The organism is Lysobacter sp. A421 (genome assembly GCF_054052145.1).
In genome coordinates this window covers 920,024-977,517 of the sequence record NZ_JBSVRL010000001.1, presented here as the reverse complement: position 1 = coordinate 977,517, position 57,494 = coordinate 920,024, and the positions used below count along the sequence as shown (strand labels likewise).

General features: G+C 64.4%; 51 protein-coding genes, 3 tRNA genes and 1 pseudogene (2 of these 55 running past the window's edge). 46 read left to right on the top strand and 9 right to left on the bottom strand.

What is annotated here, in order from left to right:
• The 34 genes from ACW7G6_RS04400 to pnp all read left to right on the top strand — a co-directional run.
• A protein-coding gene (locus ACW7G6_RS04400) for an aspartate-semialdehyde dehydrogenase (RefSeq protein WP_456979628.1) crosses the window boundary here: on the top strand, positions 1-1,038 show its 3' portion. It extends 6 nt beyond the left edge of the window; only the last 1,038 of its 1,044 coding nucleotides appear in the window; its start codon lies off the left edge, out of view; the stop codon is at positions 1,036-1,038.
• A 95-nt stretch (positions 1,039-1,133) separates the two neighbouring features.
• Positions 1,134-2,918 carry a type IV pilus assembly protein FimV gene (locus ACW7G6_RS04395; protein ID WP_456997610.1) on the top strand — a complete coding sequence of 595 codons (1,785 nt, stop codon included), beginning with the start codon at positions 1,134-1,136 and terminating at the stop codon, positions 2,916-2,918.
• Between the two features lie 23 nt (positions 2,919-2,941).
• Complete coding sequence (gene truA, locus ACW7G6_RS04390) at positions 2,942-3,736, top strand: tRNA pseudouridine(38-40) synthase TruA (RefSeq protein ID WP_456979626.1); 795 nt, start codon at positions 2,942-2,944, stop codon at positions 3,734-3,736.
• Between the two features lie 10 nt (positions 3,737-3,746).
• Entirely contained in the window at positions 3,747-4,406 is a 660-nt protein-coding gene (locus tag ACW7G6_RS04385) for a phosphoribosylanthranilate isomerase (RefSeq protein ID WP_456979625.1), read from the top strand.
• A gap of 111 nt (positions 4,407-4,517) precedes the next feature.
• A complete protein-coding gene (gene trpB / locus ACW7G6_RS04380) occupies positions 4,518-5,804 on the top strand; it encodes a tryptophan synthase subunit beta (RefSeq protein WP_456979624.1) in 1,287 nt (428 codons plus the stop codon).
• A complete protein-coding gene (gene trpA, locus ACW7G6_RS04375; RefSeq protein ID WP_456979623.1) occupies positions 5,801-6,613 on the top strand; it encodes a tryptophan synthase subunit alpha in 813 nt (270 codons plus the stop codon). Before trpB ends, trpA begins: the two co-directional genes overlap by 4 nt.
• Before the next feature lie 77 nt (positions 6,614-6,690).
• Entirely contained in the window at positions 6,691-7,581 is an 891-nt protein-coding gene (accD, locus tag ACW7G6_RS04370) for an acetyl-CoA carboxylase, carboxyltransferase subunit beta (protein WP_456979622.1), read from the top strand.
• 27 nt (positions 7,582-7,608) lie between these two features.
• Positions 7,609-8,991: a phosphoglucosamine mutase gene (gene glmM, locus ACW7G6_RS04365; RefSeq protein ID WP_456979899.1), complete on the top strand. Its 1,383-nt coding sequence runs from the start codon at positions 7,609-7,611 to the stop codon at positions 8,989-8,991.
• Positions 8,992-9,035: 44 nt separating this feature from the next.
• Positions 9,036-9,983: an isopenicillin N synthase family dioxygenase gene (locus tag ACW7G6_RS04360; protein ID WP_456979621.1), complete on the top strand. Its 948-nt coding sequence runs from the start codon at positions 9,036-9,038 to the stop codon at positions 9,981-9,983.
• A gap of 106 nt (positions 9,984-10,089) precedes the next feature.
• The gene (gene tpiA, locus ACW7G6_RS04355; RefSeq protein WP_456979620.1) at positions 10,090-10,842 is read left to right on the top strand and encodes a triose-phosphate isomerase; all 753 of its coding nucleotides are present in this window, start codon (positions 10,090-10,092) and stop codon (positions 10,840-10,842) included.
• Between the two features lie 43 nt (positions 10,843-10,885).
• Positions 10,886-11,326 (top strand): preprotein translocase subunit SecG, encoded by a 441-nt coding sequence (gene secG, locus ACW7G6_RS04350; RefSeq protein WP_456979619.1) that lies wholly within the window; start codon positions 10,886-10,888, stop codon positions 11,324-11,326.
• 131 nt (positions 11,327-11,457) lie between these two features.
• Positions 11,458-11,542: transfer RNA gene (locus ACW7G6_RS04345), tRNA-Leu, on the top strand.
• A 90-nt stretch (positions 11,543-11,632) separates the two neighbouring features.
• A complete protein-coding gene (locus ACW7G6_RS04340) occupies positions 11,633-11,989 on the top strand; it encodes an NADH-quinone oxidoreductase subunit A (protein WP_456961725.1) in 357 nt (118 codons plus the stop codon).
• Positions 11,980-12,558 carry a NuoB/complex I 20 kDa subunit family protein gene (locus ACW7G6_RS04335; protein ID WP_456961724.1) on the top strand — a complete coding sequence of 193 codons (579 nt, stop codon included), beginning with the start codon at positions 11,980-11,982 and terminating at the stop codon, positions 12,556-12,558. The genes ACW7G6_RS04340 and ACW7G6_RS04335 overlap by 10 nt, the downstream gene beginning before the upstream one ends.
• Positions 12,551-13,279, top strand: coding sequence for an NADH-quinone oxidoreductase subunit C (locus ACW7G6_RS04330; protein WP_456979618.1), 729 nt, complete (start codon positions 12,551-12,553; stop codon positions 13,277-13,279). Before ACW7G6_RS04335 ends, ACW7G6_RS04330 begins: the two co-directional genes overlap by 8 nt.
• Before the next feature lie 98 nt (positions 13,280-13,377).
• The gene (locus ACW7G6_RS04325) at positions 13,378-14,607 is read left to right on the top strand and encodes an NADH-quinone oxidoreductase subunit D (protein ID WP_456979898.1); all 1,230 of its coding nucleotides are present in this window, start codon (positions 13,378-13,380) and stop codon (positions 14,605-14,607) included.
• Positions 14,608-14,635: 28 nt separating this feature from the next.
• Complete coding sequence (nuoE, locus tag ACW7G6_RS04320; RefSeq protein WP_456979617.1) at positions 14,636-15,163, top strand: NADH-quinone oxidoreductase subunit NuoE; 528 nt, start codon at positions 14,636-14,638, stop codon at positions 15,161-15,163.
• An 8-nt stretch (positions 15,164-15,171) separates the two neighbouring features.
• Positions 15,172-16,527, top strand: a complete 1,356-nt coding sequence (gene nuoF, locus ACW7G6_RS04315) for an NADH-quinone oxidoreductase subunit NuoF (RefSeq protein WP_456979616.1) — start codon at positions 15,172-15,174, stop codon at positions 16,525-16,527.
• Entirely contained in the window at positions 16,524-18,785 is a 2,262-nt protein-coding gene (nuoG, locus tag ACW7G6_RS04310; RefSeq protein ID WP_456979615.1) for an NADH-quinone oxidoreductase subunit NuoG, read from the top strand. Before nuoF ends, nuoG begins: the two co-directional genes overlap by 4 nt.
• A gap of 5 nt (positions 18,786-18,790) precedes the next feature.
• Entirely contained in the window at positions 18,791-19,852 is a 1,062-nt protein-coding gene (gene nuoH / locus ACW7G6_RS04305) for an NADH-quinone oxidoreductase subunit NuoH (RefSeq protein ID WP_456979614.1), read from the top strand.
• Positions 19,853-19,861: 9 nt separating this feature from the next.
• Entirely contained in the window at positions 19,862-20,350 is a 489-nt protein-coding gene (nuoI, locus tag ACW7G6_RS04300; protein ID WP_456979613.1) for an NADH-quinone oxidoreductase subunit NuoI, read from the top strand.
• Positions 20,351-20,358: 8 nt separating this feature from the next.
• Complete coding sequence (locus ACW7G6_RS04295) at positions 20,359-21,012, top strand: NADH-quinone oxidoreductase subunit J (RefSeq protein ID WP_456979612.1); 654 nt, start codon at positions 20,359-20,361, stop codon at positions 21,010-21,012.
• Positions 21,013-21,017: 5 nt separating this feature from the next.
• Complete coding sequence (nuoK, locus tag ACW7G6_RS04290) at positions 21,018-21,335, top strand: NADH-quinone oxidoreductase subunit NuoK (protein WP_456979897.1); 318 nt, start codon at positions 21,018-21,020, stop codon at positions 21,333-21,335.
• Between the two features lie 13 nt (positions 21,336-21,348).
• Positions 21,349-23,406 carry an NADH-quinone oxidoreductase subunit L gene (nuoL, locus tag ACW7G6_RS04285; protein WP_456979611.1) on the top strand — a complete coding sequence of 686 codons (2,058 nt, stop codon included), beginning with the start codon at positions 21,349-21,351 and terminating at the stop codon, positions 23,404-23,406.
• A gap of 40 nt (positions 23,407-23,446) precedes the next feature.
• A complete protein-coding gene (locus tag ACW7G6_RS04280) occupies positions 23,447-24,946 on the top strand; it encodes an NADH-quinone oxidoreductase subunit M (protein WP_456979896.1) in 1,500 nt (499 codons plus the stop codon).
• 53 nt (positions 24,947-24,999) lie between these two features.
• The gene (nuoN, locus tag ACW7G6_RS04275; protein WP_456979610.1) at positions 25,000-26,442 is read left to right on the top strand and encodes an NADH-quinone oxidoreductase subunit NuoN; all 1,443 of its coding nucleotides are present in this window, start codon (positions 25,000-25,002) and stop codon (positions 26,440-26,442) included.
• Between the two features lie 215 nt (positions 26,443-26,657).
• Positions 26,658-26,734 (top strand) — tRNA-Met (locus ACW7G6_RS04270).
• A gap of 216 nt (positions 26,735-26,950) precedes the next feature.
• Positions 26,951-27,577 carry a ribosome maturation factor RimP gene (locus ACW7G6_RS04265; protein ID WP_456979609.1) on the top strand — a complete coding sequence of 209 codons (627 nt, stop codon included), beginning with the start codon at positions 26,951-26,953 and terminating at the stop codon, positions 27,575-27,577.
• A 4-nt stretch (positions 27,578-27,581) separates the two neighbouring features.
• Complete coding sequence (nusA, locus tag ACW7G6_RS04260; RefSeq protein ID WP_456961713.1) at positions 27,582-29,069, top strand: transcription termination factor NusA; 1,488 nt, start codon at positions 27,582-27,584, stop codon at positions 29,067-29,069.
• Positions 29,070-29,191: 122 nt separating this feature from the next.
• Positions 29,192-31,768, top strand: a complete 2,577-nt coding sequence (infB, locus tag ACW7G6_RS04255) for a translation initiation factor IF-2 (protein WP_456979608.1) — start codon at positions 29,192-29,194, stop codon at positions 31,766-31,768.
• A gap of 4 nt (positions 31,769-31,772) precedes the next feature.
• On the top strand, positions 31,773-32,138 hold the full coding sequence (gene rbfA / locus ACW7G6_RS04250) for a 30S ribosome-binding factor RbfA (RefSeq protein ID WP_456961711.1): 366 nt from the start codon (positions 31,773-31,775) through the stop codon (positions 32,136-32,138).
• 32 nt (positions 32,139-32,170) lie between these two features.
• A complete protein-coding gene (truB, locus tag ACW7G6_RS04245; protein ID WP_456997609.1) occupies positions 32,171-33,109 on the top strand; it encodes a tRNA pseudouridine(55) synthase TruB in 939 nt (312 codons plus the stop codon).
• Between the two features lie 188 nt (positions 33,110-33,297).
• A complete protein-coding gene (rpsO, locus tag ACW7G6_RS04240) occupies positions 33,298-33,558 on the top strand; it encodes a 30S ribosomal protein S15 (RefSeq protein ID WP_456961709.1) in 261 nt (86 codons plus the stop codon).
• A 137-nt stretch (positions 33,559-33,695) separates the two neighbouring features.
• Positions 33,696-35,804, top strand: a complete 2,109-nt coding sequence (pnp, locus tag ACW7G6_RS04235; RefSeq protein WP_456979606.1) for a polyribonucleotide nucleotidyltransferase — start codon at positions 33,696-33,698, stop codon at positions 35,802-35,804.
• A 144-nt stretch (positions 35,805-35,948) separates the two neighbouring features.
• On the opposite strand, the gene ACW7G6_RS04230 is transcribed toward pnp, so the two are convergent.
• The 5 genes and pseudogenes from ACW7G6_RS04230 to dinB all read right to left on the bottom strand — a co-directional run bounded on the left by ACW7G6_RS04230 (position 35,949) and on the right by dinB (position 43,822).
• Positions 35,949-39,230 carry an error-prone DNA polymerase gene (locus ACW7G6_RS04230; protein ID WP_456997608.1) on the bottom strand — a complete coding sequence of 1,094 codons (3,282 nt, stop codon included), beginning with the start codon at positions 39,228-39,230 and terminating at the stop codon, positions 35,949-35,951.
• Positions 39,231-39,393: 163 nt separating this feature from the next.
• A complete protein-coding gene (locus ACW7G6_RS04225) occupies positions 39,394-40,818 on the bottom strand; it encodes a Y-family DNA polymerase (RefSeq protein WP_456979604.1) in 1,425 nt (474 codons plus the stop codon).
• A gap of 315 nt (positions 40,819-41,133) precedes the next feature.
• Positions 41,134-41,739, bottom strand: a pseudogene (gene imuA, locus ACW7G6_RS04220) (translesion DNA synthesis-associated protein ImuA); the annotation flags it as partial.
• Positions 41,739-42,371, bottom strand: a complete 633-nt coding sequence (lexA, locus tag ACW7G6_RS04215) for a transcriptional repressor LexA (RefSeq protein ID WP_456997607.1) — start codon at positions 42,369-42,371, stop codon at positions 41,739-41,741. The gene lexA and the pseudogene imuA, both read right to left, overlap by 1 nt.
• A gap of 359 nt (positions 42,372-42,730) precedes the next feature.
• A complete protein-coding gene (dinB, locus tag ACW7G6_RS04210; protein ID WP_456997606.1) occupies positions 42,731-43,822 on the bottom strand; it encodes a DNA polymerase IV in 1,092 nt (363 codons plus the stop codon).
• A gap of 228 nt (positions 43,823-44,050) precedes the next feature.
• Here dinB and ACW7G6_RS04205 point away from each other — a divergent pair, with 228 nt between their 5' ends.
• The 6 genes from ACW7G6_RS04205 to ACW7G6_RS04180 all read left to right on the top strand — a co-directional run bounded on the left by ACW7G6_RS04205 (position 44,051) and on the right by ACW7G6_RS04180 (position 48,080).
• Entirely contained in the window at positions 44,051-44,671 is a 621-nt protein-coding gene (locus ACW7G6_RS04205; protein WP_456979601.1) for a CDP-alcohol phosphatidyltransferase family protein, read from the top strand.
• Between the two features lie 60 nt (positions 44,672-44,731).
• Complete coding sequence (phaE, locus tag ACW7G6_RS04200) at positions 44,732-46,060, top strand: class III poly(R)-hydroxyalkanoic acid synthase subunit PhaE (RefSeq protein WP_456997605.1); 1,329 nt, start codon at positions 44,732-44,734, stop codon at positions 46,058-46,060.
• A 1-nt stretch (position 46,061) separates the two neighbouring features.
• Positions 46,062-47,165 carry a class III poly(R)-hydroxyalkanoic acid synthase subunit PhaC gene (phaC, locus tag ACW7G6_RS04195; RefSeq protein WP_456997604.1) on the top strand — a complete coding sequence of 368 codons (1,104 nt, stop codon included), beginning with the start codon at positions 46,062-46,064 and terminating at the stop codon, positions 47,163-47,165.
• 92 nt (positions 47,166-47,257) lie between these two features.
• On the top strand, positions 47,258-47,461 hold the full coding sequence (locus tag ACW7G6_RS04190) for a PspC domain-containing protein (RefSeq protein WP_456997603.1): 204 nt from the start codon (positions 47,258-47,260) through the stop codon (positions 47,459-47,461).
• Between the two features lie 38 nt (positions 47,462-47,499).
• On the top strand, positions 47,500-47,928 hold the full coding sequence (locus ACW7G6_RS04185) for a hypothetical protein (protein WP_456979895.1): 429 nt from the start codon (positions 47,500-47,502) through the stop codon (positions 47,926-47,928).
• A gap of 65 nt (positions 47,929-47,993) precedes the next feature.
• A tRNA-Leu gene (locus ACW7G6_RS04180) sits at positions 47,994-48,080 on the top strand.
• Positions 48,081-48,201: 121 nt separating this feature from the next.
• Here ACW7G6_RS04180 and ACW7G6_RS04175 read toward each other — a convergent pair.
• On the bottom strand, positions 48,202-48,744 hold the full coding sequence (locus tag ACW7G6_RS04175) for a hypothetical protein (RefSeq protein ID WP_456997602.1): 543 nt from the start codon (positions 48,742-48,744) through the stop codon (positions 48,202-48,204).
• Positions 48,745-49,186: 442 nt separating this feature from the next.
• Here ACW7G6_RS04175 and ACW7G6_RS04170 point away from each other — a divergent pair, with 442 nt between their 5' ends.
• From ACW7G6_RS04170 to ACW7G6_RS04145, 6 genes are all read left to right on the top strand, one after another.
• A complete protein-coding gene (locus ACW7G6_RS04170; protein ID WP_456997601.1) occupies positions 49,187-49,789 on the top strand; it encodes a recombinase family protein in 603 nt (200 codons plus the stop codon).
• Positions 49,790-50,958: 1,169 nt separating this feature from the next.
• A complete protein-coding gene (locus tag ACW7G6_RS04165) occupies positions 50,959-51,123 on the top strand; it encodes a hypothetical protein (protein WP_456997600.1) in 165 nt (54 codons plus the stop codon).
• On the top strand, positions 51,116-51,331 hold the full coding sequence (locus ACW7G6_RS04160) for a hypothetical protein (RefSeq protein ID WP_456997599.1): 216 nt from the start codon (positions 51,116-51,118) through the stop codon (positions 51,329-51,331). Before ACW7G6_RS04165 ends, ACW7G6_RS04160 begins: the two co-directional genes overlap by 8 nt.
• A gap of 113 nt (positions 51,332-51,444) precedes the next feature.
• Positions 51,445-52,005 (top strand): hypothetical protein, encoded by a 561-nt coding sequence (locus ACW7G6_RS04155; protein WP_456997598.1) that lies wholly within the window; start codon positions 51,445-51,447, stop codon positions 52,003-52,005.
• 149 nt (positions 52,006-52,154) lie between these two features.
• A complete protein-coding gene (locus ACW7G6_RS04150) occupies positions 52,155-52,340 on the top strand; it encodes a hypothetical protein (RefSeq protein ID WP_456997597.1) in 186 nt (61 codons plus the stop codon).
• A gap of 11 nt (positions 52,341-52,351) precedes the next feature.
• Positions 52,352-53,194: a hypothetical protein gene (locus ACW7G6_RS04145; protein ID WP_456997596.1), complete on the top strand. Its 843-nt coding sequence runs from the start codon at positions 52,352-52,354 to the stop codon at positions 53,192-53,194.
• Positions 53,195-54,160: 966 nt separating this feature from the next.
• Here the strand turns inward: ACW7G6_RS04145 and ACW7G6_RS04140 are convergent.
• From ACW7G6_RS04140 to metX, 3 genes are all read right to left on the bottom strand, one after another.
• On the bottom strand, positions 54,161-55,624 hold the full coding sequence (locus tag ACW7G6_RS04140; protein ID WP_456997595.1) for a DUF6538 domain-containing protein: 1,464 nt from the start codon (positions 55,622-55,624) through the stop codon (positions 54,161-54,163).
• A gap of 198 nt (positions 55,625-55,822) precedes the next feature.
• Complete coding sequence (locus ACW7G6_RS04135; RefSeq protein WP_456997594.1) at positions 55,823-56,416, bottom strand: cysteine dioxygenase; 594 nt, start codon at positions 56,414-56,416, stop codon at positions 55,823-55,825.
• Between the two features lie 53 nt (positions 56,417-56,469).
• On the bottom strand, positions 56,470-57,494 hold the 3' portion of the coding sequence (gene metX, locus ACW7G6_RS04130; protein ID WP_456997593.1) for a homoserine O-acetyltransferase MetX. The gene runs 109 nt beyond the window's last position; the window shows 1,025 of its 1,134 coding nt (coding positions 110-1,134); the start codon falls outside the window, past its right edge; the stop codon is at positions 56,470-56,472.

The window sequence follows — 57,494 nt, the reverse complement described above, 5'->3', positions numbered from 1 at the left end:
AAGACCGTGAACGTAGCTGTCGTTGGCGCCACCGGCGCTGTCGGCACCGCGATGCTGAAGATCCTTGCCGAGCGTCAGTTCCCGGTCGGTCAGCTGCATGCATTGGCCAGTGAGCGCTCCGCCGGCGAGAAGCTCGAGTACGGCGCCCGCCAACTGGTCGTGCAGGATCTGGCCACGTTCGATCCGGCCGGGGTGGATATTGCCCTGTTCTCCGCCGGCGGCGAGGTGTCGAAGCTCCATGCGCCCAGATTCGTCGCTGCCGGCGCGGTGGTGATCGACAACTCATCGGCATTCCGCCAGGACGACGACGTGCCGCTGGTGGTGTTCGAGGTGAATCCGCAGGCCGCGCGCAGCCGGCCACGCGGGATCATCGCCAATCCGAACTGCTCGACCATGCAGATGCTGGTGGCCCTGGCGCCGATCCACCGTGCCGTGGGCATCGAGCGCATCAACGTGGCGACCTACCAGTCGGTGTCGGGCACCGGCCAACATGCGCTGGAAGAGTTGGGCCGGCAAACCGCCGGGATGCTCAATTTTCGCGAGGTCGAGGCGAAGGTCTATCCGGTGCAGATCGCGTTCAACGTGATTCCACAGGGTGGCGAGTTCACTGACAACGGCTACACCACCGAAGAGATGAAGCTGGTCTGGGAAACCCGCAAGATCCTCGACGATGACTCGATCGGGGTGAACGCGACCGTGGCCCGGGTACCGGTCTTCTTCGGCCACTCCGAGGCCTTGCATATCGAGACCGGTTCGAAGCTGACGGCGGCAGATGCGCGCAAGCTGCTGCAAGACGCGCCCGGGATCGAGGTGGTCGACGAGCCGGTGGATGGCGGTTACCCGACGGCGGTGACCCACGCCTCCGGCACCGATCCGGTGTATGTCGGTCGCATCCGCGAGGACATGTCCCATCCGCGCGGGCTTTGCCTGTGGGTGGTGGCGGACAATATCCGCAAGGGTGCGGCGCTCAATGCCGTCCAGCTGGCCGAGTTGGTCATGGCCGAGTTGGCATCGGGCGAGCTGGCACAAGGTGAATAAGTTGGTGATCACGCGGCCATGCGCATTGCCGGCAGTGCGCGCGGCCGTTAGAGTCGCGATCAGCGGTTAGTCGGGGGGTGACGGTGAAGCGATTCATGCGTGTGGTACTGGTAATGATGCTGGCGCTGGCCAGCAGCTCGGTGGCTGCGCTGGGCCTGGGCCAGATCGAGGTGAAGTCCAAGCTGGGCGAGCCGTTGCTGGCGGAGATTTCAATCATCTCCAACGATCCGGGCGAACTGGAGCAGTTGCGGGTCGGGTTGGCGTCGCCGGAAACGTTTGCACGCGTGGGGCTCAGCCCGCCCGAAGGGGTGGTTGCGGGACTGCAGTTCGTGTCCGCGCTGGATGCTGCCGGCAACCCGGTGATCCGGGTGACCAGTACCCAGCCGATCACCGAATCGCTGCTGACTTTCCTGGTCGAGGTCGACTGGGGCCAGGGCCGGATGGTCCGCGAGTACTCGACGCTGCTGGACGCGCCGCGCACCGTGTCGGCACCGTTGCAGCCACAGGTCAACGCACCGGTGGTGACGCCGTCCAACACGATCTTGCGTCCGTCCGAATCCGCGGCACAGGGCGAGGCTCCGGATGCCGCCGCCAATGCGAATGCCACGGCCGCGGAGCCGGCAGAGCCGGCCAATGCGATCGCAACGACGCCCACGTCTGTCGCGACCACGGCCGTGCCCGCTGCGCCTGCGGCCAGACGCAACCCCGCCGAGGTCCGGGCCGGAGATACGTTGTCGGAGATCGCAGAGCAGCTGGATCTTGGCGGCAATCTCAACCAGACCATGATCGCGCTGTTACGGTCCAATCCGGAGGCCTTCATCGGCGGCAACATCAACCTGCTCAAACAAGGCGTGGTGTTGCGGATCCCCGATGCCGCCGAGGTGTTGGACATCGACGCTGCCCAGGCGATGGCGAAGGTCCGCGAACAGACCCGGGCCTGGCGGATGGCCAGCCAGCCGGTGCCACAACCGACCCTGGTCGATGGTGAAGGCGAACCCGACCCGGCCTCCGCCGCGGAGGCAACGACGACGTCGGCCGCAGCCAGCGGTGCGCGGCTGCAAATCGTTCCGCCGGGCGCCAGTGACGCGACCCGGACGGGGCCACAATCGGGCATCAGTGCCGGAGGCGAAGGCGACATGGTGCGACAACAACTGCAACAGACAACCGAGACGCTGGCCGCACGCGATGCGCAGCTGGCAGACATGGAGAGCCGGATCGCTGAACTCGAACAGCTTCAGGTCGACCAGCAGAACTTGCTGACCATGAAGGACAGCGAGTTGACCGCGGTGCAGCAGCAGCTTGCACAGGCCCAGGCGGCCGAGGCTGGCGGTGCGGTTTCCGGGTTGCCCTGGATCCTGGCCGGCATTGGGTTGCTGGTGCTGGTGTTGCTGGGTGCCTGGTGGTCGCGTCGGCGTGCCGTCGCGGTACCGAAGTTCCGTGTGCCTTCGACCACGGCCCAGGCGCCATCGACTTTGGCCAGCGGTTTCCCCGATAGCCGGAGTCCATCCCGGTCCGATAGTGCGCCGGACGAGCCGAAACCGCTGAACCACAATGCGGTCGCCGGTTCCCAGCCGTCGCCGCCAAAGGTGCCGGTGGGTTCAACTGACTCGTCATCGGTGGCCGGGGCCGCGGCAGTGCCGGTCTGGCATGCGGGGTCGGGTGATCAAAAACTGAATCGTCCTTCATCCGCGCCCGCTACCGACACGGATTTCGATGTCGATGCGCCCGGGTTGGAACGACTGGAGCTGGCTCGTGCCTACCTTGAGCTGGGTGACCGCGACAGCGCCCGCCAACTGCTGGACGAGCTGGTGCTCAGCGGTGACGAGGCTACCCGCCAGCAGGCGGCGCAACTGCTGCGCGAGATCGGCCAGGAGCGGTGATTCCGGAACCGTTACCGACCTCGTTGCAACGTTGGGCGCTGGGTCTCGAGTACGACGGTGGCGGGTTTTCCGGCTGGCAGCGGTTGAACAAGCCCGGCCAGCCCGAGCGACGTAGCGAGCCGACCATCCAGGCCGCGCTGGAGAAGGCCTTGTCGTTTGTCGCCGACGTGCCGATCACGGCGGTCTGCGCGGGCCGGACCGACGCCGGGGTGCACGCGTCCGCCCAGGTGGTCCACTTTGATGGTCCCGCGCAGCGCGAGCCCCGTAGCTGGGTGCTGGGCACCAGCAGCCGGCTCCCGCCCTCGGTCTGCGTACGCTGGTGCGTGCCGGTTCCGTTCGAGTTCCATGCCCGCTACTGTGCCCGCGCCCGGCGCTACCAATACCGGATACTCAACCGCACGATGCGGCCCGCCCTGCATCGCCAATACCTGAGTTGGGAGCGCCTGCCGCTGGACGCCGGGGCGATGCATGAGGCGGCCCAGGCACTGCGGGGCATGCATGATTTTTCTGCGTTCCGGACCGTGCACTGCCAAGCCCCGCATCCGCGACGTGATTTGCAGGACATCAGCGTCACCCGACACGGCGACATCGTGACGATCGAGGTGCAGGCGAATGGATTTCTGCACCATATGGTCCGCAATATCGTTGGCAGCCTGTTGCCGGTAGGCCGTGGCGAGCGGCCGGGAGAATGGATCGCGCAATTGCTGGCCGGCCGCGATCGCGCGCTGGCCGGCCCGACGGCCCCTTCCGCCGGGTTGGTTTTTCTCGGGCCACGCTACCCTGCACAATGGTTGCTTCCTGCCGAAGTCACATTGTGAGGGCCGTATCGTGAGCCGCATCCTGTTCCGCACCCGCGTGAAGTTCTGTGGCCTCACCCGCCCCGGTGACGTGCGGTTGGCGTGCGAGCTGGGTGCCGATGCGATCGGGTTCGTGTTTGCCAGCCAAAGCACGCGTCGGGTTGCGCCGCAGCAGGCGCGCGCGATGCGGCAGGCGCTGGCGCCGCTGGTCGATGCGGTCGCGTTGTTCAGTGACAACCCGGCCGATGAAATCCGCCAGGTCGTGCGCCAGGTCCGCCCGAGCCTGCTGCAATTTCACGGCAGCGAGGACGACGTCTTCTGCAGCGCCTTTGGCGTCCCGTACCTGAAGGCGATCCCGATGGGCAGTCCGATTGCGCGGGAGCATCCGGTGATGCTGCATCGCAGCTATCCCTCTGCCGCCGGCTTCCTGTTCGACAGCCACGACGTCGGCGGCGCCGGTGGCAGCGGCAAGGTATTTGACTGGCGGCGGATTCCGGCCGGTGTGCAGAAGCCATTCGTGCTCGCCGGCGGGTTGTCGGCCGACAACGTATTCGACGCGATCCAGGCCGCCTTGCCGTGGGGCGTGGACGTGTCCAGCGGCATCGAGAGCGCGCCGGGTGTGAAAGATGGCGACAAGATGCGACATTTCGTGGAACAGGTCCGGCGTGCTGACTGTTTCCAACCAGAGTGACCCAGCCAGAGTGACCAGCCAGGCTGATACCAGCCAGACTGACCTGCGCCAGCTGGCGCGGTGACCGATTACCCTCCCGGCGATGACGCCGGGCCTAAAGACGAGCGATAAATGCCCCTCCAATCTCCCCCAGGCCGGTTCGCTGCCATCGCGGCGATAAACCCTTCCAGCCCCACCTCTGCGGCGCCCCCTGACGCCGTTGATTACCACGCCTTTCCTGACGCATCCGGACATTTCGGCCGCTTCGGCGGGCGCTTCGTGGCCGAGACCCTGGTCGGTCCCTTGCAGGAGCTGGCAGCCGCCTATGACGCCGCCCGCATCGACCCGGATTTCGTGGCCGAGTTCGAGCGCGACCTGGCCCATTATGTTGGCCGGCCCAGCCCAATCTACCACGCACAGCGGCTGAGCCGCGAGGTCGGCGGTGCGCGCATCCTGCTCAAGCGCGAGGACCTGAACCACACCGGCGCGCACAAGATCAACAACACCATCGGCCAGGCACTGCTGGCCAGCCGCATGGGCAAGACCCGGATCATCGCCGAGACCGGTGCCGGCCAGCACGGCGTTGCATCGGCCACCGTGGCGGCCCGTCTGGGGCTTGAATGCGTGGTCTACATGGGCGCGACCGACATCGAGCGGCAGAAGATCAATGTCTACCGGATGCAGTTGCTTGGCGCGACAGTGGTGCCGGTGAGCAGCGGTTCGGCGACCTTGAAGGACGCCCTCAACGAGGCCATGCGCGACTGGGTCACCAACGTCGCCGACACGTTCTACATCATCGGCACCGTCGCCGGACCCGACCCGTACCCACGCATGGTGCGCGACTTCAACGCCGTGGTCGGGCGCGAGGCGCGCGAGCAGATGCTGGCCGAGTACGGTCGCCTGCCGGATGCCATCACCGCCTGCGTCGGCGGAGGCAGCAACGCCATCGGGATTTTCCATGCATTCCTGAATGACCCGGGGGTGCGGATCGTCGGTGCCGAGGCGGCGGGCGAGGGCATGGATACCGGTCGCCATGCCGCGTCCCTGGCGGCGGGACGGCCGGGGGTGCTGCACGGCAACCGCACGTATCTGTTGTGCGATGACGATGGCCAGATCATCCCCACCCATTCGATCTCGGCCGGCCTGGACTACCCGGGCGTCGGCCCGGAGCACGCGTTCCTGAAGGAAACCGGGCGCGCCGACTATATCGGCGTCACCGATGACGAGGCGCTGCAGGCCTTCCACCAGTTGATCCGTACCGAAGGCATCCTGCCGGCGCTGGAGTCCAGCCATGCGGTCGCCCAGGCGGTGAAGCTGGCGCGGGAGCTGCCCAAGGACGCGATCGTGCTGTGCAACCTGTCCGGTCGCGGCGACAAGGACGTGCACACCATCGCGGCGCGCGAGGGGATGGTGCTATGAGCCGTATTGCAAGCCGTTTTGCCAAGTTGAAATCCGACGCCCGTAAAGCGCTGGTGCCCTTCATCACCGCCGGTGATCCGTCGCTGGAGGCGACCTTGCCGGTGATGCACGCCCTGGTGGCCGCCGGGGCCGACGTGATCGAGATCGGCGTTCCATTTTCCGACCCGATGGCTGATGGACCGACCATCCAGCACAGCTCCGAGCGTGCGCTTACGCGTGGCGCCGGGATGGATTATGTCTTCGAGACGGTGCGGCGGTTCCGCGAAACCGATGATGAGACGCCGGTGGTGTTGATGGGCTACCTCAACCCGGTCGAGGTCCGTGGGCCCGAGCGCTACGCCGCCCAGGCTGTGAGCGCCGGCATCGACGGTGCGTTGCTGGTTGACCTGCCGCCCGAGGAGGCCGCCGAGTACCGGCTCGCGTTTGCGGCGTGCGGACTGGACATGATCCTGCTGGCGGCGCCCACGACCTCGCCGGCACGCATGGATCAACTGTGCGAGCTGGCGACCGGGTATCTCTACTACGTCAGTTATGCCGGCGTCACCGGGGCCGACCATCTGGATTCGGGCGCGGCCAGTGAACGCCTGGGTGCCATCCGGGCACGCGGCACGGTGCCGGTAGTGGCCGGCTTCGGCATCAAGGATGCGGCCAGCGCTGCGGCAATGGCGAGCCAGGCCGACGGTGTCGTGGTCGGCAGCGCACTGGTCGCGGCGATGTCAGGGGCGGACGACCCGGCCGACGCGGCGCGGCGCGCGGGCGCCTTCCTGGCGCCGTTGCGGCAGGCTATCGATGGATCGGGTCCGGCCTGAGGGCGCGCTGCGCTAAACTCGCATGTTGGCCGGCGACCCCGGCTCCCGCCACCCGCTACAGGAAATCTCGTAAACGCATGTCCTGGCTCAAGAAATTAATGCCGTCCGGCATCCGGACCGATGCCGCTGCTGCCAAGCGTCGCAGCGTGCCCGAAGGCTTGTGGGAAAAGTGCGACCGGTGCGGCGCGGTGCTGTACCGGCCGGAACTGGAGGAGAACCTGGAGGTCTGCCCAAAGTGCAACCATCACCGGGCGATCCGTGCCCGGGTACGGCTCAAGGCCTTGTTCGACCCTGGCAGCACCAGCGAGATCGCCGCCGAGCTTGCGCCGGTCGATGTGCTCAAGTTCAGGGATCAAAAGAGGTACTCGGACCGGCTCAAGGCCGCACACAAGTCCACCGGCGAACGCGACGCGCTGGTGGCCTTGCGCGGCACGCTCAAGCAGCGTCCGCTGGTCGCCTGCGCGATGGACTTCGCCTTTATGGGCGGCTCGATGGGCTCGGTCGGCGGTGAGCGCTTCGCCCGCGCCGCCGAGCAGGCGCTGGCCGATGGCTCGCCCCTGGTGTGTTTTTCCTCCAGTGGCGGCATGCGCATGCAGGAAGGCCTGTTCTCGTTGATGCAGATGGCCAAGACCTCCGCGGCGCTGGGGCGCTTGCGTGAAGCCGGGCTGCCCTACATCTCGGTGATGACCAATCCCAGCTTCGGCGGCGTGTCGGCGTCGTTCGCGATGCTTGGCGACATCAACATGGCCGAGCCGGAGGCGTTGATCGGTTTCGCCGGCCCGCGCGTGATCGAGCAAACCGTGCGCGAGACGCTGCCTGAGGGCTTCCAGCGCGCCGAGTTCCTGCTTGAGCACGGTGCGATCGACCAGATCTGCGACCGTCGCGAGATGCGCGACCGGCTTGCCGACTTGTTGGCGATGATGATGAAACAACCCCAGCCGCAGGACGATGCCGAAGTCGTGGCATGACGTCACATGGCATGACGTGAGTGAAATCTGATGAGTCGTAAATATTTTGGTACCGACGGCATCCGTGGCCGGGTCGGCGAGGGCGCTATTTCCGCCGACTTCGTACTGCGGCTGGGCAACGCTTACGGGTTTGCGCTCAAGCGCGCGGCGCAGGGCGAGCGCGCGTGGCGCAAGCCGGTGGTGATCATCGGCAAGGACACCCGGATCTCGAACTACATGTTCGAGGCCGCGCTGGAGGCGGGTCTGGTCGCGGCCGGCGTCGATGTGCAGTTGATGGGGCCGATGCCGACCCCGGCGGTCGCCCACCTGACCCGCTCGATGCGCGCTGACGGCGGGATCGTGATCTCCGCGTCGCACAACCCGCATTTTGACAATGGCATCAAGTTTTTCTCCGCACATGGCGAGAAGCTGGACGACGCGACCGAGTTGGCGATCGAGGCCTCGCTGGAGGAGCCCTTCAGTACCGTGCCCTCGGAGGAACTGGGCAAGACCGAGCGCACCCGCGACGCGATCGGTCGCTACGTGGAGGCCTGCAAGAACTCCGTGCCCAAGGGTTTCGACCTGGGCGGCATGCGCATCGTGGTGGATTGTGCCAACGGTGCGACCTACCAGCTGGCCCCGTTGGTGTTGCGTGAGCTGGGTGCCCAGGTTGACGCAATCGGGGTCGAGCCCAACGGCCTGAACATCAATGACGGGGTCGGTTCGACCCACCCGCAGGCGCTGGCCCGACGGGTGCGCGAGACCGGCGCGGTGCTGGGCATTGCGTTTGATGGTGACGGTGACCGGGTGATGTTCGTCGACCGCCAGGGCGAGGTTTGCGATGGTGACGACCTGCTCTACGTGTTGGCCAATGACTGGCGCCAGAGCGGTCGCCTGCGCGGCCCGGTGGTCGGTACGGTGATGACCAATTACGGACTGGAGCGCGCGTTCGAGAGTGAAGGGATTGGTTTTGTCCGGGCCAAGGTCGGCGATCGCCACGTACACCAGCAACTGGTCGCGCATGGCGGGGTGCTGGGCGGGGAAGCTTCGGGCCACCTGCTGTGCCTGGACCAGAGCGGTACCGGCGATGGCATCGTCAGCGCGTTGCAGGTGCTGGAGGTGCTGCATCGTCGTGGTGTCGAGCTGGCCCAAGCGTTGGCCGGGCTGGAAAAGGTGCCCCAGCGGACCGTCAATGTCCGCTTCAGCAATGGCACCCGTCCTGCCGAGGCGCCATCGGTGCAGGCGGCATTGGCCGACGCGCAGCTGGCGGTAAAAGGGCGCGGACGTGCATTCCTGCGGCCCTCGGGCACCGAGCCGGTGGTTCGGGTCACCGTCGAGGCCGATGGTGCCGAACTCGTGCAATCCACGCTCGACCGCCTGGCCGAGGCCGTGCGCCAGGCCGCGAAGCAGGGCAGCCCCCAGGAAAAGTAGTTCGCGCTGCGTTCCACACAGCGCTTCATTGCAATGGACAGGACATGAGCCAGACCCGCATCCCCGTTTTCGACATCCGACGCTTCGATGATCCGGCGCAACGTGACGGATTCGTCGCGCAGCTCGGCGATGCCTACCGCGAATGGGGTTTTGCCGGGATTCGCGGCCATGGCATCCCGGCTGACCGGATCGCCGAAAGCTACGACGTGTTCCAGCGCCTGTTTGCGCTGCCCGACGACGTCAAACGCGGGTATCACGTCGCGGGCGGCGGCGGCGCGCGTGGCTACACGCCGTTCGGCGTCGAGACCGCAAAGGGCGCCGTCCATCATGACCTGAAGGAGTTCTGGCATATCGGTCGCGAGATCCCGCGCGACTCCAGGTACGCAGGCGTCATGCCGCCCAATATCTGGCCGTCGGAGATTCCCGAGCTGCATCGGATCGCCTATGGCCTGTATCAGTCGCTTGACCGGCTGGGCGCGAAGGTGCTCAGCGCGTTGGCGTTGCATATCGACCTTCCGGCGGATTGGTTCGACGACAAGATCGACTCCGGCAATTCGATCCTGCGGCCGATCCACTACCCCCCGATCACCTCTGTCCAGGTGCCCAACGTGCGCGCGGGTGCGCACGAAGACATCAACCTGATCACGTTGCTGGTGGGTGCCAGCGCCGCAGGCCTGGAGGTGCTCTCACGCAGCGGGCAATGGGTGCCGTTCACCGCTGAGGCCGACACCATCGTGGTCAACATTGGCGACATGCTGCAGCGTTTGACCAACCACGTGTATCCCTCGACCACCCATCGGGTGGTGAACCCCATGGGAGAGGCGGCGCGCCAGCCACGCTACTCGGTTCCATTCTTCCTGCACCCGAATCCCGACTTCCTGATCGACGTGTTGCCCGGCACGATCAACGCCGACAACCCCAGCCGTTATTCCGAGCCGATCAGCGCGCAGGGTTACCTGGACCAGCGTTTGCGTGAAATCAATTTGAAGTAGTCCCGTCGCTGGCTGGTCCCGCAACCGGCGCAGTGGGTACTGGGGTAGAATCGCGTTCTTCAAAACCGCGGTTTTTACAATCGCGGCTTTCAACATCGGAGTTGGCATGGCTCGTCGCAAGATCGTTGCAGGGAACTGGAAGTTGCACGGTGATCGTCATTTCGCCGCGGAATTGCTGGATGCCATCAGCGCTGCGAGCGTGCTGCCCGGGGTCGAGCGGATCATCCTGCCGCCCATGCCTTATCTGGGTGAACTGGTGACTCGCTATGCAAGCCGCGGATTGGCATTTGGCGCACAGGACGTCAGTCGCAACCAGAAAGGTGCGTACACCGGTGAGGTTTCCGCGGCAATGCTGGTCGATGTCGGCGCGCGCTATGGCCTGGTGGGTCATTCGGAACGGCGCCAGTACCACAACGAAACCAGCGAGCTGGTCGCCGAAAAGTTCCTTGCGGCCAAGGCTGCCGGGCTTGCTCCGATCCTCTGCATCGGCGAGAGCCTGAGTGAGCGGGAGGATGGGCAGACCGAGTGGCGGCTGCAAGAACAGCTGGCCCCGTTGCTCACCGACGGTGCCGGTGCGTTCGATGGCGCGATCGTGGCCTACGAGCCGGTATGGGCCATTGGTACCGGCAAGACCGCGACTCCGGAGCAGGTGCAGGCGGTTCATGCATTCATCCGTAGCGAAGTCGCTGCCCACGATGTTAGAATCGCTGACTCGCTGCCGATCCTGTACGGCGGCAGCGTGAAGGCCGACAATGCCGCCGCACTGTTTTTACAGGCGGACGTCGATGGCGGCCTTATTGGCGGCGCCGCACTGGCAGCTGCCGACTTCAACGCCATCGCGGCTGCGTTGGTGCCCTGACCGGTTCCGGTTCACCCCGGACGATTGACTGAAGAGCTTTCCGATGCTGTTGTTCCTCAACGTCATCTATTTGATTATCGCGATCGCCATGATCGCCATGATCCTGATGCAACGCGGCGCAGGTGCGCAAGCGGGCGCAGGGTTTGGCGGCGGTGCGTCGGCGACCGTGTTCGGCGCGCGCGGTGCATCGAGTTTCCTGTCCAAGTCGACCAAATGGCTGGCCATCACGTTTTTCTGCATCAGCATGTTCATGGCGTGGCAGGCTACCAAGGTGCTCGGCCCGGCCGCGGCAAGTCAGGATCTTGGCGTGATGTCGCAGGTGCCGGTTGCGCCCGCACTGCCCCAGGAGAATGCGGCCGTTCCCGCGCCCATTCCCGCAGCGCCGGAGCAGGCGACACCCGTGCCCGTGCAGGCCCCGATCGATGCCGACGGCGTGCCAGCAGTCCCCGCCGACGCAGAGACACCGAAACCCGTCGGCAACTGAGGCAGCGCGATACAATTGGAGCAAAGTGACGTCCGGCATGGAGCGCCGGGTGTCCGGTCATGATGACCAAAAACCGTCGTTGCCCAGTGATGGGGCGCGGAGTCAGGGATGAAGGAGGTTTTGGAGATTGTGCCCAGGTGGCGGAATTGGTAGACGCACTACCTTGAGGTGGTAGCGGCTTAGGTCGTGGGGGTTCGAGTCCCCCCTTGGGCACCACTCCAGTTTGCATTAGTCAACGGTACCTACGCAGTCTGGTGCCGCCGAGCCAAGTCCGCGTTCGCGCGGCGTAGCCGAGAGAGAACGGAAGTGCTGGGCGAATATCTGCCGACCCTGTTGTTCCTTATTGTCGCCACCGGTATTGGCGTGGTGCTGTTGGTCGCCGGCTACGTGCTCGGCCCCAGGCGCCCGAGTCTGGCCAAACTGTCTCCTTATGAATGCGGATTCGAAGCATTCGAAGATGCGCGCATGCAGTTCGACGTGCGCTACTACCTGATCGCGATCCAGTTCATCATCTTCGACCTGGAGATCATCTTCATCGTGCCGTGGGCAACGGTATTCCGGGATCTTGGCCTGGTCGGCCTGGTCGAGATGGCGATCTTTGTCAGCATGTTGCTGTTGAGCTTCATCTATGTTTGGAAGAAAGGGGCGCTGGAATGGGAGTGAGTGAGACCATCTCGGGTCTGATGCACAATCCGGTACCGGTAGGGCGCCTGGATGACATCCTGCTCCCCGAGGCTGACAACCCGTTGATGCAGCAGGGTTTCGTCACCACCAACCTGGATGCGCTGTGGAACTGGGCGCGAACCGGGTCGATGTGGCCGGTGTCGTTCGGCCTGGCCTGTTGCGCGGTGGAAATGATGCACGCCGGCGCGGCGCGCCTGGACCTGGACCGTTACGGCGTGATCTTCCGCCCGTCACCGCGCCAGTCCGACGTGATGATCGTGGCCGGCACGCTGGTCAACAAGATGGCCCCGGCGCTGCGCAAGGTCTACGACCAGATGCCCGACCCCAAGTGGGTGATCTCGATGGGCAGCTGCGCCAACGGCGGCGGCTACTACCACTATTCCTACTCCGTCGTGCGCGGGTGCGACCGTATCGTGCCGGTGGACATCTACGTGCCGGGTTGCCCGCCAACGGCCGAGGCGCTGGTGTACGGCATCCTGCAACTGCAGAAGAAGATCCGTCGTGGCACCAACTTTGGTGGGGCCAAGCAGGGTGTGCGGGATGAATGAGTCCGTTGCAGCCTATGCCGATCGCTTGCGCGAGCGTTTCGCCGATGGCCTGGTGACGGTGGCGGAGCCGCGTGGCGAGATCACCCTGGATGTCGATCCGACCCAGTGGCTGGCGGCGGCGCTGGCGTTGCGCGACGAGTTCGGTTTCGAGCAGTTGACCGATGTCAGCGGCGTCGACTACCTGAGCTACGGCAGCGATGAGTGGAATACCGAAGCCACGTTCGAGGGATTCTCGCGCGGCGTCGAAGGCAAAGGCCCGGGGCGCTTTGTCTGGGGCGAGTCGCCCAACGGTGCGGCCGACGCGCCGGATCGCCGGTTTGCCGCGGTCGCCCACCTGTTGTCCTACCAGCACAACCGACGGCTCCGCCTGCGCACCTTTGCCGCGGACGACGCGATGCCGGTCGTGGACTCGCTGACCTCGGTCTGGGCGGGCGCGAACTGGTTCGAGCGTGAGGCGTTCGATCTGTTCGGCATCATTTTCGAGGGCCACCCGGACTTGCGCCGGATCCTTACCGATTACGGCTTCATCGGTCACCCGTTCCGGAAGGACTTCCCGCTGATCGGCAACGTCGAGGTCCGCTACGACGCGGAGAAGAAGCGCGTGATCTACGAACCGGTATCGATCGAGCCGCGGGTATTGGTGCCGCGGGTGATCCGCGACGACTCGCGCTACCAGACCGCTGTCAGTGAATCGGCGGCCCGTCGCGAGGTCAAGCCATGAGCACGCCCACCCACCAGATGCCGCTGGTCAACCAGACCCGACTCGACCCCAGCCCCATTTCCGGGTTGAAAGGCAGCCCGGAGATCCGCAACTACACCATGAACTTCGGCCCGCAGCATCCGGCCGCCCATGGTGTACTGCGCCTGATCATGGAAATGGACGGCGAGGTCGTGCAGCGTGTCGACCCGCATGTGGGCTTGCTGCATCGCGGTACCGAGAAGCTCGCCGAGTCCAAGCCGTTCAACCAGTCCATCGGTTACATGGACCGGCTCGACTACGTGTCGATGATGTGCAACGAGCACGCCTATGTGCGGGCGATCGAAACCCTGCTGGACATCGAGGTGCCGGAGCGCGCGCAGTACATCCGCACCATGTTCGACGAGATCACCCGGCTGCTGAACCACCTGATGTGGCTGGGCTCCAACGCCCTCGATCTGGGTGCGATGGCGGTGATGCTGTACGCGTTCCGCGAGCGCGAGGAGCTGATGGATTGCTACGAGGCGGTGTCCGGGGCGCGCATGCATGCGACCTACTACCGCCCCGGCGGTGTCTTTCGCGACCTTCCGGGGCAGATGCCGCGTTACAAGGAGTCGCCGTGGCGCAAGGGCGCCAAGCTCAAGCGCTTCAATGACTGGCGCGAAGGCTCGATGCTCGATTACCTGGAAGCGTTCTGCAACGACTTCCCGCATCGCGTGGACGAGTATGAAACCCTGCTGACCGACAACCGGATCTGGAAGCAGCGCACGGTCGGAATCGGCGTGATCAGCCCGGAGCTGGCCAAGGCCTGGGGCATGACCGGCGTGATGTTGCGCGGCTCGGGTGTTGCCTGGGACCTGCGCAAGAAGCAGCCGTACGCGAAGTATGCGGAGATGGATTTTGATATCCCGCTGGGCACCGAAGGTGATTGCTACGACCGTTACCTGGTCCGTATCGCCGAGATGCGTCAATCGACCCGGATCATTCAGCAGTGCGTCAAATGGCTGCGGGTGAATCCCGGCCCGGTGATGGTCGACAACTACAAGGTGCGGCCGCCAGAACGCGAGGAAATGAAGGAGTCGATGGAAGCGTTGATCCATCACTTCAAGTTCTTCACCGAGGGTTACTGCGTGCCCGCTGGCGAGACCTACTGCGCAGTGGAGGCACCCAAGGGCGAGTTTGGCTGCTACCTGGTATCGGATGGCGCCAACAAGCCTTTCCGGGTCAAGTTGCGCGCGCCTGGTTTCGCGCATCTGTCGTCAATGGACACGGTCGTCCGGGGCCATATGCTGGCCGACGCCGTGGCGATGATTGGTACCTATGACCTCGTGTTCGGCGAGGTGGATCGCTGACCGTGGCGATCGCTGAGGATTTGAAAGCATGAAAGCGACTGGAAATTTCGAGGCGTGCAAGAACGTCGACCCGATGGTTGCGTTGTCGGATGACACCCGCGCGCACATCGATCACTGGGTGGCCAAGTTCCCGCCCGAGCGCAAGCGTTCGGCCGTGATCCAGGGGTTGTTCGCCACCCAGGAGCAGAACCGCGGCTGGCTGAGCGACGAGCTGATCTGCGCGGTGGCCAAGTACCTGGGCCTGCCGCCGGTGCATGCCTACGAAGTGGCCAGCTTCTACTCGATGTTTGCCCTGGAGCCGGTGGGCCGCAACAACGTCGCCATCTGCACCAACATCAGTTGCTGGCTCAACGGCGCCGAGGACCTGGTTGCCCACGCAGAGAAGAAGCTGGGCTGCAAACTGGGCGAATCCACTGCCGACGGCCGCGTCTTCCTCAAGCGCGAGGAAGAGTGCGTCGCCGCGTGCTGTGGCGCACCGGTGATGCTGGTCAACGGCCATTACCACGAGAAGCTCGACGCGGAGCGCCTCGACGCACTGCTTGACGGGCTGGAGTGAGAGGCGGCATGGCACATCACGATTATTCCAAGGGCTACGGTCCGGTCGGTCCTGCTCCGCAGGAGCACAGTGTCGTTTACACGACGCTTCACTACGACACGCCGTGGTCGTATGACAACTACCTCAAGACTGGCGGTTACAGCGCCTGGCGGAAGATCCTCGATGAGAAGATCGCGCCGGCCGACGTGGTCGAGATGGTCAAGCAGTCCGGTCTGCGGGGACGCGGCGGCGCGGGCTTTCCGACCGGCCTGAAGTGGAGCTTCATGCCCAAGGGCGACGAGGTCCAGAAATATATCCTGTGCAATTCCGATGAATCCGAGCCGGGCACCTGCAAGGATCGCGACATCCTGCGTTTCAACCCGCATTCGGTGATCGAGGGCATGGCGATCGCCTGCTATGCGACCGGCTCGACGGTGGCCTACAACTACCTGCGCGGCGAGTTCCACCATGAGCCGTTCGAGCGTATCGAGCAGGCGCTGAAGGACGCCTACGACAACGGCTGGCTGGGCAAGGACATTCTTGGCTCGGGCATCGATATCGACATCCATAATGCCTTGGGTGCGGGTGCCTATATCTGTGGTGAAGAAACCGCATTGATGGAGTCGCTGGAAGGCAAGAAGGGCATGCCGCGCTTCAAGCCGCCATTCCCGGCCAACTTCGGCCTGTACGGCAAGCCGACCACGATCAACAACACCGAGACCTACGCCTCGGTGCCGACCATCATCCGCAACGGTCCGGAATGGTTCCTCAACCTGGGCAAGCCGAACAATGGCGGCGCCAAGGTGTTCTCGGTGTCCGGCCACGTCGCCAAACCGGGCAACTACGAGATCCGCCTGGGTACACCGTTCTCCGAGTTGCTGGAGATGGCCGGGGGCATTCGTCCAGGCCACAAGATCAAGGCGGTGATCCCCGGTGGCTCCTCGATGCCGGTACTGCCGGGCGAGACCATGATGGGTGTGACCATGGATTACGACGCGTTGCAGAAGGCCGGCTCCGGCCTGGGCTCCGGCGCGGTGATCGTGATGGACGAGACCGCCTGCATGGTGCGCGCCTGCCAACGCATCGCGCGGTTCTATTACAAGGAAAGCTGCGGTCAATGCACGCCATGTCGCGAAGGCACCGGCTGGATGTACCGCATGATCAGCCGCGTCGTCGACATGCGCGCGACCGTGGAGGATCTCCAGGTGCTGCGCGAATCCGCCGGACAGATCGAGGGGCACACCATCTGTGCATTCGGTGAAGCCGCTGCATGGCCGGTGCAGGGGTTCCTGCGCCATTACTGGGCGGAGTTCGAGTACGCCATCGTGAACAAGCGTTTCCTGGTGGATGACCAGCGCGACGGGCGCGTGGAGAAGGTGGCATGAGCGCCGAAGCGGAAAACACCAGCGTCGCCCCGGTAGTGCCGGAAGGGCATGTCGCGATCGAGATCGATGGCGTCGCGACCACCGCGCCGAAGGGTTCGATGATCATCCAGGCCGCGGACAAGATCGGCATTCCGATCCCGCGGTTCTGCTACCACGACAAACTGTCGATCGCGGCGAACTGCCGGATGTGCCTGGTGGACGTGGAGAAGATGGGCAAGCCCGCGCCGGCCTGCGCCACGCCGGTCATGGATGGCATGAAGGTCCGCACCCGCAGCGAGAAGGCGTTGAAATCGCAGCGCAACGTGATGGAGTTCCTGCTGATCAACCATCCGCTGGACTGCCCGATCTGCGACCAGGGTGGCGAATGCGAGTTGCAGGACCTGTCGCTCGGTTACGGCCGCTCGGTGAGTCGTTTTGCGGAACGCAAACGCGTGGTCGCCGATGAGGACATCGGGCCGCTGGTGGCGACCGAGATGACCCGTTGCATCCATTGCACCCGGTGCGTCCGATTTACCGCCGAGATTGCGGGGACCTACGAGTTGGGTGGCATGTATCGCGGCGAGGACCTGCAGATCGGGACCTACGATGGCAAGCCGCTGACCACCGAGTTGTCCGGCAACGTCATCGACGTGTGTCCGGTCGGTGCGTTGACCAACAAGCCGTTCCAGTTCCGCGCCCGCGCCTGGGAGATGCAGGCGCGCGAGTCGCTGGGTTACCACGACGCGCTGGGCAGCAACTTGTTCCTGCACGTGCGCCGTAGCGAGGTGATGCGCAGCGTGCCGCGCGACAACGACATGGTCAACGAGTGCTGGCTGTCGGATCGCGATCGCTATTCACATCAGGGCCTGTACGCGAGTGACCGCGCACTGGAACCGATGATCAAGGACGGTGGCCAGTGGCGTGATGCCACATGGGAGGAGGCGCTGGCGAAAGCCGCGACCATCCTGCGTGACAACGCGGCCGACCAGTTGGGGATGCTGGTGCACCCTGCGACCACCAATGAGGAGGGCGCTTTGCTGGCCCGTCTTGGCGACTTGCTCGGGACGGGCAATATCGATCACCGCCTCAGTCAACGCGACCTGTCCGACGCCGCGATCGCCGATGTCTTCCAGATGCAGGTCGCCGATGTCGAACAGGCCGACCTGGTGGTTATCGTCGGCGCCAACCTGCGGCACGAACTGCCGTTGGTGAACGCACGGGTTCGCAAGGCGTGGCAGAACGGCGCCAAGGTCCACGTGGTCAACCCGGTTGATTTCGACCAGACCTTCGACCTTGCCGGCAAGCAGATCGTGGCACCGTCCAGGCTGGCTGCAGCGCTTGCCGATACCGGGCTGCGCGATGTGGCCAAGGCGGCTTCGCGTGCGGTGGTGTTTATTGGCGCGCTGGCCGAGAACAGCCAGTACGCCTCCGCGATCCGGGCCGCCGCAGCCGATTTTGCGGCAGCGACCGGTGCGCGCCTGTGCCGGATTCCGCAGGGTGCCAATGCCGTCGGGCTGGCCGATCACGGCGTGTTGCCGACCGCACGCGACGCCGGCGCCATGCTGCGCGAGCCGCGTACCGCCTACCTGCTGTACGGGGTTGAGCCGGGCCTGGATTTTGCCGATACCGCCGCCGCCTTGAAGGCGTTGGGAAGCGCGCAGGTCGTCGCGTTCAGCCATTTTGCGTGCGAGTCGACCCGTGCGGTCGCCGACGTGATCCTGCCGATCGGTCTGTTGCCCGAAATCGACGCCACCCTGACCAACGTCGATGGCCGTGAACAAGCGGCGGTAGCGGCTGGCAAGCTCCCGGGCCAGGCGCGTGCCGGCTGGCGCGTGTTGCGTGCCCTGGGCGGTCAACTTGGCGGGGACTCGGTTGCGCAAGGCTTTGAATTCACTGATCTGGCTGGCTTGCGCGCGAGCATGGTCAAACGCGAGGTCAAGCCGGTTGCCGGCCAGGGCCTGTCCGTCGATGCTTCCGGTGAGGGTCTGGAGATTGCCACCAGTGTGGCGATCTATCGCTGCGATGCGGTCGTGCGCCGCGCTTCCGCGCTGCAGGCCCATCCGCTTAATGTGGGTCCGCGAGCGATGATCCATCCTTCCGACGCCGGGCAACTGGGACTGGAAGACGGTGCCACCGGCAAGTTCAACACCAATGCGGGCACGGCCACCTTGCCTGTGCTGGTCAGCGACCAGGTCGCGGCCGGCACGGTGTGGATTGAAAGCGGTTACGGCGCCACCGCACCCATGGGCGCCGGGCGCGCCAAGGTACGGGGAGCGTGAGCGTGATGAATGACCTGATCACTCCGTTCCACGGCTGGCTGAGTTCCTTCGGGGCGGTAGGGACCGTCGCCTGGCTGGTATTGATGATCCTGGCCATCACGGTGCCACTGATCATTGCGGTGGCGTTCTATGTGCTCTGGGAGCGCAAGCTGATCGGCTGGATGCATGTCCGTATCGGGCCCAAGTACGTCGGTTTCGGCGGTCTGTTGCAGACGTTCGCCGACGTGTTCAAGCTGCTGTTCAAGGAGTTGTTGCAGCCGTCAGCGGCCTCGCCGTTCCTGTACAAGTTGGCGCCGATGCTGGCGCTGATTCCGGCGCTGGCGGCGTGGGCGGTAATCCCGTTTGACGCCCAGGTCGTGCTGTCCAACGCCAACGCGGGCCTGCTGTACCTGTTGGCGATGACCTCGATGGGGGTCTACGGCGTGATTCTTGCCGGCTGGGCGACCAACTCGAAGTACGCGCTGTTGGGTGCGATGCGCGGCGCGGCGCAGATGGTCGCCTACGAGATCGCAATGGGCTTCGCGCTGGTCGGGGTGATGGTGGCCGCCGGGAGCTTGAACCTGACCGAAATCGTGATGGCGCAGTCCGGTAGTGCGGGCCTGTTCGAGTGGTTCTGGTTGCCGTTGCTGCCGTTGTTCGTGATTTATTTCGTGTCCGGCGTGGCCGAGACCAACCGGCTGCCGTTCGACATGGTCGAGGGCGAGTCGGAAATCACCGGCGGCCACCTGGTCGAATACTCCGGCGCCGGTTTCGCGCTGTTCTTTCTGGCCGAATACGCGAACATGATCCTGATCAGCTTCCTGGTCTCGATCTTCTTCGTTGGTGGCTGGCTGAGCCCGCTGCAGGGTCTGGGCATTCCGCTGTTGTCGGTGGATGGCTGGTGGTGGCTGTTTGCGAAGGTGTTCTTCTTTGCCAGCTGCTTCATCTGGTTCCGCGCCTCGTTCCCGCGCTATCGCTACGACCAGATCATGCGCCTGGGCTGGAAGGTATTCGTTCCGCTGGCGATCTTCTGGATCGTCGTGGTCGCGCTGATGGCGTATTTCGGCGTGTTCGTGCCGGGGCAATAAGGTAGAGCCATGACTCGCATCGTTTCCTTCTTCAAAAGCCTGCTGCTCATCGAGCTGTTACGTGGCATGGGATTGACCCTCAAGTACGCGTTCAAGACCAAGTACACGTTGATGTATCCGATGGAAAAGACGCCGCAGTCGCCGCGTTTCCGGGGCATCCATGCACTGCGCCGGTATCCCAACGGCGAGGAGCGTTGCATCGCCTGCAAATTGTGCGAGGCGGTATGCCCGGCACTGGCGATCACGATCGATTCGGAGAAGCGCGAAGACGGCAGCCGCCGCACCACGCGCTATGAGATCGACCTGTTCAAATGCATCTATTGCGGCTTCTGCGAGGAGTCCTGCCCGGTGGATTCGATCGTGGAAACCCATATCCACGAATACCACTTCGACCAGCGCGGCCAGAACGTCCTCACCAAACCGCAGCTGTTGGCCATCGGCGACCGGCTTGAAGCCGAAATCGCAGAACGTCGTGCCACCGACGCACCCTTCCGCTGAGTGCCCCCATGGATTTTGTCTTCATAGCCTTCATTGTTTTTTCCCTTGCGGCGATCGCGGCGGCAACCGCCGTCATCAGTGTCCGCAATCCGGTGCATTCCGCGCTGTCGCTGGTACTGACATTCTTCTCGGTGGCTTGCGTGTGGATCATCGGCGACGCCGAGTTCCTCGGTGTGGCGCTGGTGCTGATCTATGTCGGCGCGGTGATGGTGCTGTTCCTGTTCGTGGTGATGATGCTGGACATCGACATCATCCCGCTGCGCGAGGGGTACGTGCGCTATCTGCCGGTCGGGTTGCTGGTTGCGGTAGTGATGCTGGTGGAGATGCTGGTACTGATCGGTGCGAAAGCGCTGATGGACACGCCGTTCCCGGTCGATGGCGCGGCCGCCGCCGGCCTGCCCAATACCGAATGGCTGGCGCACGCGTTGTTCACCGAATTCCTGCTGCCGTTCGAAACCGCGGCGGTGATCCTGACCGTGGCGGTGATCGCGGCGGTAACGCTGACGCTGCGCCCGCCCCGTGAAGGCGGCAAGAAGCAGAACCCCGGCGACCAGGTGCGGGTGCGGGTTGCCGACCGGCTGCGCGTGGTCAAGATGGACGCGGTCAAACCGCGACCGCTGGATGACGTCGATAGCACGGGCAATCCCGGGGAGGGCAAGTAATGGATATGTTCGCTTCAGGCTTGGCGCTGGGCCACTTCCTCACTCTGGGAACCGTGCTGTTCTGCATCTCCGTGGCCGGGATATTCCTCAACCGCAAGAACGTCATCGTGTTGCTGATGTGCATCGAGCTGATGCTGCTTTCGGTCAACATCAACTTCGTGGGGTTCTCACGTGAGCTCGGTGACCCGTCTGGCCAGGTGTTCGTGTTCTTCATCCTGACCGTGGCCGCGGCAGAGGCCGCCATCGGCCTGGCGATCCTCGTCACGCTGTTCCGTAACCGGCGCACGATCAATGTCGCCGAAATTGACTCGTTGAAGGGCTGATCGGATGTCGGGTATGGAGTTCGCCATTTCCAAGTGGGTGCTGCTGGCCATCGCGCTGGCACCGCTGTTGGGCACGATCATCGCGGGCTTCTTTGGCCGCAGGATCGGTCGCACCGGTGCACACAGCGTCACCATTGCCGGGCTGGCGGTGAGTTGTGCGCTGTCGGGGTGGGTGCTGTGGCAACTGGTCGGGCAGGGCGCGGCGCCGTTCAACGAGAACCTCTACACCTGGTTCAAGGTCGGCGGGTTCGAGGCACACATCGGCTTCATGGTCGACACGCTGACCGCGATGATGCTGGTGGTGGTGACCTCGGTATCGCTGCTGGTGCATATCTACAGCATCGGCTACATGGCCGGCGACGACGGTTATCAGCGCTTCTTCAGCTACATCAGCCTGTTCACCTTCTCGATGCTGATGCTGGTGATGAGCAACAACTTCCTGCAGCTGTTTTTTGGCTGGGAAGCGGTGGGCCTGGTGTCATACCTGCTGATCGGCTTCTGGTTCAAGCGTCCCAGTGCGGTGTTCGCCAACCTCAAGGCGTTCATGGTCAACCGGGTGGGTGATTTCGGCTTCATCCTGGGTATTGCCGCGGTGGCGTGGCATTTCGATTCGCTCGATTACGCGACCGTGTTTGCCAACGCGCCAAGCCTGGTAGGGGAGTCCATTGCGGTCTTCGCCGGCCATGAGTGGTCGATCGCGACGGTGATCTGCATCTGCCTGTTTATCGGCGCGATGGGGAAATCGGCGCAGGTTCCGTTGCATGTGTGGCTGCCGGACTCGATGGAAGGCCCGACCCCGATCTCGGCGCTGATCCACGCCGCGACGATGGTCACCGCGGGCATCTTCATGGTGGCCCGGATGTCGCCGCTGTTCGAGTTGTCCGATACCGCGTTGCAGCTGGTCCTGTTCCTGGGCGCGACGACCGCGTTTTTCACCGGCCTGATCGGCATCGTGCAGAACGACATCAAGCGCGTCATCGCCTATTCGACGCTGTCGCAGCTGGGCTACATGACGGTTGCGCTGGGCGTGTCCGCCTACAGCGCGGCGGTGTTCCACCTGATGACCCATGCGTTCTTCAAGGCGCTGCTGTTCCTGGCGGCCGGTTCGGTGATCATCGGCATGCACCATCAGCAGGACATGCGCCGGATGGGCGGGCTGAAGAAGTACATGCCGATCACCTACTGGACCATGTTGCTGGGGACGTTGGCGCTGGTCGGTACGCCGTTCTTCAGCGGCTTCTACTCCAAGGACACCATCATCGAGGCGGCGCACCACGCCAGCCAGCATGGTGGATGGATTGCCCAGTACGCCTATTGGGCCGTGCTTGCGGGCGCATTCGTGACCGCGTTCTACAGCTTCCGTCTGCTGTACCTGACCTTCCATGGCGAGGAGCGGTTCCGTAATGCGCCTCCGGCGCACGAGGCCGGGCATGATGACCATGGCGAGGAGCACGGCAGCCACGAACCACACGAGTCACCGTGGACGGTGACCGTGCCGCTGATCGCGCTGGCGGTTCCTTCGGTGGTGATCGGATTCTTCACCGCGGGTCCGGTGTTGTTCGGGACCAATTGGAATGGGGATATCGGGCAGCTTCCATTCTTCCTCGGCTCGATCGACGTGGCGGCGGCGCGTGACGTGGTGGCAACGCTTGCCAGCCAGGTCTGGCACGGCCCGGTTGCATTCGCGCTGCACGGGTTCATGGCGCCGACGTTCTGGCTCGCGTTTGCCGGTTTCGCGCTGGCTACGGTGATGTATCTGTGGAAGCCCGAGCTGCACGCCAAGGCACGCAGGGTCTTTGCGTGGCCGGTCCGGGTATTGGAAAACAAATACGGTTTCGACACGCTGTGGATCAAGGGACTTGCCGGTGGAAGCGTCCAGTTGGGCAAGGCGTCACGAATGATCGACAGCCGGTTGATCGATGGCGTTGCCGTCAATGGCAGTGTTCGCGTAGTCGAGCTGATCGCCAACCTGAGCCGCCGGATCCAGTCCGGCTTCCTGTACCACTACGCTTTTGTGATGATTATCGGCTTGATCGTGTTGCTGGCCGCACTCATCCGCAACCTGATCTGAGAAGGACCGCGACGTGACCCCAGAGCCTTTACACAGCGCGCTGCCTTTGCTGAGCATGATTGTCTGGTTGCCGATCATCGGCGGCCTGCTGACCCTCGCATTGGGCAATGAACGCGCCAACGCCGCGCGCTGGTTTGCCACCGCGGTGGCGACCGTCACCCTGGCGTTGAGCGTGTTGCTGTTCACCGGGTTTGATGCTGGCACCGCTGCGATGCAATTCGTGGAGAACAACGCCTGGATCCCGGCTTTTGATGTGCGCTACCACCTCGGGGTTGACGGATTCTCGGTCCCGCTGATCGGATTGACCGCCCTGACATCGATGCTGGTGCTGGTCTATGCCTGGAGCGTGGACAAGCGCGTCAGCCAGTACTACGCATCGTTCCTGATCCTGGAAGGCTTGATGATCGGGGTGTTCAGCGCGCTGGACTCGATGCTGTTCTACGTGTTCTTCGAGTGCATGCTGATCCCGATGTTCATCATCATCGGCGTCTGGGGCGGGCCGCGCCGCGTCTACGCCGCGATGAAGTTCTTCCTGTACACGTTCCTCGGCTCGCTGTTCATGCTGATCGCGCTGATCTACCTGTACATGAAGGGTGGCAGCTGGCAGATCGCCGACATGGTCCAGTTGCAGCTGTCGGCGGGCGAACAGACCTGGATTTTCTTCGGTTTCCTGCTCGGGTTTGCGATCAAGATCCCGATGTTCCCGGTCCATACCTGGCTGCCCGACGCCCACGTCGAGGCGCCGACCGCCGGCTCGGTGATCCTGGCCGCGATCATGTTGAAGATCGGTGGCTATGGCTTCCTGCGTTTTGCCTTGCCGATCGTGCCCGACGCCGGCGCCGAGTGGGCCTGGCTGATGATCGCCTTGAGTCTGATCGCGGTAATTTATGTCGGACTGGTCGCCCTGGTCCAGGAGGACATGAAGCGGCTGGTGGCGTACTCGTCGGTCGCGCACATGGGCTTCGTGACCCTGGGTACCTTCATTGCCTTCGGACTTGTCCGCGACTTCGGCGACATGGACGCCGCGCGGCTGGGCCTGCAGGGCGCGATGGTGCAGATGGTCAGTCATGGCTTCATCTCGGCGGCCCTGTTTACCTGCATCGGCGTGCTGTACGACCGCCTGCACACGCGCAGCATCAAGGATTACGGCGGCGTCGCGGTGATGATGCCGATGTTTGCGGTGTTCTATGTGCTGTTCGCGATGGCCAACTCCGGCTTGCCCGGGACGTCGGCGTTCGTGGGCGAGTTCATGGTCATCCTGGCCAGCTTCCAGAGCAATCCGTTGATCGCGCTGGGAGCAGCACTGACGTTGATCATCAGCGCCGGCTACAGCCTGTGGCTGGTCAAGCGCGTGCTGTGGGGACCGGTGGTCAACGAGCCGGTCAAGACCATGAAGGACATCGGCGCCCGCGAGTTGTTCGTGCTGGGCGTGTTCGCGGCCGGAACCTTGTTTATTGGCGTATGGCCGAAGCCGTTGACCGACATGATGGAACCGTCCATCGCCAACCTGGCGATGCAGATCGCTGCCTCCAAACTGTAGACACGCCCAGTCGGGCGCTCGTGCCATAAGCACCGACCTATCAGAGATTGCCAATGATCCACGTACGCTCCGCCGCCGAATTGATGCCGTTGTTGCCGGAACTGGTGCTGGTCGGCGGCGCTTTCGCGCTGCTGATGCTCGACCTGTTCCTGTCCGACCGCCGCCGGGTGATGGTTCATGTCCTGGCGATGGTGTTGTTGCTGGTCACCGCTGGCCTGATCGCCTGCGGCGTCGGCGGCCACGCCACGGTGTTCAGTGGCATGTTCGTGCGCGACACCATGGCCGATGTACTGAAGGTCGGCATCGCCATTGCGACCGCGTTGTCGATGGTCTATCTGTGGCCCTACATGCGCGATCGCGGCATCTACAAGGGCGAGATGTCGGTGCTGATGCTGTTTGCAGCGCTGGGCATGATGCTGCTGGTCTCCGCCGGCAGCCTGGTGATGATCTACGTCGGGCTGGAAATGCTGGCGTTGTGCTCGTACGCGCTGGTGGCGATCGACCGCGACAACCCGCTGGCCTCGGAGGCGGGAATCAAGTACTTCGTGCTGGGTTCGCTGGCATCGGGCCTGCTGCTGTACGGCCTGTCGTTGATCTACGGCGCCACCGGCACGCTGGACCTGGATGCCATCGCGCTTGCCGCGCAGACCACCTCGTCGCAGACAATGCTGGTGACCGGCGTGGTGTTCGCGGTAGTCGGCATCGGTTTCAAGTTTGGCGCTGCTCCGTTCCACATGTGGCTGCCCGACGTCTACCACGGTGCGCCCACCCCGATCACCCTGTTCATCGGCTCGGCGCCCAAGCTGGCGGCGTTCGGGATGACCTTCCGCCTGCTGGAGCAGGGGCTTGGACCGGCAGATGACCACTGGCGGATCATGCTGGCCGCGCTGGTGGTGCTGTCGCTGGCGATCGGCAACCTCGGCGCGCTGATGCAGAGCAATTTCAAGCGCATGCTCGCTTACTCGACCGTCTCCCACGTCGGCTTCCTGCTGATGGGCTTTGCCGGGGCAGGGGCGATTGGCTTTGCCGCGGCGATGTTCTACGCGATCAGCTACGCGCTGATGGCCGCGGCGGCCTTCGGTGCGATCGTGGTGCTGTCCAGCCGTGGTTTTGAAGCCGATGAACTGGCGGACTACAAGGGGCTCAATGCCCGCAATCCGTGGATGGCCGGGATGGTCCTGCTGGTGATGTTCTCGTTGGCCGGCGTGCCGCCCTTCATTGGCTTCTGGGCGAAGCTGGCGGTGTTGCAGGCGGCGATCCAGGGCGACATGTTCTGGCTGGCCATCGTCGGCATCGTGTTTGCGGTGATCGGCGCGTTCTACTACTTGCACGTGGTCAAGATGATGTACTTCGATGAGCCGGTCGGCGAGATGCCGCCGCCGTCGCAGAACCGTCCGTTGCGGATCGTGTTTGGCGTCAATGCGGTCGCGCTGTTGGTGCTTGGCCTGGCTTGGAGCCCGATCATGGAGTGGTGCCAGCGCTCATTCGGGCCCTGATTGCCGGGGTTTGGCCGCGTTTCCGCACTTGCGGGACGCGCTTGTGCGACAAGTTTTGCAACAAGTGCGTGGGTCGGTTAAGCTCTGCCTCCCCCAACCGGGGCGAGGCCATGAAATGGGGCCCCGGGTTGGATCGGCGCTAGTAGTGTCGAGCAAAGAAAAAGCCTGATCGGGCTTGCGAAGTTCAAAGTCCGCCGCTATCATGGGCGGCCTGATGCGGGGTGGAGCAGTCTGGCAGCTCGTCGGGCTCATAACCCGAAGGTCGCAGGTTCAAATCCTGCCCCCGCTACCAGCTTCGGCCGGGACTGCAGTGTTTGGGCAGTTCGCTGAAAGCCTCGTTTAGAGGCTTTCTTTTTTGGCCAACAGCTCGGGCTTGGTGACGCGTTCTGCTCGCGCGTCACACCGACATCCAGCGGTACGGACAAGGGGCCCAATGGGCCCTTTGTTGCATTTGCAGTATTGACTCGCGGATCGACGCGCCAGTTGCCAATCGCAGGAGTAGGAACGCGTGACGGACAAAGCGGCCGAAATCTCTCAATTGCTGGCCCCCACGGTTGCTTCGTTGGGTGTCGAGCTATTGGGCATCGAGTACCTCCCGTCCCCGGGTGGGGCGGTTGTCCGGCTGTATATCGATTTGCCCGCGAGCGAGCTGGCCAGCGGTGACGCCCAAGCGGGTGACGATGGCACCGATGACGGTGCGCCACGAGCGGTCTCCATCGAAGACTGTGAGGCCGTCAGCCGCGAGGTTTCCGCCCAGCTCGACGTGGAAGATCCGATCAGCGGCAACTACACCCTGGAAGTGTCTTCCCCCGGGCTTGACCGGCCGTTGTTCACCGCCGCGCATTTCACCCGCTTTATCGGTGAAACTGCGAAGGTTACGTTGCGGCTGCCGCAAGACGGTCGTCGTCGCCTGACCGGTGTGATTTCACAGGTCACCGACGACGACATGACCTTCCTGGTCGACGGCGCGCCGCTGGTGATCCAGCAGGACAATGTCGACAAGGCTCGTCTGGTCCCGGACTGGGCGGCGTTGGGACTCGAGCCCAGCAAGCCCGGCTCCAAACCGGGACAGCGCAAGAATCCAACCAACACACCAACCAACAAGCCGGCGGCAAAGCCGTCCTCGGCGGAGTAAGCAGATGAGCAAGGAACTGTTGCTGGTCGTTGATGCGGTAGCCCATGAAAAGGGCGTGCCGGAATCGGTGATCCTCGAAGCGATCGAGGCGGCACTGGCGTCTGCGGCGAAGAAGCGTTACCACGATGAAGACGTGCTGGTCCGGGTCAAGATCAATCCCGAGGACGGCAGTTACGAAACCTTCCGCCGGATGGAGGTGGTTGCCGACGACGTGGTGATGGAGTCGCCTGACCGCCAGCTGCGCCTGATGGACGCCATCGACGAGGTCGAAGGGGTCGAGGTTGGCGACTACATCGACGAGCAGATCGAGAACCCCGGCTTCGGCCGCATTGCAGCCCAGGCCGCGAAGCAGGTCATCGTGCAGCGGGTGCGTGACGCCGAGCGCGCACAGGTCATCGATGCATGGAAGGATCGTGTCGGCGAGCTGGTGACCGGCATCGTCAAGCGGGTCGAGCGCGGCAATATCTATGTCGACCTTGGCGGCAACGCCGAGGCGATCATTCCCAAGGACAAGGGTATCCCGCGTGATGTGCTGCGCGCCGGCGACCGCGTTCGTGGCTACCTGTATGACGTGCGCCCCGAGCCACGTGGGCCGCAGTTGTTCATCAGCCGCGCGGCCCCGGAATTCATGATGGAGCTGTTCCAGCTGGAGGTTCCGGAAGTCGGCCAGGGCCTGGTGTCGATCATGGGTTGCGCGCGTGATCCAGGCGATCGCGCCAAGATCGCGGTACTCGCCCATGACAACCGCACCGATCCGATCGGCGCGTGCATCGGCATGCGCGGTTCACGCGTGCAGGCGGTGACCAACGAGCTCAACGGCGAGCGGGTCGATATCGTGCTGTGGTCGGACAACCCGGCACAGTTCGTGATCAACGCCATGGCGCCGGCTGAGGTGCAGTCCATTATCGTTGATGAGGACAAGCACTCGATGGACCTGGCGGTAGCCGAGGATCGTCTCGCCCAGGCGATCGGCAAGGGCGGCCAGAACGTACGCCTGGCCAGCCGCCTGGCGGGTTGGCAGCTCAACGTGATGACCCAGGACCAGGTCACCGAGAAGACCGAGACCGAGCAGGCTGTCGCGCGGCAGTTGTTCCAGAGCCGGCTGGAGGTCGACGAGGAAATCGCCGCGATCCTGGTCAGCGAGGGGTTCAACACGGTGGAGGAAATCGCCTATGTCCCGGTCGGGGAGTTGTTGGCAGTGGAGGGTTTCGACGAAAACATCGTCGAGGAGCTCCGCGCCCGCGCCCGCGATGCGTTGCTGAACGAGGCATTGGCGGCCGAGGAAGTGCTGGACGAGCATCATCCGGCCGAAGACTTGCTGTCGCTGGAAGGCATGGACGACGAGTTGGCGTTCGCGTTGGCGGCGCAGGGCGTGGTCACGCGCGATGATCTGGCCGATCTGGCGACCGATGAGCTGGCCGAACTGGAAAACGTGGACGAGGCCCGGGCCGCGGCACTGATCATGGAAGCGCGCAAACATTGGTTTGAGTAGGACGGCCGAACAAGGCCGCCGAGTAGAACGGTAAAGGTTGTTGAACGGGTTCCAGAAACCCAGCCGTTAGAATGCATCATTACGCACGGGCATTGGTCCGTGCCACAGGACACGGAAACCGAATGTCGCAGGAAACCACTATCCGCAAGTTGGCCGCACTGGTGAACACGCCGGTCGAGAAGCTGCTGGAGCAGTTGGCCGAGGCTGGCATGCCCTTCGACGGGCCTGACCAGGCGGTCACCAGTGCCGAGAAGGGCAAGCTGCTCGGCTTCCTGCGCAGCGCCCATGGCAAGGGCAATGCGCCCCTCGCCGTTGGCGGCCCTGCCAAGAAGATCACTCTCAGCCGGAGCCGCAAGCAGGAGCTTACGGTCGGAGGCGGGAAAAGCCGTGCCACGGTTGACGTGGTGGTACGGAAGAAGGTCACCGTGATCCGCCCCGACGAGAAGCAGGGTGAGCCAACCGACGAGCGCGCCGAGATCCTGCGCAAGCTGGAAGCTTCCAGGCAGCGCAACCTCGCCGAGCAAAAGGCACTGGCAGAGGCCGACAAGCGCCGCGCCGACGAAGCCGAGCGGGTGAAGCGTGAAGCCGAGCAGGCCGCACAACTGAAGCTTGAGCAGGCTGCTGCGGCGGCGGCTCCCGCGGCTCCGGCAGCCGTGGAGGGCGAGCCCAAGCCCGCTGTGACCCATGGTCATGGCCATCCGAAGCCCGCCGCGCCGCGGGCTGGCGACGAGCGCGGGACTTCACGCCACAAGCGTGGTTCCAATGCCGCTCCCGCCAGCGCCGACGACGATGGAGGCAACAAGCGTTTCGCCGGGCAGATGCACTTGAGTGCGTCCGACCGTGCGCGTCGCAGCACCAACGCCCGTGGGCGCCCGGCGCCGCGGCGCCAGGGCAACCAGGCACGCAGCGGTACCGGGTTCAGCAAGCCGACCGCGCCCATCGTGCGCGATGTTGCGATTGGCGAGACCATCACGGTTGCCGACCTCGCCCAGAAGATGTCGTTGAAGGGTGGGGAGGTGGTCAAGGCGCTGTTCAAGATGGGCGTGATGGCCACCATCACCCAGAGCATCGACCATGACACCGCGGCACTGGTGACCGAGGAGCTTGGCCACAACGTCGTCCGCGCCGATGCAGCCGACGTTGAAAACGTCCTGTTGGCGCACGTGGAAAACAACGATGGCGAGCAGGTGGCCCGTCCACCGGTAGTGACCATCATGGGCCATGTCGACCACGGCAAGACCTCGTTGCTGGATCAGATCCGTCGCACCAAGATCGCCACCGGCGAGGCTGGCGGCATTACCCAGCATATCGGCGCGTACCACGTGCAGACCGACAAGGGCATCATCAGCTTCCTGGATACGCCGGGTCACGCGGCGTTCTCCTCGATGCGTGCACGAGGCGCGCAGCTCACCGATATCGTGGTGCTGGTGGTGGCCGCCGATGATGGTGTCAAGCCCCAGACCATCGAAGCGGTGCAACATGCCCGCGCTGCCAACGTGCCGTTGATCGTGGCGATCAACAAAGTCGACAAGCCCAGCGCCGATCCGTTGCGGGTAAAGAACGAGCTGCTGGAACAACAAGTCGTTGCCGAGGAATTCGGTGGCGAAACCCAGTTCGTCGAGTTGTCTGCCAAGACCGGCCAGAACATCGACGGATTGCTGGACGCGATTTCACTGCAGGCGGAATTCCTGGAGCTTCGCGCCGTCGCCGAAGGCCGCGCCAACGGTGTGGTGATCGAGTCCGCGCTCGACAAGGGTCGCGGCCCGGTGGCCACCGTGCTGGTCCAGCAGGGCGCGCTGAAGAAGGGCGATTACCTGGTCTGCGGCGTGCAGTACGGCCGCGTGCGGGCGTTGTTTGACGAGACGGGTGCCCAGGTCGATTCGGCCGGCCCCTCGATTCCGGTGCAGGTACTGGGCTTGTCGGGTGTTCCCGATGCCGGTGACGATTTCGTCGTGGTCGAGGACGAGCGCCTGGCCAAGGATGTGGCCGGCCAACGTGACGCCCAGCGTCGCGAGTCGCGCCTGGTTGCCCAGAGTGGCACCCGGATGGAAGACATCATGGCCCAGCTGGGCCAGGGTGGAGACCAGCTCAGCCTGCCGCTGATCATCAAGGCCGACGTGCAAGGCTCGGTGCAGGCACTGCGCGAGGCGCTGACCGCGCTGTCCACCAGCGAGATCCGCATCAACGTCATCGGCTCCGGCGTCGGCGGTATCAACGAGTCCGATGCGCAACTGGCATCGACCTCCAAGGCCACCATCATCGGATTCAACGTGCGCGCCGACGCGTCCGCCCGCAAGGTCATCGAGACCAACGGCGTGGACCTGCGTTATTTCTCGATCATCTATGACGTGATCGACCAGGTGAAGCAGGTTGCCTCGGGCATCCTGGGTGTGGAGATCCGCGAGGAAATCATCGGCAATGCCGAGGTTCGCGATGTGTTCCGCAGCTCCAAGTTCGGCGCCGTCGCCGGCTGCATGGTGGTGGAGGGCGTGGTCAAGCGGACCAAACCGATCCGCGTGCTGCGCGACAGCGTCGTGATCTTCGAGGGCGAGCTGGAATCGCTGCGCCGCTTCAAGGAGAACGTCGACGAGGTCCGGGTCAACACCGAGTGCGGTATCGGCGTGAAGCAGTACAACGACGTCAAGCCGGGCGACATGATCGAATGTTTCGAGCGCATCGAGGTCCAGCGCACGCTGTGATGCCATGAAGACTTTCCATCGTACCGATCGCGTTTCCGCCCAGCTCCGACGTGAGCTGGGCACCCTCGTGCACGAGGCCGTTCGCGAGCATGGCCTGCCGTCGGTGAGTGTGTCCGACGTTGAAGTCACCCGCGACCTGGCGCATGCCAAGGTATTCGTGACGGCATTGCAGCCAGAGCGTGCGCAAGAGGCGATGGAAGGGCTGAAAGAGCTGACCAAGCCACTGCGTTACGGACTCGGGCGCGCCATGCAGTTGCGCCACGTGCCGGAACTGCATTTCCATTACGACGACTCGGTGGATCGTGGTGAGCGCATCGAGAACCTGCTGCGCGAGAATCCGCCGGTGGGCGACACCGAAGACCCTGCCTGATTGATCCAGATGGATCGGAGCGGATCGGATCGATGAGCAAGCGTCGCCGTGCCAACTTCCGCCCGGTCGACGGGCTGTTGTTGCTCGACAAGCCCGCCGGACTGAGTTCCAACCAGGCCTTGCAACAGGTTCGCCGGTTGTTCCATGCCCGCAAGGCTGGCCACGCCGGCAGCCTGGACCCGCTCGCCACCGGCCTGCTGCCGATCTGTTTTGGCGAAGCTACCAAGATCGCGGGGTTGTTGCTGGGCTCACGCAAGGCCTACCAGACCACCGCGGTTCTGGGTTCCACCACCGACACTGACGACGCCGATGGCCAGGTGCTGCAACAGCGACCGGTGCCGTCATTGCACGCCGCCGATATCGAAGCGGCTTTGGCGCCGCTGCGTGGCGACATCCGCCAACGTGCACCCATCTATTCCGCCCTGAAGCAGGGCGGTGAGCCGCTGTATGCCAAGGCCCGACGTGGCGAGCCGATCGACGCGCCAGTCCGCGATGTCGAGGTACACCGCCTTGAACTGCTGGAGCACGACGGGCCGCGGCTGGTGCTGTCGATCGAATGCGGCTCGGGAACCTATGTGCGCAGCCTGGTTCGGGAGATCGGCGAATCGCTGGGGTGCGGTGCCCACGTGGAGGTCCTGCGGCGGCTCTGGGTTGAGCCGTTCACCGATCCCGGGATGTATTCACTCCCCGAGCTGGAAGCATTGGCAGGGCAGGGCGCGGACGTTCTTGATGCCTGTTTGTTGCCGATCGAGGCGGGGCTGGCCGCTTATCCCCGGATCACCCTGGACCCGGAACAAGCGCAATCCCTGGGCCATGGCCAGCCAGTCCGCCCGGACGTCACGCTGCCGGGCCCGGTGGTCGTCGCGGTTCACGATCAGGACGACCGGGTGCTGGGCCTGGGCCGAGTCGACGAGACCGGATTGCTGCATCCGCAGCGATTGTTCGCATGGGCCACGCCGGCGGCGTGCTGATTGCAACGGAAGCGCTGACGCGCCTTGTTGTCCCGGGGACAGAGGGCTACAATTTGCAGGCTTTCCCAAGCAAACCCACGTTTCATCATCCAATTCTGTAAACAAGCGGCGGACCAGGCGGTGCGCCGGTGCTGGCATTGCCCGGCATCGGACGCGTTCTGCGGGTCGCGCATCAACGAGGCAAACCCATGTCCATTGACACCAGCAAGATCATTGAAGACAACAAGCGCGGCGAGAACGACACCGGCTCCCCGGAAGTCCAGGTCGCCCTGCTCACCGGTCGCATCGAGCAGCTCCAGGGCCACTTCAAGGAGCACAAGCAGGATCACCACAGCCGTCGCGGCCTGCTGATGATGGTCAACCGTCGTCGCCGCCTGCTCGACTACCTGAAGCGCAAGGACAGCACGCGTTACAAGGCATTGATCGCGAAGCTCGGTCTGCGCCGCTGATCGAAGTATTCCCTCGCGGCGCAGTGATGCGCCGCGACTGTTTTCGGGGTCGCAAGACCCACCAGGTCGCGAGCCGGCGACCGACCGGGCAAGGCAAGGGCCATGACCGGATCGCACAGCACCGATAGGAAACCAACGTGGCGAAAATTACCAAGACCTTTCAGTACGGCAATCACCAGGTAACCCTGGAAACCGGTGAGATCGCGCGCCAGGCAGGCGGCGCCGTGATCGTTCGCATCGAGGACACCGTGCTGCTGGTCAGCGCCGTCGCCAACAAGACTGCGCGCGAGGGTCAGGATTTCTTCCCCCTGACCGTCGACTACCAGGAGAAGTTCTACGCCGGTGGCCGTATCCCGGGTGGCTTCTTCAAGCGTGAGGGCCGTCAGACTGAAAAAGAGACCTTGATCTCGCGTCTGATCGATCGCCCGATCCGCCCGCTGTTCCCGGACGGCTTCCGCAACGAAGTCCAGATCATTGCCACCGTGATGTCGATGAACCCGGAAATCGACGGCGACATCCCGGCGCTGCTGGGTGCGTCTGCCGCACTGGCGTTGTCGGGCGCCCCGTTTGATGGCCCGATTGCCGCCGCCAAGGTCGGTTACAAGGACGGCCAGTATTTGCTCAATCCGACCAAGACCGAGCTGGAGGATTCCCAGCTGGAGCTGGTCGTCGCCGGTACCGCCGACGCGGTGCTGATGGTTGAATCCGAAGCCGACGTGCTGTCGGAAGAGGTGATGCTCGGCGCGGTGATGTTCGGCCACAGGGAAATGCAGGTCGCGATCAACGCGATCAACGAGCTGGTCGCCGAAGCCGGCAAGCCGAAGTGGACCTGGGCCGCACCGGCCGCTGATCCGGCCCTGGTTGATGCGCTCAAGACCGCCATTGGCGATCGCCTGACCCAGGCGTTCGCGGTCAGCGACAAGCTGGAGCGCAAGGACGCCATCTCGGCGTTGAAGAAAGACGTGATTGCGTCACTGGCGCCGCAGGCGGAAGCCAACGATTGGAAGGCCTCCGACCTGTCCAAGCAGTTCAGCGTGTTCGAGTACGGCACCATGCGGGGCTCGGTGCTGAGCAGCAAGGTCCGTATCGACGGCCGTGCGCTGGACACCGTGCGCCCGATTTCCTCGCGGGTCGGCATCCTGCCCCGCGTGCACGGCTCGGCGTTGTTTACCCGCGGCGAGACCCAGGCCATCGTTGCGGTCACCCTTGGCACTGCGCGTGATGGTCAGGTCATCGACGCCGTCGCCGGCGAGTACAAGGACCACTTCCTGTTCCATTACAACTTCCCTCCCTACTCGGTGGGTGAAGCCGGCCGCATGATGGGCCCGAAGCGTCGCGAGATCGGCCACGGTCGCCTTGCCAAGCGCGGCGTGCTGGCAGTGATGCCGACGATGGAAGCGTTCCCGTACACCATCCGCGTGGTTTCGGAGATCACCGAGTCCAACGGCTCGTCCTCGATGGCCTCGGTCTGCGGTTCGTCGCTCGCGCTGATGGACGCCGGCGTGCCGATCAAGGCGCCGGTCGCCGGTATCGCGATGGGCCTGGTGAAGGAAGGCAACGACTTCGTCGTGTTGTCCGACATCCTGGGTGACGAGGATCACCTCGGCGACATGGACTTCAAGGTCGCCGGTACCAGCGAGGGCATCTCCGCCCTGCAGATGGACATCAAGATCCAGGGCATCACCGAAGAGATCATGAAAGCCGCGCTGGCCCAGGCCAAGCAAGGCCGCCTGCACATCCTTGGCGAGATGGAAAGCGCACTGACCGCCCCGCGTGGCGAGCTCAGCGAATTCGCGCCGCGCCTGATCACGATCAAGATCCACCCCGACAAGATCCGCGAAGTGATCGGCAAGGGCGGCTCGGTGATCCAGGCGATCACCAAGGAGACCGGCACCCAGATCGACATCCAGGACGATGGCACGATCACCGTTGCCTCCGTCAATGCGGCTGCCGGTCAGGCGGCCAAGGACCGGATCGAGCAGATCACTTCCGACGTCGAGCCGGGCCGTATCTACGAAGGCAAGGTCGCCAAGATCATGGACTTCGGCGCGTTCGTCACCATCTCCCCCGGAAAGGACGGACTGGTGCACGTCTCGCAGATCTCCAATGATCGCGTCGAGAAGGTCAGCGACGTGCTCAAGGAAGGCGACGTGGTCAAGGTCAAGGTGCTGGAAGTCGACAAACAGGGCCGTATCCGCCTGTCGATGAAGGCGGTCAACGACGGCGAGGGCACGCCGGCCGAGTAAGCCGCGCACGCATCAATCGTCATGAAAAAGCGGGCTTCGGCCCGCTTTTTCGTTGTGTGGAGCGTCTGCTTATGCGCTGAGACGGACCTGCGCATCCGGTAATACCTCTCGCCATTCGGCCGGCATGCCGGATCCGGTATCGGGTCAATGGAAATCGCGGGAGCGGGTGTCGAGGTCGCCGAGCAGGCCGCTCAGGTTCTGCAGCCGTTTCGCGACCAGGTGTTGCACGCCGTCCTTGCACTCCAGCCGGCCTTCGACCGCGAGCAGTCGCGATTCCAGCAACTCGCGGCGCTGGCGTTCGGCGAGGTCGCGCCAGACCACTACGTTGGTCATGCCGTCCTCGTCCTCCAGGGTCATGAAGATCACGCCGCTGGCGGTCTGCGGGCGCTGGCGCAGGGTGACCAGGCCGGCAATGCGGACGTGGCGGCCGTGCGGCATCGCCGCGACCTCGCCGGAACGACGGTAGCGGCGCGCCGACAGTTGCTTGCGGATCATCGCCAGCGGATGCCGGCCAAGGGTCGTGCCGGTCATCGCGTAGTCGGCGCGCATGTCCTCGTCGGCGCTGGGCAGCGGCAACACGATCGTCTCGCTTTCCCGCGTCGCCGGGGTGTCAGCGAACAACGGCAACTGCGGCTCGATCCCGGTGATCGCCCAACGGGCGCGATGGCGATGACCGGCGAGGCCGCGCAGGGCTCCGGCATCGGCGAGCAACGATTGCGTGCGGCGGTCGAGCGCAGCACGCGCGCACAGATCGGCGACATCGGTGAACGGACGCTGCTTGCGTGCGACCTCGATCCGTTGCGCCGCGTCGGGCTGGAAGCCACGGATCATCCGCAGGCCGAGGCGGATCGCGGGTTGTCGCGCGTCATCCCCGCGGAAGCGGGGATCCAGTGACTTTGGCGTATCTGGTGGACCCGCGGTATCCAAGTCGCTGGGTTCCCGCTTTCGCGGGAATGACGGTGCCGGGAATGACGGTGCCAATGACGGTGCCGGGGATGACGGTGTCGGGAGCGACGGTGACGGGAATGGCGGCATCGGGGGCTTGGAGATACCTTCCAGACTGCAATCCCGATCGCTGTGGCGCACGTCCACTGGCAACGTGCGGATGCCGTGCCGGCGAGCGTCCTGCAGTAACTGGTCGGGCGAGTAGAAGCCCATCGGCCAGGAGTTGATCAGCGCGCAGGCGAACGCCGCCGGTTCGTGGCACTTGAGCCAACTGCTGGCGTAGGCGATCAGGGCGAAGCTGGCCGCGTGTGACTCGGGGAAACCGTAGTCGCCGAAGCCCTTGATCTGCTCGAAGATACGCTCGGCGTACTCGCGGCTGTAGCCGTTGCGAAGCATGCCGGTCATCAAGCGCTCGCGGTGGGGCTCCAGTCCGCCGCGGCGCTTCCAGGCCGCCATCGAGCGGCGTAGCTGGTCGGCTTCACCAGGAGTGTAGTCGGCCGCGGCCATCGCGATCTGCATCACCTGTTCCTGGAACAGCGGCACGCCGAGGGTGCGTTCCAGCACGGCTTTCAGCTTTGCGGAGGGGTATTCGACCGGTTCCTGGCCGGTGCGGCGCAGCAGGTAGGGGTTGACCATGTCGCCCTGGATCGGGCCGGGGCGGACGATCGCGACCTGGATCACCAGGTCGTAGAACGTCTTCGGGCGCAGTCGCGGAAGCATCGCCATTTGCGCGCGCGATTCGATCTGGAACACGCCGATGGTGTCGGCGCGGCTGATCATCTCGTAGGTCTGCGGGTCTTCGGCCGGGATGTCGGCCAGCGCGGCGATGTCGCGGCGGCCGGTGTCGCGCAGCAGGTCGAGGGTCTTGCGCACCGCGGTCAGCATGCCCAGCGCCAGGCAGTCGACCTTCATCAGCCCGATCTCGTCGAGGTCATCCTTGTCCCACTGGATCACGGTGCGGTCGTCCATCGCCGCGTTCTCCACCGGCACCAAGGTGTGCAAGGGGTACTCGGAGATCACGAAGCCGCCGGGATGCTGCGACAGGTGGCGGGGCATGCCGATCAACTCGGCGGTCAATGCGATTACCTGGCGCAGCACCGGTGAGTCAGGGTCGAAGCCGCGTTCGCGCAGATGCTCGGCGAGGGGTGCGTGGCCGCCCCAGCGGTCCATCGTCGATGCCAGCTCGCCGACCACGTCGGTCGGCAGGCCGAGCGCGCGGCCGACATCGCGCACCGCGCCGCGGCCGCGGTACTGGGTGGCTACCGCGGTCAGTGCGGCGCGTTCGCGACCGTAGCGGTTGAACACGTATTGCAGGACTTCCTCGCGGCGCTCGTGCTCGAAGTCGATGTCGATGTCCGGCGGTTCGTCGCGCTCCTTCGACAGGAAACGCTCGAACAACATGTTCATGCGGACGGGATCGATCTCGGTCACGCCCAGCGTGTAGCAGATCACCGAGTTGGCGGCCGACCCGCGACCCTGGCAGAGGATGCCCTGCGAACGGGCAAAGCGGACGATGTCGTGCACGGTCAGGAAGTAGGACTCGTAGCGCTTCTCGGCGACGAGGGCGAGTTCCTTGTCGATCAATGCGCGGGCCTTGTCGTCCACACCGTCGGGCCAGCGCCAGCGCGCACCTTGCTCGACCAGGTGGCGCAACCAACTGCTGGCGTCGTGGCTGGACGGGACGAGTTCGTGCGGGTACTGGTATTGCAGGTCGTTGCGCAGGCTGAAACGGCAGCGATCGGCGATGTGCAGGGTTTCGGCGAGCAGGTCGGCTTGATCGTCGGGTCCGTAGATTGCGGCCAGCGCGCGACGGCTGCGCAAATGACGTTCGCCGTTCGGGAACAGGCGGTGGCCGGCTTCGGCGACGGTGACGTGGTGACGGATCGCGGTTATCGTGTCCTGCAACGCGCGACGGCCGCGCACGTGCATGTGGACGTCGCCGGCTGCGACCAGCGGCAGGCCGAGGCGGGCGCCGGCTTGCCTTAGCTGCGTTGACCGCGTCTCGTCGTCAGGGCCGCGGTGCAGCTCGACCGCGAGCCAGGCGCGGTCGTGGAAGGTGGTCTTTATCCAGTCTACGTGCGCCTTGTCGGGCTGCTCGCCGGGCAGCCAGAGCGCAAGCAGGCCGTCGGTGTCGACGAAGTCCTCGCGCAGCAATCGATACTCGCCCTTGCGCGCGCGGCGGCGGGCGCGGGTGATCAGGCGGCACAGCGCGGTGTAACCGGTGGCGTTCTCGACCAGCAGCACCAATTTGGGACCGTCCTCGATCTGCATTTCGCTGCCGACGATCAGCTTCACGCCGAACCGTTCGGAAGCTTCCAGCGCACGCACGATGCCGGCCAGCGTGCACTCGTCGGTGATCGCCAGCGCGGTGTAGCCCTGCTGTTTGGCGCGCTCGAACAGCTCGGGCGCGGTCGAGGCGCCGCGCTGGAAGCTGAAGGCGGACAGACAGTGCAGTTCGGCGTAGGCAGGTAAGGGGATCATGTGCGTGCGGACCCCCGTCGTTCCCGCGCTCCCCGTCGTTCCCGCGAAGGCGGGAACCCAGCGACGTTGGCCCTGCCGGCAACCGAGGCACTGGATCCCCGCGTTCGCGGGGATGACGTGGAAAGAATGGATCCCCGCCTTCGTGAGGATGACGGAGTCGCTCTCATCCGAACCACCCGTGCAGCATGAAGCCATCGGCGCGTCCGTCACTGGCGGCATCGCCGGCCTGCCGGAACGCCCAGGCGCGCTGGCCGTGGCTGGTCTCGACCTGGTAGTAATCACGGCGCACGTCGCCATTCCACCAGCCAGTCTCGATCCGCTCGGGGCCGGCGACGATGCGGACATGGCGGTCTCGCAGCGGTAGTGGTTTCGGCAGCAGCCAACCGGGGCGTGGCGTGGTGGGGGCATCAATCACGCGTGCCGACTCGGCCTGCCATGAGCGTTCCGGGCGGTGGTCGGCGCGCATGCCAAGGCCATGCACCGCCTCGTCGCCGAGGCGCGCACGCAGGCGTTCGCGCAGTTGCTCCCACGGCACCGCCTGCTGCGGCCGGGTGTCAAACAGATCCCGGCCGGCGGGCACGAACGGCGGCAGCTCGGATGCAACCAGTTGCAAGCCACGTACCGGGGCGGGCACCCGCATCTGCTCGAGCCGGCTGCGGGCCAGTTCAAACAGCATCGCCGGGTTGCGCTCGGGCGCGAGCAGGCCAACCACCAGCTCGCTGTCGGCGCAGCGTTCGTGTTCCAGCACCAGGGTGAAATGCTGCACGCCGCCGTCGCGACCGGCGAGGTAGGCGGCCAGGTCGCCGGTCAGCCGGCGCAGCGGGAACAGCAGCGCCTGGCTGGATTCGACGTCGTAGTTGAGCTCGATCCGTGAAGTGAACGAGTCCGGTGGCTGGTAGTAGCGCAACGGCGTCGGCAGCGCGCCGGTCAGCCGGTCCAGGTGCGCCAGTGCCTCCTTGCCGACCCGTTTGCCGAGCGCGGCGCGGGGCAGGGCGAGGACTTGCCGCAGCTTGCGCAGGCCCATGCGGGCGAGGCTGGTCGCCACTTCCGGGGCCAGTCCACTGCGTTCGACCGGCAACTGGCCCAGCGCGTTGTGCAGCGGCATGTCGTGGGCAATCGCCAGGCCGTCGTGCACGTTGGCCAGTGCGCGGGCGGCGTACGGATTGGGCGCCAGGGTGATGCGGTGGCGGAAGCCGAGTTCGGTCAGGTCCGCGCGCAGCTGGGTCTCGAACCGTGGCCACGGGCCGAACAGCTTGAAGCTGGCTTCGACCTCCAGCAGCAGCGCCGAGGGCATGGTGCGGTTGACCAGCGAGCTGTAGCGGTACGCCCAGGCGGCCAGGAAGTCATGCCAGCGCTCGACCTCGGCCGGATCATGCTCGGCGGCGGTGAATCGGCTGCAGAGTGCTTGCGCCGCGCCCAACGATTGGCCGGCGCGCAGACCGGCGGTTTTCGCCGCGGCGTTGACTGCGCGCAGCACGCGGCGTTGCGCCGGCCCGGTCACCAATACCAGCGGGGTGTCGGGGTCGGGGTGGCGGCGCAGGACGCCGTCGAGCGCCAGTTGCGGCAGGAGGATGCAGGCCCAGAGCATCGGCCTTGCTCACTGCGCCTGCGTCGGGAGGGCGCGGGGGCGGAAGGGAATGGGGGCCGGCATGGCTTGGTCGGGCAGGGGGCGGCCGGCGGGGATATTGCTCCGGCCCTTCGTCAGGTCCGCTCCGCGGTCCGGCCCGGCGCAGCGCGCCGGGCGTTCGCGCAAGCCGCGCGGCAGTGCCGCGCAAGCAGGCCTGCACTCACCCTGCCCTGAGGCGGGCCGCCGGCCATCCTTGGCCGGCTTCTGCGCAATACCCCCACCGGCCGCCCCCTGTCCGATTTTCGATGGCGACCGGACGGATAAAGCCGTGCTTGCCGCAAACGGGATGGCTCGCGTGGGCGGGTTGCCGCCGCGGCACTTGAGTACGCGCAGTTGCGACGGGTCGACGTCAATGGCGATCCGCAGTGCGGCTGGCGACGGGTTGGCAGCCGTCTTCATCGGTCGCATCGCGAAGCCTAGGCACTGGCCGGTTTCCGCGGCGACCTGCAGGCGGCGCAGGGCGCGGTCGTTGGCGTGTTGTGGCCAGCACAGCACGGCCGAGCAGGCGGCCGAGCGCAGGCATTGTTCGGCGGCCCACAGGGCGTTGCGCGGGTCGGTGCGGATTATTTGCAAGCGGTTGAGTTGCACGCCGGCGCTTGCCCAGGCGGCGGCAAACGGCAAGTACGGTGGTGCGATCAGGGCGACCATGCCGTCGGCGCGCGACAGCCGGGCGAGAGTGGGCCACAGCAGGCGTAACTCGCCGACGCCGTCGGCCGGCAGCAGCAGCTCGGTCAATGCGGTTTCGGGCCAGCCGCCGTCGGGCAGGACGTCGTCCAGCAGCGCGAAGCCGGTGGGATGTCGCGACGGTGCGCGCGGCGCTGGCTGGCCACGCCAGACCTGGCGCGATTTCAGCAAGGCATCAAGGGCGACCACGGCGCTCATCAGCTTGGCCTCACCAATCCGGCAAACAAGCCTTCGATCGCGAAATCGGTGACGCTCGCATCGATCTCGATCGGTGCATAGGCCGGATTGCGCGGCAGCAGGCGCAGGTGCCTGGCGCCGATCTCGGAGCCGCCGTTGTCCAGCCGTTTCACCGTCAGTTCGCCCTCGACCCGCGCGACCACGGTCTGGCCGTTGCTTGCCTGAATAATGCGATGCACCCCGATCAGGTCACCGGGCAGGATGCCGTCGAGCAGCATCGACTCGCCCTCGACCTCCAGCAGGTAGTCCGGGCGCAGGCGGAACAGCGACGGGTCGAGGGTGACTTCGCGCCGTACCTCGGGGTCCGAGCCGATCGGCGTACCTGCGGCGACCCGGCCGAGCAAAGGTACCTGCAGCAAGTCGGCGTTGAGGGAAGTGCGACGCGGCGATGTGAGCCGGATGCCGCGTGCAAGCCCGGCCGACAGTTCGATCAATCCCGCCTGGGCCAGTGCCTCCAGGTGATAGCGCGCCGAACGGTTCTGGCGGAACCCGAATGCCCGGGCGATGTCCATCTGCGACGGCGGATAGCCGTGCTCGGCGATGTGCTCGCGGAGGAAGTCGAGCAGGCGGCGTTGGGTGTCGGTCAAGTGCATGGTACTAATTCTAGTAACAATCGGGCGATAGAAGTAGGAGTTATTAAAATCAATTAGTTACATATTAAAGTTAATGGAAATTCTGAACAGCGGCCATCATCCCCGCGAACGGGCTCTGGATTCCCGCCTTCGCGGGAATGACGGGAAAACTTCGCGGGAACGGACAACATCGCGGGAACGGGCAAACATCGCGGGAATGACGGGCAAAAGCCGAATGGTCCAGACGTTCCCGGTAGAAGCCGAAGACAGTTGCCTCCGCCAGTCCAGTATTTCCGTCGACCGTCCCAGTGCATGAGACTGCCGGGAATCGTCGTGCGCCACCAAAAACGGCGAAGACGAAAAACAGCGAACGGAGGAAGTCAGTCGTGCTCGAAAAGATCCGACTGGACGCGCACATCGTCCTGGTCGACGAAACCGGACAGTCCTACCCCCACCAGTCGATAGCGCGTACCCGCCGGCAATTCCACCCGCGTGCGCAACTCACAGGCGATGTCGGCCAGCGCTTCCAGTGTCGCCGGTTGCATGGCGGGGGTCAGGCTGCGGGTGAAGGTGCGGAAATCATGGGTCTTGAGCTTGAGCACCACGGTGCGGGCAAGCCGGCCTTGGTGCTGGGTGCGTTCGCGCTGGTAACCCGCCCAGGTCTTCTCGGCGAGGCGTCGGATGTGCGGTTCCAGTGCATCCAGCAGCAGGTCGTGCTCGAAGGTGTCTTCTGACGAGATCTGCATGGTCGGGCGCTCGGAGCGCACCGGGTTGTCATCGATGCCGAGCGACAGTTCGTGCAGGCGTCGCCCCCAGCGGCCGAAACGTAACTCCAGTTCGGCCGCCGGAAGCGAGCGCAACTGACCGACCGTGACGATACCCAGTTCGGCCAGCTTGCCCTGCATTACCTTGCCGACTCCCGGCAAGCGACCGACGGCCAGCGGCAACAGGAATGCATCGATCTGCCGCGGGCGCACCACGCAGATGCCATCGGGTTTGTTCCAGTCCGAGGCGATCTTGGCCAGGAACTTGTTCGGCGCAACCCCGGCCGAGGCGGTCAACCCGGTCTCATCAAAAATTGCGGCACGGATCGCCTCGGCGGTCGCGGTGGCCGACGGCAGACCGGTCTTGGCAGCCGTGACGTCGAGGTAAGCCTCGTCCAGTGATAGCGGTTCGATGAGGTCGGTGTGGCGGGCGAAGATCTCGCGCACCTGCCTTGATGCCGCCTTGTAGCGCGCGAAGTCCGGCGGTACGAATACCGCCTGCGGGCATAGCCGCTCGGCGCGGATCGCGGGCATCGCCGAATGCACCCCGAACTTGCGCGCCTCGTAGCTGGCCGCGCACACCACCGAGCGCGCGCCGCGCCAGGCGACCACCACCGGCCGGCCGCGTAACGACGGCTCGTCGCGCTGCTCGACCGACGCGTAGAACGCGTCCATGTCGACATGCAGGATTTTGCGGGGTGGGGCCATCGCGATACTGTTTCCGGGTAGCGTCCTTCGGAACCTATTGTAGGAGCGGCTTCAGCCGCGATCGGATGGTGGATCGCGCGCACCGACTCCGCGATCGCGGCTGAAGTCGCTCCCGCAACGCTCGGGCCATACGGGTGGAGTGAGGGGATGCTTTTGCTTTCACTCGCCATTTGGCAGGCTGGACGCCTCGGTTTGCGCGATGATGGCGAACCACACGGGAGTCAGTGAATGCAGCAACGCCGCCATTTCTCGATGCTTCGCGAGTTCGCCCTCGCGGACTGGTTCACCCTCGGCAACGCCTTCTGCGGCACCGGGGCGGTTTTTGCCGCGATGCGCTTCCTCCAGGAAGGGATCGTGTTCGACTTGATGATCGGCATGGCGCTGATCCCGCTGGCTTTCATATTCGATGCGCTTGACGGTCGTATCGCGCGTTGGCGCAAGTCGGCCTCCACCCTGGGCCGGGAGCTGGACTCGCTGGCCGATGTGATCTCGTTCGGGGTCGCCCCCGCCGCGCTGGCTTACGCCTGTGGCCTGCAGGGTGGCTGGGACTGGGTGGTGCTGAGTTACTTCGTCGGTTGCGGGGTCAGCCGGCTGGCGCGCTACAACGTCACCGCCGAGCAGCTGTCCGGCGCCGAGGGCAAGGTCAAGTTCTTCGAGGGCACGCCGATCCCGACCAGCCTGGCGTTGGTGGTGGTGCTGTGGATCGCGGCCGGGCAGGGCGCAATCGGCGCCGACCTGTGGCTGGGCGTGGTCAAGCTGGGGCCGTGGCAGTTCCATCCACTGGTGTTGATGTTCGCTTTGTCGGGCACTTTGATGATCAGCAAGACGGTGCGCATTCCGAAGCCTTAGGCATCCACCACGCATCCAGATGTCGCGTTGTTATGATCGAGCTCACGCTTGGAGGATGAAATGGCCAATCACGGGTTCGGTACGGGTGGCTTTCCGCCCGGGGGTTTTGGCAGTGGTGCCGGCGGCGGTTCCGGCAATGACGACTTCGAGTCGCTGGCGCGGCAGTATTGGAGTCGCTGGGGCGAGATGTTGCGTGCCGTGCCCGCGACGACGCCGTCGATGCCAGGAGTCTCGGCCGCCGGGTTTCCAGGCGGAGGCTTCCCGGGTGCCGGTTTCGCAGGCGCGGCGTCTCCGGGTGCGGCAGCCGCAATGCCGGGCTGGGAGGAGGCAACCGCATGGTGGTCGCAACTGGCCAGTGGCGGCAAGGGTCCGGCCGATGCGGCAGTCGAGCGTTTTACCGACCAGACACGCGGCTGGTTCGCGCAGATGCAGCAGTTGGCCGCCCGGTTCGCAGGTCAGGATGCGGGCGCGACGGAGATCGCGGAGGCCTGGAAAAGTATCCTCGGCGGCGCCGGTGGCAACCCGTTTGCCGATGCGTTGCGTGACATGCACGGACCGGGTCAGCAAGGCTTCGAGCAATGGTTCGAGCAGGTGACTCCGTGGCTGGAGAAAATGCAGGCCGGTGGGCAAACCTGGCTGGGTACGCCCGCAGTGGGTTTCACCCGCGAGCACCAGCAGCGCTGGCAGCAGCTTGCCCAGGCGCAGCAAGACCACCAGCAGCAGGGTCGGGCGTACCAGGCATTGATGGCGCAGGCGTTGCAGGACGCATTCAAGCGTTTCGAAGAGAAACTGACCGAGTGCAGCGAGCCCGGCAAGAAGCTTGAATCCGCGCGGGCACTGTTTGACCTGTGGATTGATGCCGCCGAGGAGACGTACTCGGAAATCGCGTTGTCGCCGCGCTTCCGTGAGGCCTACGGCGCGATGGTGAACGCGCAGATGCGGTTGCGCACAGCGGTGCAACGCGAGATCGAACAAGTCGGCGAGGCGATGGGCGTGCCCACCCGCAGCGAGGTGGATGCGGTGCATCGCAAGATCGTCCAGCTGGAGCGCGAGCTGCGTCGCTTGCGCGATCAGCTGGCTTCCGGCGCAAGCGAGGCGCCACCGACAAGGCCCAGCCCCAATAGCGGGCTTGCGGCTCCGAAGGCGGCCACGAGCAAGGCCGCAAAAGCGAAGCCGGTAAAGAAGGTCGCGAAGAAGGCAGTAAAGAAGGTCGCGAAGAAAGCGGTGAAGGCACCGGCGAAGAAAGTCACGAAGGCACCGGCAAAGAAATCCACGGCCAGGAAACCGGCCGCGAAAAAACCGGCTGCGAAGAAAACGAAATCCACAACCGGCAAGCCTGCGTCCGCATCACGACGCGGGGTAGCCAAGTCCGCCGCAAAGGCACGCTGACATGGACAAGCCCACTATGTTCAACACCGGCCCGCTCGACTTCAGCCCCGAAACGATGGCGAAGGACGCGATCCAGATGCAGGCCAAGCTGCGCGCCGGTCTCGACACGCTGCATGAAGTGGGCGATATCAGCTATGGCGCAACGCCCAGGCAAGAGGTCTGGCGCGACGGCAAGGTGGTGTTGTACCGCTATCAGGGTGCCACGCTGGAGGGCGGGCGCGCGCCGACGGCAAAGGTGCCATTGCTGATCGCCTACGCGTTGGTCAATCGTCCCTACATGGTCGACTTGCAGGCCAACAAATCGATCGTGCGCGGGCTGCTTGAGCGCGGCGAGGACGTCTACATCCTCGACTGGGGTTATCCGGACCGCTCCGACCGCTACCTGGAGCTGGAGGACTACATCCAGCGCTATCTCGGTGGCGCGGTCGACCATCTGCGCGCTGCGCACCAACTGGATGCCATCAACCTGCTCGGCATCTGCCAGGGTGGCGCGTTCTCGTTGTGTTACGCGGCATTGAACCCGGGGAAAGTGCACAACCTGGTCACCATGGTCACCCCGGTCGATTTCCACACCGACGACAACATGCTCGCCAACTGGGTGCGCGGGATCGACGTCGACGCGATGGTCGACGCGCTGGGCAACATCCCGGCCGACATGATGAATTCCACCTACCTGACGCTCAAGCCGTGGCGGCTGTTCGTGCAGAAGTACGTCGGGTTGGTCGACATCCTCGATGACAGGGATGCGCTGGAGGATTTCCTGCGCATGGAGAACTGGATCTTCGATTCGCCTGACCAGGCCGGTGAGGCATTCCGCCAGTTCGCCAAGCAGTTCTATCAGGCCAACGGGTTCCTCAATGGGGGGATCGAGATCGGCGGAAAGGCGGTCGACCTGGCCGACGTCGATATGCCAGTGTTGAATGTCTTCGCCCAGCACGACCATCTGGTTCCACCGTCGTCCTCGCAGGCGCTGGGTGGCCTGGTCGGCGGCGACGATTACAGCGAGTTGTCATTCCGCGGCGGCCATATCGGCATCTACGTCTCCAGCCGGGCCCAGCGCGAGGTCCCGCAATCGATCCACGACTGGCTGGCGTCGCGTTCGTGACGGGGTGGAGTAGTGAACGATTCTCCGGCGCGACGCGGTCGTCACCTTGCCGCGCTAGACTGGTTTTACTCTTCCACTGACCCCGAAATCGCATGGAATCTTCATCCCGTCCGTTCACCCGATCGCGTAACGACCGCATGCTGGCCGGCGTCATGGGTGGCATTGCCCAGCGCTTCGGCTGGAGCTCGACATTGGTGCGGGTCGTTTTCGTGATCGTCTCGATCGCCTCCGCGGCGTTCCCCGGCATCCTGGCGTACCTGATCCTGTGGCTGCTGATGCCCGAAGAGGCTGGCTGACGGAAGTGTCATGGCGGCGGGTGGCGCTGGTCCTGGGCATGGCGTGGACGTCGCCCAACACGCTGGTCGGATTACTGCTTGGTGTTGCGGGCATGCCGTTTGGCGCGCATGCGCATTGGCAACCTGCTGAGCTGGCGCTGGTATTCCATGGCTGGCGTTGGGGGCCGGGTGGCGCGCTCACGCTGGGCAATGTGATCATCCATACCGGCGGCAACCTCGACAGCACTTGTCGAACCTACGCCCATCGAGCCGGGTTGTGTGAAGACCCGCCGGTGCGTCTGGGCGATCACGAACGCGCCCACGTCTACCAGTACATGGCGCTGGGCGTGCTGTTCCTGCCGTTATACCTGTTGTGTGGCGCAGTAAGCGTGCGCAACCGGTTTGAGCGGGCGGCGGATCGCTACGCCATGAGCGGGCAGGGTTGGTGGCCCTGGCCGGCACCACCGCTGCCGCCGCATCGGACATAGATCTTGGACGCGGTGCGGCAAAAAGCTGGAGTGTGTCCCCATGCGTCCGTTATACTTCCGAGCTGGCCGAAGTGGCGGAATCGGTAGACGCAGCGGACTCAAAATCCGCCGCCTTTAAAAGCGTGGGGGTTCGAGTCCCCCCTTCGGCACCATTAGCTAAAAATCCTTGTTAATCAGTAACTTGCAAGGGTGTACTAGAGCCAGTCTAGTACAGGTTTCTAGTACATGTTTGGGCCCCTGGGGAGACCTTGGGGCCCTTCTTGCTTCTATGCCTCACATCCGTATCCCGAGCGCCAAAGCTACGACTGAGGCCACGATGAGCCCCATCTGTGCCAAGGCAAAGAGGGACTGGAGCTGGGACATTTGGGCCACCGTCCGAGCCATGAGTGGTGGGGCGCCTTTGTTCTGTTTGTGGAACGCACGCCAAATAGAGCGACTAACCCACCATCGAGAGTTAGTAGCGAAGAACCAGACGAAAGCCCGACTACTAAAGCGGGGGTGCTCTACACCTGCAGCGCGTTGCTTGATTAATTCAAGGACGGCCAGTTGACTCACAACCGAGGTGGCCATCCAGCGAGAAATCAGACCCGCCAACAGCGAGGCGGCGAAGAACAGCAGTGCGCATTTGAAGGCGGCACCGCTCAGGCGCGGCGTCAACTTGTCAATGTTGATGATGAACAACGAGAACGCGGCTCCGGAGCCCGCCATCAACCAGGCAGAGAACGACGCAAGGCCCCCCGTGATGGCGCCCGAGGCGACCACCAAAGCGTGCTCGGCGGCTTCCCGCTCTGCGCTGAAATAGTCATGGAAACTCATACTCCCTCCTTCCCCTTGCACGAGTGACAAGCGTACTTGAGGAGGGCGCGCCGTTTTGGTGCAAATCACCTCACGGACCTCATAGAGCTAGCGCGACCCCCATTCCCCCCGTGGGGGGTGCCCCAAGCCTCCCTCAGGCCAGCGAGCTAAAGCGTAAGGGATGAAGGCCGGCGGGACGCTGTCCATGCGCCCTAACGTGCGGTGGACTGCCAACGGCCCGCACGTTTGCCGACCAGGTAACAGCCTGGCAGTTCGCAAGCCAGGAGACAGCCGGCCCACGCCGCGCCCTGGTGTAGGAAAACCCTTAATTGCCGGTGTACCGAAAGGGTCCCGAGCCGGGCCCGCTGAAACCCTTACGCCACCTGGGGCGAATCGGGCTGGTTTGCATGTACCGAAACGGGATGCTACGGTACAACCTCACCACTGCCCAGGAGACCAGGTCATGACTACCGCCAAAGCACGCAAGCGCGTTGCCATCTATGTGCGCGTGTCGACCACCGATCAGACGACCGAGAACCAACGCCGGGAGCTCCTGGAGGTTGCAGAGCGGGCGGGGTGGGACGTGGTCGGGGTGTATGCCGATGAAGGTATATCGGGGGCTAAGGGACGCGACAAGCGGCCCGCCTTCGACACGGTCCTGAAGCTGGTCACTCAGCGCAAGGTGGACATGGTCGCGGCCTGGTCAGTGGATCGCCTGGGGCGGTCCCTTCAACACCTGGTGGAGACCCTGGGGGACCTGAGGGGCGCGGGGGCGGATCTGTACTTGCACAAGCAAGCCCTGGACACGTCGACATCATCGGGACGGGCCATGTTCGGAATGCTGGGAGTGTTCGCTGAGTTTGAGCGGGACATTATCCGGGAGCGGGTGGCTGCGGGCATGGCGACCGCCAAGGCCAGGGGGAAGACCATAGGGAGGCCAAGGGCGAGTGATGCGACCGTGGCGAAGGTGCGGGAGCTCAGGGCTCAGGGAGTGGGGATCAGGAAGACCGCCAGGGAGGCGGGGTGCGGCGTGTCGCTGGTGCAACGGCTGGAGGCGGCCGGTTGAGCGATTGGGGGGAGTACTCGCTAGAGTGGCTGCGGACCGTTACTGGACGTACTAGATACAGGCGGCCCACCGATTGCCGGACACACTAGAAGCACACCAGGGCGTCAATTGCCCCTGCTACTAGATACACGCCGGCCCGCCGATCACCGGGCGGCGCGGGATTGTTCCACCCACCCGCATAACCCCATCCCACGCCTACTAGATACCGTTGGCGCCGGGTCCCCGCTCGCGCCCCGTTACTGACGGTCTCCAGGCTCCAGGTGACCCCCGATTCAGGGGCGCCCCCACGCTGAACACGTTAGCGGCATGATCGCCGACGTTCAATTCATACGCCCATCTAAAGAGACAGTACCCGAGTTTCGGCGAAGTTTTAGCGACACGCCCCAGGCGATGAGGGCCAGTACTCGCTAGACGACGACCAAACCCGCCTTTCTGACGGGTACCCGTTCCAGCGTTTTTTCACCCTTGCGGGACCCCTAGGGACCGTGAGGCAAACCCGTGTCTGACCTTCAGACGCATCAACCCAAAGAGTAGGAGAAATGAACACGAAGACTCTAACTGCCGTGCCCCTCCACAACGACGATCAATGTGCCGTCGACGGATGCACGCGGCCACCCCGCACCTGGTCGCGGCAATGCAGCACGCACGCCAAGCAGCGATACCGAACGGGTGACCCGAACGGTCGCATCCTGAAGCCAGGAGAGCTGGAGCCGCACCGGAAGTTGGCCACGATCTTCCTGGAGAGGCGCAAGGATCACCCTGCGGTCATTGCGGCGGAGGAATGGGCAGAGGCTCTGCTAGCCGATCGCGTGCGAATGCCCAAGCGGGTCATGGATCACCTAGACAGACTTCGCGACTTTGAGGTCACCCCAAGGGACCTTCTGATTGCCGTTCTGTCTGTCTTTGGAGTCACCGCGGCCTACCCTAACGCCTGGGTTAGCACCATGACCCGAGATGCCAACATTGGCAGGGCAGTAATGAAGCTGGCGCCGCTGCCCCAGGCCACCAGTAAGAAGACAGGCAGGCGGTATTCACAGACGCCACCGGCGACCGTTGCCGCTGCCCTGGGTGAAGTCATCGCTGCTGAGGCTGGACTGTGGGCGACGTCCTTCTGGCGAAGCGTAAATGTTGCTCTGAGATCACCTCGGGATCGAGCCGGAAAGCTGAAGGTGGCCGCCGAACAGCTGAGCCTGGAGACCAGCGAGGCTGAGGCCAAGCTGAGTAGTCCCGATGCCTGGAAACTGACGATCCAGGGAGCGGCGAAGTGGGCCGCCATGAACCAGGACCAGGACGTCGACCAGGACGACCAGGACCAGGGAGGCAGCGATGAATAGTTCTGACTTCCGCCTGGAGCGTCTGACGGCTGCCCTGCTGAGTCGCCAGTCGACGCTGAAGACGCTGCTGGAGATGAAGGATGCCACGCTGCCCTTCAACCAGAACCAGGGCTTCTGCTATCACCTCAGGGGAGCGGAGCGCGGGCGTGTAGCGGATGAGCTCAGGTCGGTCCTGGCCTTGCTTGATACGGCAATGCCTGCCGAGTAGCACCACCCCCCCACCACCCAACACCAACACCGCGGCGAAAGCCGCAAGCCGTCCCCCATCCGCGCAGGGGGCTGGCGGATTAACTGTGCGCGACTGAAATAGGAAACCAAACGATGTCAACTGAAGAGAACCCAAGCGGCAACGGTCATAGCACTTTGCCCATTACCCGCACCATTGAAACAGGTATAAATCCTGTGACGGGCAAGCCGTCGATCCTCACCGTGCGGACAGCCGGGAAGAAGCTGGGCAACCCAGACGGGACCGACATTGCCGATACCGCAGGCATTTCAGAACGAACCCTGACCGATCCAATCGTGAAGAGGATTCGCGATCTAGAATCCAAGCTTGATGAGGAGTCGAATCAGCTTGACCCGGTGACCCGCAGGCCAGCAAAGAAACTCACCGACAAGGACCAGAGGAACAGGCTGGCCAGGGAGCTGCTTCATCTGACGCAGAGCGAGTTGCCTTACGCCCGCCTCAAATGGAAGGAGATCGAGGCGCGGAATGCCGATGCGCCGACCGTCCGTGACCAGCTCCAGGGCGAGCTAGACCGCAAGGCCCGCATTCAAGCGCGTGCGGTGGCGATCGCTGAGGAAATGGAAGCCCAGGAGGCCGCGCTGAAGGTGCCGGCTCAGCGCCGTAGCAGTGGCCAGGGCGGCAATCCGATCCGGTAAGCACACCAGGTAATCCCTGGGGGCCGAAAGGTCCCTAGGTACCCCTGCCGTCCTCCTGCCCATTCCCATCGGCGCCTACGGGCGTCGGTGAAAACGTGGCTAACAGGGGGGCGGCGGTGGGTTTTGTATCCCGACTATCAGAGAGAGAAATGATGAAAGATCAGCGAGAGCAGGGCGCCGAGCGTGCCCCGTATATCTATCGGCATGTGTCATTTGAGTTCGAGGCCTTCAACAAACTGAAGGAGTACCAAAGGAAGCTGGAGATTGCTGAGGGGCGAACGATGACCAACGGGGAAGCGTTGTCGAAGTTCATCCTCAATAGCCCCCTGAAGTAGGAGGGAGCGCAATGAAGGAAGTGAAGCAGACCCCCGATGCGGAGATGGTCGAGCGGACCAGGATTAAGACGCACCCCGCGTTGCAAGTGAGAGACCCCGCGTTGCTGAAGCTGAGGGAGAGGACACGGCAGGAGGATCAATCAGAGATGCACGTACATGACATGGCGTTGCTGCTGAAGGCAGACCCCAAAGCGGAGCTGGTGCCCTTGCACCTGGCTGACGTAGGAGGGGAGTTATTCGTGGTGGATGGTCACCACCGGCTGAGGTCTTACACGCGGGCCAAGCGGGACCAGGTGCCGGCCCAGGTGAGGGCAATGACGATGGTCCAGGCCAGTCATGCGTCGAAGCTGGCGAACGTGGCAGGGGCCAAGCTGGAGATGCGGCCAACGCAGAAGCGGAATGCCTTGTGGCATCACCTGGCGGTCATTACGGACCGAGGGACCGATGGGCTCCCCAAAGGGGTTTCCCTTAGGACCCTTGGGGGGCGCTTTGCGGTATCCCCGGAGACCGTGCGGAGCATGTTGAAGCGGCTCCCAGAAGTGGACCCGACGACGTTTCCCCCTGAGCACCTGGACGCAATCACCGGGTGGCCCCATTGGCCCCGCGTGTGCGCCACGGTACGCAATGGCATGTATCAGGAGATGAGCCCGGACGTTCGCACCAGGTATCGCGAAGACAAGCTGTTAGGGAAGCTGGCCCGGGTGATGGACCGAGAGGAACCTGAGATTGTCCGCGGGGCCCTTAGAAGGTACGTCGAAGAGGCCAGGGGAGATGAAGGGGACCTGGAGACCAGGAGGGACCTGGAGAGGACCGGATGGCTGCTGACGGATGAGGGCCAGGAATCGGACTTCTGAGCCTCTGCTGTCCAGAACAGAGACCTTACATGCTGGACAGAAGTGTCCAGTCTGGACACCCCGACCACCACCCACCACCACCTTAGGAACACCATGAACGATTACCCAAGCAGTACCGGCCCGCCGCACGCCCTTATGACCCCAGAGCAAGAGGCTAGACGGGAGGAAACCCAGGCCATATTTACCGAGCTCTATGCTCGCCTGGAGCGGCCACCCAAGGCCAAGCCACGCACCCAGGTACAGAACCAGGCCTGGAGGGACCGAGCGAACACCCAGAGGCGCCTGAGGGACCTGAGGGCCCGTCTGGACACCGTGGCGGCCAAGCTAGAGACGATGCACACAGAAGGCGTTGGCCCCTGGGGAGAGGAAGGCCGGTTGCCGCTATGCGCTGACCTTTGGGACGGGCGAGCCCGTTCGCCTGGGATGGTCGAGCGGATGGACCGGGTGAGGCTAGAGGCGGCTGAGGGGTGCGAGTTGTCCGCCGGGTTCCTGGGGGAATGGGAGCCGATGTTTCTGCTCTGCCAGGAGCTCAGACAGGAGGCGCCCCCAGTCCGCACGGCTGAGGAAGAGCAAGCGCGGAACCGGGCCCGTCTGAGTCCCCAGACGCAACAGAGGCTAGAGGACCTGAGGCGGCGCGGATGGCGTGGGTTTGATGATGTCGATGATGAGGCGCTGGCCGAACAGGACCAGTTCAACGCATGACCCGTGAGACGTGCGCGAGACCGTAAGACGGTCAGCGACCTCACCAGGAAACAGGGATTCGACAGCGGTGGAGACCTTCAAGGCAGTCACTCCGAAAGGGGCGAGGCGAAGCGCCAAGCCCTGGGGAGAACCTAGACCAGATCCCCTGGCAGGTGGTCCCCTGTAGTGGACGGTTCCCTGGGAGTAGTCCCCTGTAGTGGACGGTCCCCTAGAGGCTCAGCGGAGAGCCAGGAACGGCACGGCCTGGAGCTGATTGAATGCGCTCTAAACAGGAATTGCCTTGGCCACCTTGCGGGCCTTCGCGGATGGACTCACGACCACCTTTCCCCCGGCCTTTGCCACGAAGGAATCGAGGGCCTTTCCATAGGACACTGCGCGGATCGCTTTGCGCTTCGTGTCGTCCCCGACACCATCCGAGTAGACCCCAAAGGTCATGCCCTGGCGCTTGTGCCCCACGATCAATTGAATGGTTGATTCAGGGATGCCGGCGCCTTCCATCTGGGTGATGACAGTCCCCCGGAAGGCGTGGAAGTCTAGGGCGCGGTCGGTAACTCCTAGCCTGCGGATCAGTTGGCCAAAGCGCTTGCCCACGTACCAGGCGCGCTTCGCGTCGGAACCCCCGCGCAACAGTCCAGGAATCAGGAAACCATCGGTGGAAGTGGCGGCGAGTTGTGCCACTAGCGGAGCGATGGCCGGGTGGATTGGGACGCGGCGGATTGCTGAGCGTGTCTTTCCCTGGGTGATGCGTAGACCGTCGCCGTCGATGTCCGACACCTCCAGTTCCCCGACTTCCTCACGGCGCATCCCGGTATAGGCGCCGATGACCGCCAGGGACCATACGGGATCGCTAGGGCTGACCCCATGCAAGACCGTTGCGAGTTCCTCAGGGGACCAGGGACGGCGCCGGGGGGCCTTGCCGCGGGAGGACTCGCGGACCGTGGCAGAGAGACGGTCGAAGGGGTTAACGTCGATTGAGCCGCGTGCGGAGAGCCAGCCAAAGAAGGCGCGCAAGTTGCCGACTTCCTTCTGGCGAGCGGAGGCCGACAGGGACACCGGGGCGCCCTTGGGACCACCCTTGCGGGTGCGCTTCTGGACCACGTCGGCGACATAGGACCCGGCGACCTTGCGGGTGACTTCCTGGGGCTCGCGATCACTTCCGAACCAGTCCAGGAAGGCGGCCAGGTGGCGGCGCTTTTCGTGGACCGTCTGAGCCGTTAGGTGCCCTGCGGATTCCTCCAGGTAGGCAGCGGAGCGCTTGGACAAGGTGCGCGACAGGGAGCCGCTGAGGGCCTTGTATCCCCTGCGGACCTTGGCGAGGGCGTCGGGTGGCAAGCGGGGATTGCCTTCATCGTCGCGACCCAGGTGCGCGGCCTGGTCATCCAGGAAGTCTTCAACGACAGCGTCAAAGCCGGCTTCCGCCTGGTCGGGGGTTTCGGTGCCCGCTTCGATGCCCTCACGGGTGCGCGTGGCGAGCTCCAGGAGACCTTCGGGCGTGTCGGTGCGTGAGGGACCCGGGGCCTGTGCGATGGCCTTAGCGATGAGTTCCTGGAGCTCAGCGATGGCGGCATGTTTGCGGCGGCCAGCTTCGACGCGGTCCCGAGTCTGGAGGGATCTGACCAGGACCTTCTGACCGACAGCGGCCTGGTGTTCGCGGGGGACTGGGAGCTGGACATACCATCCCTGGCCACGCTGTTTGAGGTAGGACGGGGAACGGGTTTTGGATGCCATGGGGGACCACCTCCAGGGCTGAGTTTAGTACATGAGTTTAGTACATGCACCCATGCTGAGAGCTAATAACCCCAAGGGCTGTGGGTTTGAGCAGGGCCCGGATTCGAGTCCCCCCTTCGGCACCAGAGACAAACAAGAAAGGCCTGCGATCGTTCGCAGGCCTTTCTTGTTTGTCAGGCGGTAGCGCCGTGTTGGGTCTCAGCCGGCCTCGTCGGTTTCCAGTGCCTTGGCGGCGCGGGTGAACCACTCGCCTTGATCGGGCACGAACATCGAGCAAGCTTCCATCGGCGCCTTGTAAATGTGCACCGAGATCGCGACCTTGTCGTTGCTGGTATTGCGGATGGAATGGTATTCGTGGGGCGGGATCAGGCTGCCGGCGCTGCCGGGCCCGGCGACCATACCGCCGGCGCCACGGAAGCGGAAGCGGTCGCCATCGCGCTCGAGCAGCTCGTACTGGGTGATCTCCAGCCCGCCATCCCAGACACCCTCCACGCACCACAGGCCGCAGTGGTCGTGTACCGGCGTGCCCTGGCCGGGCCCCCAGGTCATCGCCACGACGCTGTAGCCATGCACCGCGCTGCGATAGATCTCGCGGCGGGCATAGTGGGACTCGATCGGTTCGAAGACGCATTCAGGCAGCTGGATATCGCGATCGCGGATCATCCGGCACAAGGTGTTGCGCAGTGCGGCGGTGATCTCGTGCTCGTCGCCGTGGGCCACGGCGGCGTCCAGGGCGGTAACGAGTTTGGCGCGGCCGGTGAAGGCGACGTCGGGCAGGGCTTGGCTGGTCATGGCATTGATTCTACGCAAGACAGGCGCGCGTGACAGGCGATGGCTGAATGGCCCTACAGGCTGTCGAGAAAATCGCGCACGGCGGGGCCATAACGGTCGAAGTCGACCAGGAAGGCATCGTGTCCCTGGGGCGAAGGCATCGGCAGGCAGCGCGCGTCGGCGCCACCGTCGGCCAGGCCGTCGGCGATCTCCTGCTGTTGTTGCAGGGGGAACAGGATGTCGCTCTCGGCGCCGATCGACAGCGCCTTGTCGATCCGGATCGCGGCCAGGCCGGCACGCGTGCGCGCCCGGTTGTCGCCGCTGGCGTGCGGGCAATGGTCGCCCAGGTCGAACCAGTCCATCGAACGGCTGAGGTACAGATAGCAATTGGGGTCGAAGTGGCGCACGAAGCGACGGGCGTGTGCCTCCAGGTAGCTCTCGACCTGGAACTCGAGCCCGAACGGTTCGTCGCCGGTGTCATCGGAGTCCAGCCGCACGCGGCCGAACCGGCCATCCCATTCCAGCGCGGAACGGTAGGTGATCACGCCAAGTTTGCGCGCCATCCGCATGCCCGACTCGGGGTAGTGCTCATCGTCGTATGTGCCAAGGTTGAAGTTCGGATCCAGCCGGATGGCCTCGCGTTGCAGCGAGCGGATCGCGATCGACCAGGGCAGCGCACGCGCAGCGCCTGAAATATTCAGGTGGGTACGGGCGATGCCCGGTTGCAGGGCAAGCATCGCCAGTGCGGCCATCCCGCCCATCGAGTTGCCGACCAGGCAGGCCAGTTGCTCGATGCCGAGTTGGCGAACCACGTGGGCCGCCGCCTGTGCGCCATCCTCGATCGACAACTCCGGGAAGTCGAACCGGTAAGGTTCGCCGTTGTCCGGGTTGATCGACGCTGGCCCGGTCGAGCCCTTGCAGCTGCCCAGCGAATTGGTGCAGATCACGAACCAGCGATCACTGTCGATGGGTTTGCCCGGACCGACCATCGGCTCCCACCAGCCCGGCTCCGGGTTGGCCGGGTTGGCCGCGGCGTGCGCGTTGGGGGACAGCCCGGGGACGATCAACACCGCATTGTCGCGTGCCGCGTTGAGCGTCC

Excerpts from the sequence above, each read along its gene's own strand:
- tpiA (WP_456979620.1), top strand. The coding sequence starts at position 10,090 with ATGGCTCGTCGCAAGATCGTTGCAGGGAACTGGAAGTTGCACGGTGAT.
- nuoI (WP_456979613.1), top strand. The coding sequence starts at position 19,862 with ATGACTCGCATCGTTTCCTTCTTCAAAAGCCTGCTGCTCATCGAGCTG.
- secG (WP_456979619.1), top strand. The coding sequence starts at position 10,886 with ATGCTGTTGTTCCTCAACGTCATCTATTTGATTATCGCGATCGCCATG.
- trpB (WP_456979624.1), top strand. The coding sequence starts at position 4,518 with ATGCCCCTCCAATCTCCCCCAGGCCGGTTCGCTGCCATCGCGGCGATA.
- ACW7G6_RS04175 (WP_456997602.1), bottom strand. The coding sequence starts at position 48,744 with ATGAGTTTCCATGACTATTTCAGCGCAGAGCGGGAAGCCGCCGAGCAC.
- nuoE (WP_456979617.1), top strand. The coding sequence starts at position 14,636 with ATGAAAGCGACTGGAAATTTCGAGGCGTGCAAGAACGTCGACCCGATG.
- ACW7G6_RS04230 (WP_456997608.1), bottom strand. The coding sequence starts at position 39,230 with ATGATCCCCTTACCTGCCTACGCCGAACTGCACTGTCTGTCCGCCTTC.
- ACW7G6_RS04395 (WP_456997610.1), top strand. The coding sequence starts at position 1,134 with ATGCGTGTGGTACTGGTAATGATGCTGGCGCTGGCCAGCAGCTCGGTG.
- nuoG (WP_456979615.1), top strand. The coding sequence starts at position 16,524 with ATGAGCGCCGAAGCGGAAAACACCAGCGTCGCCCCGGTAGTGCCGGAA.
- ACW7G6_RS04135 (WP_456997594.1), bottom strand. The coding sequence starts at position 56,416 with ATGACCAGCCAAGCCCTGCCCGACGTCGCCTTCACCGGCCGCGCCAAA.
- ACW7G6_RS04205 (WP_456979601.1), top strand. The coding sequence starts at position 44,051 with ATGCAGCAACGCCGCCATTTCTCGATGCTTCGCGAGTTCGCCCTCGCG.
- dinB (WP_456997606.1), bottom strand. The coding sequence starts at position 43,822 with ATGGCCCCACCCCGCAAAATCCTGCATGTCGACATGGACGCGTTCTAC.
- nuoK (WP_456979897.1), top strand. The coding sequence starts at position 21,018 with ATGTTCGCTTCAGGCTTGGCGCTGGGCCACTTCCTCACTCTGGGAACC.
- phaE (WP_456997605.1), top strand. The coding sequence starts at position 44,732 with ATGGCCAATCACGGGTTCGGTACGGGTGGCTTTCCGCCCGGGGGTTTT.
- infB (WP_456979608.1), top strand. The coding sequence starts at position 29,192 with ATGTCGCAGGAAACCACTATCCGCAAGTTGGCCGCACTGGTGAACACG.
- truB (WP_456997609.1), top strand. The coding sequence starts at position 32,171 with ATGAGCAAGCGTCGCCGTGCCAACTTCCGCCCGGTCGACGGGCTGTTG.
- ACW7G6_RS04295 (WP_456979612.1), top strand. The coding sequence starts at position 20,359 with ATGGATTTTGTCTTCATAGCCTTCATTGTTTTTTCCCTTGCGGCGATC.
- rpsO (WP_456961709.1), top strand. The coding sequence starts at position 33,298 with ATGTCCATTGACACCAGCAAGATCATTGAAGACAACAAGCGCGGCGAG.
- lexA (WP_456997607.1), bottom strand. The coding sequence starts at position 42,371 with ATGCACTTGACCGACACCCAACGCCGCCTGCTCGACTTCCTCCGCGAG.
- ACW7G6_RS04335 (WP_456961724.1), top strand. The coding sequence starts at position 11,980 with ATGGGAGTGAGTGAGACCATCTCGGGTCTGATGCACAATCCGGTACCG.
- ACW7G6_RS04330 (WP_456979618.1), top strand. The coding sequence starts at position 12,551 with ATGAATGAGTCCGTTGCAGCCTATGCCGATCGCTTGCGCGAGCGTTTC.
- phaC (WP_456997604.1), top strand. The coding sequence starts at position 46,062 with ATGGACAAGCCCACTATGTTCAACACCGGCCCGCTCGACTTCAGCCCC.
- nuoN (WP_456979610.1), top strand. The coding sequence starts at position 25,000 with ATGATCCACGTACGCTCCGCCGCCGAATTGATGCCGTTGTTGCCGGAA.
- ACW7G6_RS04360 (WP_456979621.1), top strand. The coding sequence starts at position 9,036 with ATGAGCCAGACCCGCATCCCCGTTTTCGACATCCGACGCTTCGATGAT.
- ACW7G6_RS04150 (WP_456997597.1), top strand. The coding sequence starts at position 52,155 with ATGATGAAAGATCAGCGAGAGCAGGGCGCCGAGCGTGCCCCGTATATC.
- ACW7G6_RS04190 (WP_456997603.1), top strand. The coding sequence starts at position 47,258 with ATGGAATCTTCATCCCGTCCGTTCACCCGATCGCGTAACGACCGCATG.
- nuoL (WP_456979611.1), top strand. The coding sequence starts at position 21,349 with ATGGAGTTCGCCATTTCCAAGTGGGTGCTGCTGGCCATCGCGCTGGCA.
- nuoF (WP_456979616.1), top strand. The coding sequence starts at position 15,172 with ATGGCACATCACGATTATTCCAAGGGCTACGGTCCGGTCGGTCCTGCT.
- ACW7G6_RS04185 (WP_456979895.1), top strand. The coding sequence starts at position 47,500 with ATGGCGTGGACGTCGCCCAACACGCTGGTCGGATTACTGCTTGGTGTT.
- accD (WP_456979622.1), top strand. The coding sequence starts at position 6,691 with ATGTCCTGGCTCAAGAAATTAATGCCGTCCGGCATCCGGACCGATGCC.
- ACW7G6_RS04155 (WP_456997598.1), top strand. The coding sequence starts at position 51,445 with ATGTCAACTGAAGAGAACCCAAGCGGCAACGGTCATAGCACTTTGCCC.
- ACW7G6_RS04140 (WP_456997595.1), bottom strand. The coding sequence starts at position 55,624 with ATGGCATCCAAAACCCGTTCCCCGTCCTACCTCAAACAGCGTGGCCAG.
- ACW7G6_RS04145 (WP_456997596.1), top strand. The coding sequence starts at position 52,352 with ATGAAGGAAGTGAAGCAGACCCCCGATGCGGAGATGGTCGAGCGGACC.
- rbfA (WP_456961711.1), top strand. The coding sequence starts at position 31,773 with ATGAAGACTTTCCATCGTACCGATCGCGTTTCCGCCCAGCTCCGACGT.
- ACW7G6_RS04325 (WP_456979898.1), top strand. The coding sequence starts at position 13,378 with ATGAACTTCGGCCCGCAGCATCCGGCCGCCCATGGTGTACTGCGCCTG.
- ACW7G6_RS04225 (WP_456979604.1), bottom strand. The coding sequence starts at position 40,818 with ATGCTCTGGGCCTGCATCCTCCTGCCGCAACTGGCGCTCGACGGCGTC.
- nusA (WP_456961713.1), top strand. The coding sequence starts at position 27,582 with ATGAGCAAGGAACTGTTGCTGGTCGTTGATGCGGTAGCCCATGAAAAG.
- trpA (WP_456979623.1), top strand. The coding sequence starts at position 5,801 with ATGAGCCGTATTGCAAGCCGTTTTGCCAAGTTGAAATCCGACGCCCGT.
- ACW7G6_RS04170 (WP_456997601.1), top strand. The coding sequence starts at position 49,187 with ATGACTACCGCCAAAGCACGCAAGCGCGTTGCCATCTATGTGCGCGTG.
- ACW7G6_RS04160 (WP_456997599.1), top strand. The coding sequence starts at position 51,116 with ATGAATAGTTCTGACTTCCGCCTGGAGCGTCTGACGGCTGCCCTGCTG.
- nuoH (WP_456979614.1), top strand. The coding sequence starts at position 18,791 with ATGAATGACCTGATCACTCCGTTCCACGGCTGGCTGAGTTCCTTCGGG.